This window comes from Arthrobacter sp. LT660 (assembly GCF_056172845.1).
This window is the reverse complement of sequence record NZ_CM149651.1, coordinates 796,517-854,187: the sequence shown is the minus strand read 5'-3', so window position 1 is coordinate 854,187 and position 57,671 is coordinate 796,517. Positions and strand designations below refer to the sequence as shown.

52 protein-coding genes, 1 tRNA gene and 1 other RNA gene (2 of these 54 running past the window's edge) are annotated in these 57,671 nt (G+C 67.1%); 34 read left to right on the top strand and 20 right to left on the bottom strand.

The features are described from left to right. Both AC0QSG_RS03955 and AC0QSG_RS03950 read left to right on the top strand, forming a co-directional pair. Window positions 1–506, top strand: partial view of a glycosyltransferase family protein gene (locus AC0QSG_RS03955; RefSeq protein ID WP_475376719.1) — the end only. 664 nt of this gene lie to the left of the window's left edge; only the last 506 of its 1,170 coding nucleotides appear in the window; its start codon lies off the left edge, out of view; the stop codon is at window positions 504–506. 11 nt (window positions 507–517) lie between these two features. After that, window positions 518–1,660: a polysaccharide pyruvyl transferase family protein gene (locus AC0QSG_RS03950; protein ID WP_475376718.1), complete on the top strand. Its 1,143-nt coding sequence runs from the start codon at window positions 518–520 to the stop codon at window positions 1,658–1,660. A 158-nt stretch (window positions 1,661–1,818) separates the two neighbouring features. On the opposite strand, the gene AC0QSG_RS03945 is transcribed toward AC0QSG_RS03950, so the two are convergent. The 4 genes from AC0QSG_RS03945 to wecB all read right to left on the bottom strand — a co-directional run bounded on the left by AC0QSG_RS03945 (window position 1,819) and on the right by wecB (window position 7,755). Further along, the gene (locus AC0QSG_RS03945; RefSeq protein ID WP_475376717.1) at window positions 1,819–2,571 is read right to left on the bottom strand and encodes a hypothetical protein; all 753 of its coding nucleotides are present in this window, start codon (window positions 2,569–2,571) and stop codon (window positions 1,819–1,821) included. Next, the gene (locus AC0QSG_RS03940; RefSeq protein WP_475376716.1) at window positions 2,571–3,671 is read right to left on the bottom strand and encodes a GSCFA domain-containing protein; all 1,101 of its coding nucleotides are present in this window, start codon (window positions 3,669–3,671) and stop codon (window positions 2,571–2,573) included. The genes AC0QSG_RS03945 and AC0QSG_RS03940 overlap by 1 nt, the downstream gene beginning before the upstream one ends. Continuing rightward, window positions 3,668–6,298, bottom strand: coding sequence for a glycosyltransferase (locus AC0QSG_RS03935; RefSeq protein ID WP_475376715.1), 2,631 nt, complete (start codon window positions 6,296–6,298; stop codon window positions 3,668–3,670). Before AC0QSG_RS03935 ends, AC0QSG_RS03940 begins: the two co-directional genes overlap by 4 nt. Before the next feature lie 311 nt (window positions 6,299–6,609). Then, a complete protein-coding gene (wecB, locus tag AC0QSG_RS03930) occupies window positions 6,610–7,755 on the bottom strand; it encodes a non-hydrolyzing UDP-N-acetylglucosamine 2-epimerase (RefSeq protein ID WP_475376714.1) in 1,146 nt (381 codons plus the stop codon). Between the two features lie 247 nt (window positions 7,756–8,002). Between wecB and AC0QSG_RS03925 the strand changes: the two genes are divergently transcribed. Next, window positions 8,003–8,848 (top strand): ABC transporter permease, encoded by an 846-nt coding sequence (locus AC0QSG_RS03925; RefSeq protein ID WP_475376713.1) that lies wholly within the window; start codon window positions 8,003–8,005, stop codon window positions 8,846–8,848. Between the two features lie 173 nt (window positions 8,849–9,021). Then, complete coding sequence (locus tag AC0QSG_RS03920) at window positions 9,022–10,056, top strand: ABC transporter ATP-binding protein (protein WP_475376712.1); 1,035 nt, start codon at window positions 9,022–9,024, stop codon at window positions 10,054–10,056. On the opposite strand, the gene AC0QSG_RS03915 is transcribed toward AC0QSG_RS03920, so the two are convergent. From AC0QSG_RS03915 to AC0QSG_RS03900, 4 genes are read right to left on the bottom strand one after another with little or no spacing between them, the layout of a single operon-like run. After that, window positions 10,053–10,871 carry a serine hydrolase domain-containing protein gene (locus AC0QSG_RS03915; protein ID WP_475376711.1) on the bottom strand — a complete coding sequence of 273 codons (819 nt, stop codon included), beginning with the start codon at window positions 10,869–10,871 and terminating at the stop codon, window positions 10,053–10,055. The two genes, AC0QSG_RS03920 and AC0QSG_RS03915, sit on opposite strands and share 4 nt — an antisense overlap. 2 nt (window positions 10,872–10,873) lie before the next feature. Further along, window positions 10,874–11,878 (bottom strand): NAD-dependent epimerase/dehydratase family protein, encoded by a 1,005-nt coding sequence (locus AC0QSG_RS03910; protein ID WP_475377269.1) that lies wholly within the window; start codon window positions 11,876–11,878, stop codon window positions 10,874–10,876. Between the two features lie 56 nt (window positions 11,879–11,934). Beyond that, complete coding sequence (locus AC0QSG_RS03905; RefSeq protein WP_475376710.1) at window positions 11,935–14,604, bottom strand: alpha/beta fold hydrolase; 2,670 nt, start codon at window positions 14,602–14,604, stop codon at window positions 11,935–11,937. Beyond that, window positions 14,598–15,623 (bottom strand): 3-oxoacyl-ACP synthase III, encoded by a 1,026-nt coding sequence (locus AC0QSG_RS03900; protein WP_475376709.1) that lies wholly within the window; start codon window positions 15,621–15,623, stop codon window positions 14,598–14,600. Before AC0QSG_RS03900 ends, AC0QSG_RS03905 begins: the two co-directional genes overlap by 7 nt. 242 nt (window positions 15,624–15,865) lie before the next feature. On the opposite strand from AC0QSG_RS03900, the gene smc reads away from it, so the two are divergent. Then, window positions 15,866–19,525, top strand: coding sequence for a chromosome segregation protein SMC (gene smc / locus AC0QSG_RS03895; protein WP_475376708.1), 3,660 nt, complete (start codon window positions 15,866–15,868; stop codon window positions 19,523–19,525). Here the strand turns inward: smc and AC0QSG_RS03890 are convergent. Beyond that, a complete protein-coding gene (locus tag AC0QSG_RS03890) occupies window positions 19,479–20,702 on the bottom strand; it encodes an MFS transporter (RefSeq protein WP_435726813.1) in 1,224 nt (407 codons plus the stop codon). The two genes, smc and AC0QSG_RS03890, sit on opposite strands and share 47 nt — an antisense overlap. Window positions 20,703–20,761: 59 nt before the next feature. On the opposite strand from AC0QSG_RS03890, the gene ftsY reads away from it, so the two are divergent. From ftsY to AC0QSG_RS03875, 3 genes are all read left to right on the top strand, one after another. Then, window positions 20,762–21,976 (top strand): signal recognition particle-docking protein FtsY, encoded by a 1,215-nt coding sequence (ftsY, locus tag AC0QSG_RS03885; RefSeq protein ID WP_435726815.1) that lies wholly within the window; start codon window positions 20,762–20,764, stop codon window positions 21,974–21,976. A 178-nt stretch (window positions 21,977–22,154) separates the two neighbouring features. After that, entirely contained in the window at window positions 22,155–23,465 is a 1,311-nt protein-coding gene (locus AC0QSG_RS03880; protein ID WP_435726817.1) for an ammonium transporter, read from the top strand. Continuing rightward, the gene (locus tag AC0QSG_RS03875; protein ID WP_435726818.1) at window positions 23,462–23,800 is read left to right on the top strand and encodes a P-II family nitrogen regulator; all 339 of its coding nucleotides are present in this window, start codon (window positions 23,462–23,464) and stop codon (window positions 23,798–23,800) included. Before AC0QSG_RS03880 ends, AC0QSG_RS03875 begins: the two co-directional genes overlap by 4 nt. Before the next feature lie 93 nt (window positions 23,801–23,893). On the opposite strand, the gene AC0QSG_RS03870 is transcribed toward AC0QSG_RS03875, so the two are convergent. Next, window positions 23,894–25,339, bottom strand: coding sequence for a glucose-6-phosphate dehydrogenase (locus AC0QSG_RS03870; protein ID WP_475376707.1), 1,446 nt, complete (start codon window positions 25,337–25,339; stop codon window positions 23,894–23,896). 105 nt (window positions 25,340–25,444) lie between these two features. Here AC0QSG_RS03870 and ffh point away from each other — a divergent pair, with 105 nt between their 5' ends. The 16 genes from ffh (at window position 25,445) to AC0QSG_RS03790 (ending at window position 38,095) form a co-directional block, all read left to right on the top strand. After that, window positions 25,445–27,007: a signal recognition particle protein gene (gene ffh / locus AC0QSG_RS03865; RefSeq protein WP_435726820.1), complete on the top strand. Its 1,563-nt coding sequence runs from the start codon at window positions 25,445–25,447 to the stop codon at window positions 27,005–27,007. A gap of 7 nt (window positions 27,008–27,014) precedes the next feature. Beyond that, entirely contained in the window at window positions 27,015–27,566 is a 552-nt protein-coding gene (locus tag AC0QSG_RS03860; RefSeq protein WP_435726822.1) for an NUDIX domain-containing protein, read from the top strand. Window positions 27,567–27,747: 181 nt separating this feature from the next. After that, window positions 27,748–28,158 (top strand): 30S ribosomal protein S16, encoded by a 411-nt coding sequence (gene rpsP, locus AC0QSG_RS03855; protein ID WP_475377268.1) that lies wholly within the window; start codon window positions 27,748–27,750, stop codon window positions 28,156–28,158. Window positions 28,159–28,160: 2 nt separating this feature from the next. Then, entirely contained in the window at window positions 28,161–28,406 is a 246-nt protein-coding gene (locus AC0QSG_RS03850; protein WP_435726826.1) for an RNA-binding protein, read from the top strand. A 141-nt stretch (window positions 28,407–28,547) separates the two neighbouring features. Further along, window positions 28,548–29,090, top strand: coding sequence for a ribosome maturation factor RimM (gene rimM, locus AC0QSG_RS03845; RefSeq protein WP_475376706.1), 543 nt, complete (start codon window positions 28,548–28,550; stop codon window positions 29,088–29,090). 2 nt (window positions 29,091–29,092) lie between these two features. Next, window positions 29,093–29,929 carry a tRNA (guanosine(37)-N1)-methyltransferase TrmD gene (trmD, locus tag AC0QSG_RS03840; protein ID WP_435726828.1) on the top strand — a complete coding sequence of 279 codons (837 nt, stop codon included), beginning with the start codon at window positions 29,093–29,095 and terminating at the stop codon, window positions 29,927–29,929. 217 nt (window positions 29,930–30,146) lie between these two features. Continuing rightward, on the top strand, window positions 30,147–30,506 hold the full coding sequence (gene rplS, locus AC0QSG_RS03835) for a 50S ribosomal protein L19 (RefSeq protein ID WP_435726830.1): 360 nt from the start codon (window positions 30,147–30,149) through the stop codon (window positions 30,504–30,506). 63 nt (window positions 30,507–30,569) lie between these two features. Beyond that, the gene (gene lepB, locus AC0QSG_RS03830) at window positions 30,570–31,223 is read left to right on the top strand and encodes a signal peptidase I (RefSeq protein WP_475376705.1); all 654 of its coding nucleotides are present in this window, start codon (window positions 30,570–30,572) and stop codon (window positions 31,221–31,223) included. Beyond that, window positions 31,220–31,954: a signal peptidase I gene (lepB, locus tag AC0QSG_RS03825; protein ID WP_475376704.1), complete on the top strand. Its 735-nt coding sequence runs from the start codon at window positions 31,220–31,222 to the stop codon at window positions 31,952–31,954. The genes lepB (AC0QSG_RS03830) and lepB (AC0QSG_RS03825) overlap by 4 nt, the downstream gene beginning before the upstream one ends. A gap of 5 nt (window positions 31,955–31,959) precedes the next feature. Then, window positions 31,960–32,697, top strand: a complete 738-nt coding sequence (locus tag AC0QSG_RS03820; RefSeq protein WP_475376703.1) for a ribonuclease HII — start codon at window positions 31,960–31,962, stop codon at window positions 32,695–32,697. 21 nt (window positions 32,698–32,718) lie between these two features. Beyond that, window positions 32,719–33,045, top strand: coding sequence for a DUF2469 domain-containing protein (locus AC0QSG_RS03815; RefSeq protein ID WP_435726835.1), 327 nt, complete (start codon window positions 32,719–32,721; stop codon window positions 33,043–33,045). A 141-nt stretch (window positions 33,046–33,186) separates the two neighbouring features. After that, on the top strand, window positions 33,187–33,546 hold the full coding sequence (locus AC0QSG_RS03810) for a YraN family protein (RefSeq protein ID WP_475376702.1): 360 nt from the start codon (window positions 33,187–33,189) through the stop codon (window positions 33,544–33,546). Next, complete coding sequence (locus AC0QSG_RS03805; RefSeq protein WP_475376701.1) at window positions 33,543–35,117, top strand: YifB family Mg chelatase-like AAA ATPase; 1,575 nt, start codon at window positions 33,543–33,545, stop codon at window positions 35,115–35,117. Before AC0QSG_RS03810 ends, AC0QSG_RS03805 begins: the two co-directional genes overlap by 4 nt. Next, window positions 35,114–36,352 carry a DNA-processing protein DprA gene (gene dprA, locus AC0QSG_RS03800; RefSeq protein ID WP_475376700.1) on the top strand — a complete coding sequence of 413 codons (1,239 nt, stop codon included), beginning with the start codon at window positions 35,114–35,116 and terminating at the stop codon, window positions 36,350–36,352. Before AC0QSG_RS03805 ends, dprA begins: the two co-directional genes overlap by 4 nt. A gap of 110 nt (window positions 36,353–36,462) precedes the next feature. Continuing rightward, window positions 36,463–37,407: a tyrosine recombinase XerC gene (locus AC0QSG_RS03795; protein WP_475377267.1), complete on the top strand. Its 945-nt coding sequence runs from the start codon at window positions 36,463–36,465 to the stop codon at window positions 37,405–37,407. 184 nt (window positions 37,408–37,591) lie between these two features. Beyond that, complete coding sequence (locus tag AC0QSG_RS03790; protein WP_435726841.1) at window positions 37,592–38,095, top strand: DUF3145 domain-containing protein; 504 nt, start codon at window positions 37,592–37,594, stop codon at window positions 38,093–38,095. A 218-nt stretch (window positions 38,096–38,313) separates the two neighbouring features. Here AC0QSG_RS03790 and AC0QSG_RS03785 read toward each other — a convergent pair whose 3' ends face one another. From AC0QSG_RS03785 to aceE, 6 genes are all read right to left on the bottom strand, one after another. Further along, complete coding sequence (locus AC0QSG_RS03785) at window positions 38,314–39,552, bottom strand: beta-ketoacyl-[acyl-carrier-protein] synthase family protein (protein ID WP_435726843.1); 1,239 nt, start codon at window positions 39,550–39,552, stop codon at window positions 38,314–38,316. Window positions 39,553–39,691: 139 nt separating this feature from the next. Further along, window positions 39,692–39,937: an acyl carrier protein gene (locus tag AC0QSG_RS03780; protein WP_435726845.1), complete on the bottom strand. Its 246-nt coding sequence runs from the start codon at window positions 39,935–39,937 to the stop codon at window positions 39,692–39,694. An 87-nt stretch (window positions 39,938–40,024) separates the two neighbouring features. Continuing rightward, window positions 40,025–41,080 (bottom strand): beta-ketoacyl-ACP synthase III, encoded by a 1,056-nt coding sequence (locus tag AC0QSG_RS03775; RefSeq protein WP_435726847.1) that lies wholly within the window; start codon window positions 41,078–41,080, stop codon window positions 40,025–40,027. A gap of 1 nt (window position 41,081) precedes the next feature. Further along, complete coding sequence (locus AC0QSG_RS03770) at window positions 41,082–42,029, bottom strand: ACP S-malonyltransferase (RefSeq protein WP_435726849.1); 948 nt, start codon at window positions 42,027–42,029, stop codon at window positions 41,082–41,084. Window positions 42,030–42,106: 77 nt separating this feature from the next. Then, complete coding sequence (locus tag AC0QSG_RS03765) at window positions 42,107–43,318, bottom strand: PucR family transcriptional regulator (RefSeq protein WP_475376699.1); 1,212 nt, start codon at window positions 43,316–43,318, stop codon at window positions 42,107–42,109. 133 nt (window positions 43,319–43,451) lie between these two features. Next, window positions 43,452–46,193, bottom strand: coding sequence for a pyruvate dehydrogenase (acetyl-transferring), homodimeric type (aceE, locus tag AC0QSG_RS03760; protein ID WP_435726851.1), 2,742 nt, complete (start codon window positions 46,191–46,193; stop codon window positions 43,452–43,454). A gap of 344 nt (window positions 46,194–46,537) precedes the next feature. Here aceE and AC0QSG_RS03755 point away from each other — a divergent pair, with 344 nt between their 5' ends. From AC0QSG_RS03755 to AC0QSG_RS03735, 5 genes are all read left to right on the top strand, one after another. Next, window positions 46,538–46,954, top strand: coding sequence for a DUF3052 domain-containing protein (locus AC0QSG_RS03755; RefSeq protein WP_435726853.1), 417 nt, complete (start codon window positions 46,538–46,540; stop codon window positions 46,952–46,954). A gap of 9 nt (window positions 46,955–46,963) precedes the next feature. Further along, window positions 46,964–47,467, top strand: a complete 504-nt coding sequence (locus AC0QSG_RS03750) for a redoxin domain-containing protein (RefSeq protein ID WP_475376698.1) — start codon at window positions 46,964–46,966, stop codon at window positions 47,465–47,467. A 52-nt stretch (window positions 47,468–47,519) separates the two neighbouring features. Then, window positions 47,520–47,595, top strand: a tRNA-Val gene (locus tag AC0QSG_RS03745). Window positions 47,596–47,753: 158 nt separating this feature from the next. Beyond that, a complete protein-coding gene (gene gndA, locus AC0QSG_RS03740; protein WP_435726857.1) occupies window positions 47,754–49,190 on the top strand; it encodes an NADP-dependent phosphogluconate dehydrogenase in 1,437 nt (478 codons plus the stop codon). Window positions 49,191–49,269: 79 nt separating this feature from the next. After that, window positions 49,270–50,274, top strand: a complete 1,005-nt coding sequence (locus tag AC0QSG_RS03735) for an aldo/keto reductase family protein (protein WP_475376697.1) — start codon at window positions 49,270–49,272, stop codon at window positions 50,272–50,274. Window positions 50,275–50,365: 91 nt separating this feature from the next. On the opposite strand, the gene epsC is transcribed toward AC0QSG_RS03735, so the two are convergent. The 3 genes from epsC to msrA form a co-directional block, all read right to left on the bottom strand. Next, window positions 50,366–50,950: a serine O-acetyltransferase EpsC gene (gene epsC / locus AC0QSG_RS03730; protein ID WP_435726861.1), complete on the bottom strand. Its 585-nt coding sequence runs from the start codon at window positions 50,948–50,950 to the stop codon at window positions 50,366–50,368. Between the two features lie 49 nt (window positions 50,951–50,999). Continuing rightward, complete coding sequence (gene cysK, locus AC0QSG_RS03725) at window positions 51,000–51,935, bottom strand: cysteine synthase A (RefSeq protein ID WP_435726862.1); 936 nt, start codon at window positions 51,933–51,935, stop codon at window positions 51,000–51,002. 88 nt (window positions 51,936–52,023) lie between these two features. Beyond that, entirely contained in the window at window positions 52,024–52,575 is a 552-nt protein-coding gene (gene msrA / locus AC0QSG_RS03720) for a peptide-methionine (S)-S-oxide reductase MsrA (RefSeq protein WP_475377266.1), read from the bottom strand. Between the two features lie 131 nt (window positions 52,576–52,706). Here msrA and AC0QSG_RS03715 point away from each other — a divergent pair, with 131 nt between their 5' ends. Both AC0QSG_RS03715 and AC0QSG_RS03710 read left to right on the top strand, forming a co-directional pair. Then, window positions 52,707–53,624 carry a Nif3-like dinuclear metal center hexameric protein gene (locus tag AC0QSG_RS03715; protein WP_475376696.1) on the top strand — a complete coding sequence of 306 codons (918 nt, stop codon included), beginning with the start codon at window positions 52,707–52,709 and terminating at the stop codon, window positions 53,622–53,624. 69 nt (window positions 53,625–53,693) lie between these two features. Next, window positions 53,694–54,440, top strand: coding sequence for a zinc ribbon domain-containing protein (locus tag AC0QSG_RS03710; RefSeq protein WP_475376695.1), 747 nt, complete (start codon window positions 53,694–53,696; stop codon window positions 54,438–54,440). A 40-nt stretch (window positions 54,441–54,480) separates the two neighbouring features. Here AC0QSG_RS03710 and AC0QSG_RS03705 read toward each other — a convergent pair whose 3' ends face one another. Beyond that, the gene (locus AC0QSG_RS03705) at window positions 54,481–55,254 is read right to left on the bottom strand and encodes a YaaA family protein (protein WP_475376694.1); all 774 of its coding nucleotides are present in this window, start codon (window positions 55,252–55,254) and stop codon (window positions 54,481–54,483) included. A gap of 107 nt (window positions 55,255–55,361) precedes the next feature. On the opposite strand from AC0QSG_RS03705, the gene rnpB reads away from it, so the two are divergent. From rnpB to AC0QSG_RS03690, 3 genes are all read left to right on the top strand, one after another. Beyond that, window positions 55,362–55,731, top strand: an RNA gene (gene rnpB, locus AC0QSG_RS03700) — RNase P RNA component class A. 404 nt (window positions 55,732–56,135) lie between these two features. Further along, window positions 56,136–56,480 (top strand): acyltransferase, encoded by a 345-nt coding sequence (locus AC0QSG_RS03695; protein ID WP_435726870.1) that lies wholly within the window; start codon window positions 56,136–56,138, stop codon window positions 56,478–56,480. 195 nt (window positions 56,481–56,675) lie between these two features. Then, window positions 56,676–57,671 carry the 5' portion of a glyceraldehyde-3-phosphate dehydrogenase gene (locus tag AC0QSG_RS03690; RefSeq protein ID WP_475376693.1) on the top strand. 474 nt of this gene lie beyond the right edge of the window, so only the first 996 of its 1,470 coding nucleotides appear in the window; the start codon lies at window positions 56,676–56,678; its stop codon lies beyond the right edge, outside the window.

The window sequence follows — 57,671 nt, the reverse complement described above, 5'->3', positions numbered from 1 at the left end:
CATACAAGGGTATCGAACGGTTTCTCTCCGGGTTCGAGGAACTTGGGAACGTCGGGGGGCGCGCGCGCAGGCTTATAGTGGCCGGCGCACCCGACGCCGACACCGGAACCGATGCCCTCTTGCGACGACTCCGCGAACATCCCGACGTTCTCCTCGAGGAACGCAAAGTTCCCGGAGAACGGGTACAGTACCTCATGCGCGCAGCAGACATTGCCGTGGTTCCCCACGAGCGGGCACTCAATAGTGGTGCCGCTCTTCTGGGGCCAAGTTTTGGCCTCCCGTTGCTGGCCCGTCCGGTAGGTGTTCTGCCTTCCGTCTTAGACGGTTCGTTCACGGAGTTCATGGAAGACAGCCCGTCTGCCGCGCCCGCTATCCTTCGGGCAGACCGACTGCTGGATGCCGCTGCCCGCACTGCAGCCATGGATTTCGCTGAACGCTTGCGTGCGGACGGTGTCAGCGACGGTCTGGCCGATCAACTTACACAAGCCCTGGCATACGACGCCTAGTAAGGATGACGATGAAACAAAAGAAGAAAATCGGCCTCGTCGGATTCTTTGGGTGGGGAAACTATGGCGACGAGCTTTTCCTGAAGCTCTGGAAAGAGCGTCTTGGGGGATATTTTGACTCAGACCAGATCAATACCCTTCAGAAGGTGCCGTACTTCGACCGGCCCTCCACTGAGGTTGCCAAGGACTACGACGCCTTCGTCATCGGGGGCGGAGACCTGGTTATACCTTCAAAGATTTCGACCCTTTATTGGGATCGTGCATGGCTGGCCAAGCCGGTCTATATCGCGGGCGTTGGAGTCCCGACGTGGATCACCCACGAGAATCCGAATGTCATTTCCAAGATGCGGGCCTTCTTCCAGCACCCCAATGTTCGGTACATCGGTGCCCGGGACGAAGAGAGCGCGGCCTGGATACGCGAGAAATTACAGCCTGAGATTCCTGTCAATGTCAGTCCGGATCTCGTGTTCTCGCTCGATATGCCGCGGCCGCGCGAGTACGAGAGGCCTACGTTGGGTGTCGCGGTTCGCCAACGTCGCAACAGTCGGGACGACTACACCCAGCTGACTTCCTTGGTTGAAGCGGCACGCGAGGAAGGCTACGCGGTTGCCGCACTTGTCCTAGGTTCGGAGGGAACCGGCACAGCTGATTTAGAAGTGGCACGCTCATTGCCGTTTGCCGTAGATGAAGTGGTGCACTCCGAAGACATCGACGACATTTCCAGTGCTATCGGAGGGCTCTCTATCCTGGCATCGATGAAGTTTCATGGCACCGTAGTGGCCGCGATGTACGGAGTCCCTTCGATCGTGCTTTCGCCGACTTCGAAGAGTCGGAATCTTTACCGACTCATGGGGCGTGAAGAACTCCTGTCGCATCTAAACGACGAAAAAATGGCGGAGAAGCTGCTTTATGCCCGCAACCGAGTCCCGGAGATTGTCATCGACGAACTACACCGGCGCTCGTCAAACGAACTCGATCGGTTGGTCGACCTGATCCAAAAGGAACAGGACCCGATAGCCCGTTACGCAAGGGTTGGCCGCTCGACGGCTGAACTAGGGCTCGGCACGGGCATCCGCTTGGCGTCCAAGATCCGGCGAGGCGCTACTTGGAGAACCAAAAAGCTTGCTCGGAGAGTCAAGCGTCGACTCGGTTAGTTGATGTTGCGGGGGGACGGGGCCGAAGACGCGTCTCCCCGCTGCAACATAGAGGTTCCGTTGTAATCGGTTTCTCAGAGGAGCCATGCGGTGGGACTATTGGGCCTTCTGGGCTTCATTGGTGCGGCTAAACAAAGCGAAGTCCTCGGGGCTGAGGGCTAGACAATTTGAGTTAGTAGAAGGCCTATATGCTCACGGCCATACGCTAGGTTCATGTGATAAAAATCTCCACGCGTGTATAGAGATTCGGGCCCTTGGTCGTTCGGATCCGCCAGGCCGTACCTTGTTTGTGTCAGCATCGGGGAGGCCAGTGTGTTCTGAGGCTGTTCAACGACGTTGACACCTAGATCGGTCAGCCGTTCTAGCTGGCGGGAAAAATCCAAGAGGACGCGGCCCTCCTCTCCGGCGTCTAGGATCGCTCGAATCGTGTCGAATCGCTTGCCTTCTCGCCGGGGGGCCCACTCCAGCGGCATGGCTTGGGGAAGAAACCAGATCGGCTTTCCAGTACGTCGACGCAGGGCTCTGACGGTCTGGACAGCCTTTGTCTGGTCGAAAACTGCATCCAAGTACAGGCCATAAAGCTCCTCGGACAGGATGGACACAGGCAATCGACCGGCGAACGTATCTCGCTGGTGGTGAATCGATTTTTCCACGAGGTGCAACAAGGAAAAACCCATGCCCACGACGACAAACGCATCGGAAGCATCAGTATCCAGCGGTTCATCCGTATCGAGTACGGGAACGTTGCGTAGTACGTGCTCAGGGGCTTCGCCACCAATCAACCTGAGCCGCTCCGTGCCGTAGGTGCGTTCGATGTGGAAGTCGGGCTGGATGTGTGTCCCAGCCAAGAGTTTGCGGGCGGCCTTGGCGGCATGGCCCAAATGTGAATTTCCTATAAAGGTCAGTTTCATTATCGTCCGAACGCCTCCAGCAATGCCTCCTCGCAGAAGACCTCCTCGCCGCTGAGTTCAGTGTTCTGTGCAGGTCCGATTTTCGCAGGTTGAGTCTTTCCGCCCGTCGAAGTGGTGGCCCCGTCTATGCTTTCCGCATCGTGCTCAGCAAAGAAATATCCCATGACGGTTTCGACTCCCTCAGTCGTAACGTCGCGCCTCGATTTGTCGAAGAACCGGCCGCCCGAAACCTGGGATGTGATGATCTCATAAGAGGGAAAATAGTCGATGTCCTCGAACCGGTCGCAGAGCTCGCCAGCGACGGCGCGCAGCACAGACTTGGAGTAGACACTGGCTTGCAGGACGTGGTTTCCTGTCGCCGTCGCTGCTAGGGCGACGGGTGAGACCGTGATCAGGAACTTGAGCCTCGGATTGAGACTATGGGCAAGTTGGCGAAAAGCCAGAAAGTCGTCGAGGATCTCCGTGAAGCCGAAGTTGTGGAACCGGTAGTGATGCGCGTCATATGACCCGGCAATCGTTCCTGGCGCCGTCGGATAGACCGTCCCGGAAGAAACGTGTTCCCATCCCTCGGTGAGGCCGAACGTATAGATAAGGACGTCCGCCTGCCCCAGCATGAGTTTCACTGCTGCCAAATGGCGGGATCTGTGGAGCCGCACAAGTTCGATGGACTCGTGGCCGTTGGGTTCGACGCTCGGACGGAGGGCGTCGAAATACCGTCCATTCTTTTCCCATACGGCGTTCTGGGGCTTGTACAACCCCAACGCTTCCTCAGCGAGCTGCCGCAATTGGCGCGCGTAGTAAATATTGCCGAACCGGGCGGAATATACGCCATATCCGTATTGCGCGGCGAGCAAGGAATCGAGGTGGGGTGGCGACTTTTCGAAGTCCATGACTGTGAAGCCGTGACCGCGTAGATGTCGGGCGATGTGCTGGGCGAAACAACTGCCAGCGGTTGCCACCCGAGTGGTGCGGTCTAGCGTGAATTTCTTTCGGTAGAGGGATTCGAGTTCCCCCGGACCGCGGTTGGTGACTCCGCTGTTCCAATACGTGTGCGCGGCGTTCCCGCGATATGGCGAGGCCGCCTTGGTTGTGTCGCTCACTTTTTCTCTCCCTCCGCCAGAAACTCCACGATAGCCGGATCCTGCCATTGATGCTCGTAGTAGAGACCGGCGATGGAGCGCAGGATGCGCCGTGCCCGAAGCCGATCCGCAGGCGGCACTGTTTTGAGCTTGGCCATGTACCAGTCACGGAAGTAGGGCTCCAGCCTGGTTTCGGCATACGCCTCCATGAGCCCTTCGTGGCGCAACCAGTCCGTGCGAGGCAACTCAAGCAGAAGGCACTTGTTGAAGAACCGGGCCGAGATGGAATTCACGGTGGAGGCCTCTACCGCGGCGTAGTAAGTGTGAATGACTGTATCTGTTACCGCGAGAGTGCGTGTCCTGTGCAACATTTGTTGGAAAAAGAAGCTGTCCTGTCCGACAGCACCCTCCGGTTGTATCAGACCCAAGCCCCTTAGCCATTCCGTGCGCGCAACAAGCGCCTGAATGCTCATGGGTCGAAAATTCAAACGCCGCAACGAGTCGCTGCCGGAGTACAGAACGTCGGGCCCCCCCTCGAGCGCCCGGCGTAGATAGTAGGCATTGTTTGCGATCCGGCACTCGTGGCTCCACCGAGACATGTTTCCAATGGCAAAATCGACCTCATTGCCGCGCAGAAGCCCGACTAGGCGGGCGAAGCCGTCCTCGACGGCTTCGTTATCCGGATCCAGATAAGTGGTGAATTCGCCAGTTGCCAACTCCAGGCCGCGGTTGCGTGGCCGGGAGGCGCTTCCGCTGCCTCCTGTCGGGAACCGGTGAACCGCAACTTGGGGAATTTCGCGCTCGAGCTCCTCCAGGATGTATAGCGTTTCAGCGTCGGTTGAGCCGTCGTCGACGAGCAACACCTCAATTTTTCCAAAGATGCTGCTGCGCCGCAAACTGGCCATGCACTTGTGTAGAAGGTGTCGTCCGTTGTTGAAAACCGGCACTACAACGGACAGCAGTGGCGGAGGCGCGAGGGCAGCTCCAGGGTTCGCATGGCGGCTCTCCGACTCGGGAGAGTCGTGCGTCGGCGGACGCATGCGCACTGTGGGTGCTGGGCTCGTGGGGCGAACTCCGAAGGCGTCGATGCCGTAGTACTCGTCGATGTCCCCGACGTTGACAGGCTTTTCGCCGTTCGTCCACCAAGAACCCAGCCCCGGCTCAGGGCGCCCGAGTTGGACGCGGTGGCTTGAGGGATCTGCGTCCTCGATGCCCATCGCGTACTTTGAAGCCGCAGGCACATTCGCGTACTTATAGGCGTTGATATGGTCCGCCACGTAGTTAGGGCCATAATCGAATGACGGGACTACCTCCACGACAACCTGTGCGGTGGAGCCGGACGATAGGTAGCGTTCTCGGGAAATCAGGGTCACGGCGCCGACTGTCTGCCGGCGCAACTGCTCTTCCAGGAAGGAGCTTGGCTCGTCCGCCACGGCAACCGCCGAAACCCGCCGTTGGGGCGTCGAAAGGCCGAGCGACGCCAGCATCGTGTCCAGGCCGTATAGCGTCAACTCCGTCATGAACACGGCCCGGACGCCTTCGGACTGTATCCGGCGCAGGTCCGTGAAGGACATGGAACGGAGAAACTCCGTGACGTCGGCTCGAGAGTTGGCCAAGTGGATGTGGGGAAACTTGCTGTTGAGCCCTTGATTGTAGTTGCTGAGGACCACTGTTCCCGAGGCCTGAAGCTCGACCGCGCGGTTGGCGTACATGGACTTGCTGCCAATGACGGAATTCAGGTTGATCGCGACGTCGCAAACCCGCTGGAGGCCCATGAGGAACGAATGTTCAACCGCCGGTTCCACAAGGGGGAGAAGTTCGCCGGGAAAAGCGTAGCGCGCGTTCCGAATCCCAGAATTGCGGTCTAAGATCACCAAGCGGCGGCTCCTGTCGGCGGCGGCCCCATGCAGTAGCGTCTCGCCCCATTTGGCCCGTTCGGGGTACTTGTGGCGGTGCCAACTCCCAGCGAAGAACATGAGGTCCTGTGGGGCCGACCGAGACCCGATCGGGGAGTGGTGCAACGGATTAACGCCAAATGGCACCGTGCCGACATGTGAGGCGCTGGGGCAGTCCCGAAGATAATTGGGGACCATCTCTTCGGCTGTGGTGAAAATTGCATCGCAATGGCCGGCGATTTCCACAAAATGGCCGTAATTGGGCGGATCTTCCTTGGAATAAAACAGGATGGGCACCGAGGCGCGTCTGAAGGCCGGCAGGACCTCCTCCAGCAGTAGCCGCCTCATCGGCGTGCCGGGTGTCGCCAGCCCCGTCCAGCAGACGCCATCGTGGCCCCGCCAAGTCGATGCGACCATTAAGACGTCCACCGTGGCGGCCGTCGCCTCGAAGTTATCCGGTGTCACGGGGACGAACTCGGCGAGGCCCTCAAGGCTGGAAAGCAGGAAGCCGTCCGCAATGATGCCTATACGATAACGGAGCGGCGCATGGGCGCGCCCTGAGGACGTCATGGGAAGACCGGCGACGACGGGTCCCAGATCCCGCAATGTGGTCTCCTGCGGATGCCCGCCGAGTAACATGGCCCGCACCGTCCCGCTGGCCGCACCCGGTATCCATGGTCCGTCGAGTTCGAGCCGACGTAGATGGACGAGTTCGGAACGCCGGAGCGCACCGAACTCGTCGTAGTCGCCCAATGGTGGGTCCGTGGCCGGCGAACTCACGAAGGCCAACCGTCTTTGCCGACCAAACGCCGCTTCACACGAGAAGCAATCGAACGGGGGTCGCGCAACGGACGCAGGGCATCCCGGGCAGTTAACAGCCCCGTAGCGCGCGCCAAGGACCGTGCCAGCCCCCCTACGCGGAGCTCCGTCAACTGCTCTTCCAATTCGACTATACGGCGCAACGCAGCCTCTTCAGAGGCGTAGGAACGGCGCAATTCCTCACGGAGCAACTCGATTTCGTTGTGCTGGCCATGACCGTCAGCCGGGAGAAATTCAGTCAAGGTCTACACGGTGAACTCGTCGATGCGCGAGCCTACTCCCAGTAGCTCCGCAATGGCGGCAACCGTCCGCGCCGCGGCAGCGCCGTCCCCGTAGGGGTTGACGGCGTTCGCCATGGTCTCGAAGTGCGCGGCGTCCACAAGGAGTCGTGTGACTTCGACCACGATGCGCTCCTCGTCGGTCCCGATGAGCATGACCGTCCCGGCGCTGAGTGCCTCGGGGCGTTCCGTATTGTCCCGTATCACCAGGACGGGCTTGCCCAGGCTCGGAGCCTCTTCCTGCACGCCGCCGGAGTCGGTGAGCACGATGTGCGCCAGTGACAGCATGCGGGTGAACTCGCCGTAGGCCAGCGGTTCCGTCACGATCACATTGCCGCGACCTTTCAGGGCCGGGAGCACCGCCTCGCGAACCACCGGATTGCGGTGTGCGGGCAGCACGATGGCCAGTTCTGGGTTGGCGTCCGCGATACGGGCCAGTGCGCGGCCGACGCCGCGCATCGCATCGCCTTGGTTCTCTCGGCGGTGGGTTGTGACCAGGAGCACCTTACGACCGGAGCCGGCAAGTTCCTCAAGCTGGGGATCGCTGAAGGGCACCTTCTTTTCGACGGTGCTGAGCAGGGCGTCGATGACGGTGTTTCCCGTGACGACGATGTCCTTGCTCTTGATACCCTCGGCCAGAAGGTTAGCGCGGCTCGTTGTGGTGGGTGCAAGGTGCAGCGAGGTGATCTGCGAGGTCAGCTTTCGGTTGGCCTCTTCCGGGAAGGGGGAGAAGAGGTCGAAGCTGCGGAGCCCCGCCTCCGCGTGGACCACAGGGATGCCGTGGTAAAAGGCGGCCAGCGCTCCGGCCGTGGACGTAGTTGTGTCTCCCTGGACGATGACGGCGGCTGGGCGCACTCTCTGTAGGACTTCGTCCAGGCCGTCGACGGTCCGAGTTAGCACCCCGCAGAGGCCTTGGTTCGGACGCATGATGTTCAGATCCTCGTCCGGAGCAATCCCGAACAGCTCATTGACTTGGTCAAGCATTTCCCGGTGTTGCCCCGTGACCACCACATGGCAGTCGAAGTAGGGGGAATTCTGCAGGGCTTCGACGATCGGGGCCATCTTGATGGCTTCCGGACGGGTGCCGTAGATCGGCATGATGAGCGGTTTCATGGTCTCCGTGCGATGTTGTAGTGGGAATCTTTGAATCCACTCTACCCAAACCTGCCTTACGGGACTCGCGGTTGTCCGAAGGCGAGCCCGGAAGGCATCGGCGGTAGAGTATGTTGACGCCGCCACCGGACGAGTCGGGTGCGCGCCTGTCATTTCGAGCAATTGACATGGAGGTAATTTGTCCCAGGCAACCACTGGCCCCCGGAATACGCCCCCCGGGAGGACGCCACGGGTCGCGCCGGTCGGTGTGACCGTTCCCACAGGGGGCCTGGAGCGGATAGGTAAGCGGAAGTCGCCGGCTTCGTATGTTTCCGAACTATGGGCATACCGCCACTTCATCCTCTTCGACTCGAAGGCGCGCGTCGAAACACGTAACCAAGGCGCTGCCCTGGGCAATGTTTGGCTTGTCTTAACACCCGTGCTCAATGGACTGACTTACTTCCTCGTCTTCGGTTTGCTTTTGGGCACGAGCCGAGGCATCGAGAACTTTTTGGGCTTCCTGGTCATCGGTGTCTTCATGTTTAGCTTCACAAGCCGGGCGATCACCAACGGCGCCCGATCAATACAGCAGAACCGCACCATGATGTCTGCATTCCGTTTTCCGCGTGCCACGCTCCCGATCGCAATGACCTTGCGAGAACTCTTGGCGTTCGTACCGGCTCTTGTCGCGATGCTTGTGATGATCGTCATCCTTCCCGAGGTGGAGATAATCACGTGGCGCTGGTTGCTAATCGTGCCGATCGTCGCACTACAGCTCGTTTTGAATTTGGGTCTTTCGCTCATTCTGGCCCGCTTGGTCGCGGCCATACCGGACATCGGAAACCTCATGTCGTTTATCATCCGGATCTGGCTGTATGCATCCGGAGTCTTTTACTCGTTTGAACGGTTCACCGACAATGCACAGCTGCTTGCCATCCTTGAATTCAACCCCATGCACCAGGTGCTCGACATGACGCGTGCGGCGGTCCTTTATGAGGAGCTGCCTGGAGCAAATTCTTGGTATATCCTTGCGGGTTGGGCTCTGGGTTCGCTAATCATTGGTTTCTTTGTGTTCTGGTCCGGCGAGGAAACCTACGGCAAGGAGTCGGAATGATGGCCAATTCTCACCAATCGCAACGTCGCACCTACAGGATTGCCCGTGCGCGAACGAACTCCGATGCCGGAAGGGCACCGACGGGCAGGCGGGGTGATCTTGTCTATGGGGCGAAGGGTCGGTCCGTACCGCCCAAGGTTTCAGGCTCGGAGCATGTCCGGCCTGAGGTCGGCTTGGACCAGACATCACCCGCTCAGGAACGGCGGCATGGGCCTGCGGCGGACGAAAAGAAGGACCGGCAGTCGGCCGCCGAATCCAGTATGGACGCCTCCTCGTCACCGCGTAAGAATGTTCGCCGCCGGGCGGACCCGGTGGTACCGAGCATCCGTAGCCTGTCCAAGACAACTTTTGCCAACCCGGCGGTGGTGCTGGACCGAGTGGCGATGACCTACACAGTGACGACTCGTGATTCCACGGCCGCCTCTTCTCTCCCGCTCCTTCGTCGCGTTGCAAACTCCGTGATGAGGCGACGCCCCACGGTCAAGGTACGCGCGCTGAAGTCACTCTCACTTGTCGTGGAGCATGGCGAGTCGGTTGGAATTGTCGGCAGGAACGGCTCGGGAAAGTCAACGCTCAGCAAGCTGATTGCCGGGCAACTCAGGCCAACTGAGGGCGCGGTTTACGCGACCAGCACACCCATCCTCCTCGGCGTGAACGCGGCACTTCAACCCGGTCTTTCTGGTGCCCAGAATGTCCGTTTAGGATGCTTGGCAATGGGCATGACAAAGGACCAGGTAGATTCAAAGTTCGAGTCCATCGTTGATTTGGCGAGTCTCCGCGAAGAGATTCATTTGCCCATGGGAACCTATTCCTCCGGAATGGCATCGCGCCTGCGTTTCGCGATTGCCGCCAGCGTGGAGCCGGAGATTCTTGTGATCGACGAGGCTCTCAATACCGGAGACGCCGCCGTGAAAGAGCGCACCAAGGTACGCATGGACGAACTACGTGCCCAGGCGGGCTGTGTTTTTCTAGTGAGCCACAGTGTGGGGGTCATCAAGGACATGTGCGACCGCGTGCTCTGGATTGACAAGGGCGAACTAATTATGGATGCGGACCCGGAGACGGTGCTTTCGAGCTACCGTAAATACATGAAGCTGCTGGCGCGGGACGACCAGAATGCGGCAAATGTTTTTCGGCGGAAGAATGAGCTCCTGAACCCCACGGTGAAGGTGTCTCCAGGCCCGGGCAGCGAGGGATGGCCCGATTAGTCGGAACTGACCTCACCCAGCACCAGATCGCTGAACACCGGCCACGCCTCGGCGGCCCAGGGACCGAAATCGCGGTCGGACAACGCCACACAGGCGATCCCCGCCTCCGGGTCGACCCAGAGGAAGGTACCGGACTGGCCGAAGTGCCCGAACGTCCTTGCGGAGTTCCGGGATCCGGTCCAGTGCGGCTGCTTGTTGCCCCGAACCTCGAAGCCCAGGCCCCAACCGTTGTCCGCCTGCCGTCCGAACCCCGGCAGGACGCCGGGCAGGCCCGGGAACACGGCGGCGGTCGCCCCGGCAACCGTCTCCCGCGCCAGCAACACGGGCGACTGGAGCTCGGCCGCGAAGCGGGCGAGGTCCTCCACGGTGGACACGGCCCCGGCGGCGGCGGAACCCTCCAGCCGCGTCGCGGTCATGCCCAGGGGGCTCAGGACCGCCTCGTCGAGGTAGTCGGCGAAACGGAAACCGGCCGAGGCCTCCAGCGTCTCGGCCAACACCTCGAATCCGGCGTTCGAGTAGATCCGGCGTTCACCGGGAGCGGCACGCACCTTGCGCTCCGCGAAGTCGTAGCCCGAGGTGTGGGCGAGGAGATGGCGGACCGTGGATCCGTCCGGACCGGCCGGCTGGTCGAGTTCCAGCGCGCCCTCCTCCACGGCGGCGAGCGTGGCGTACGCGCTCAACAGCTTGGTCACCGACGCGAGGCGGAAGGTCCGCGCGCCGTCGCCGTGGGATGCGATGGTCCTACCGTCGGCGTCAACCACCGCGGCCGCGGCGTGTTCGACGGGCCAGGTGTCCAGTGCCTTCAGGGCGTCCATGCTCATCCTCCGGTGTTGTGGTCGGTGTTCTCCGCGCCGTCAGTGGCCGCACCGGGGGCGGTCCCTCCGTAGTGGGCGGCCAGCAGCCGCAGACCCTCGTCAAGTCCGACCTCCGGTGTCCAATCCAGGATCCTGCGGGTCTCGCGCTGGTCGAACCAGTGGGACGTTGAGAGCTGTTCGGCGAGGAAGCGGGTCATCGGCGGTTCGTCCCGGACCCAGCCGCGGTCCCCGGCCAGCGTCCAGGCCGTCTCCACCAGGGACCCCGCCGCCCGTGCAAGTCGACCCGACACGTTCCGGCTCGGGGCCGCGACGCCGCCGGCGCGGCAAATGCCGCCCAGGAGGTCCCCGACGGGCCGGGGCTGGCCGTTGGTCACCACCAGGGCCCGTCCGTGCGCGTGATCCATGCGTGCGAGGGCGCGAACGATCGCGGCCGCGGCATTGTCGACGTACGTCGTGTCGATCAGCGCGGTTCCGCCGTCGAGGAGGGGAAGCCGCCCCGCCTGGGCGCGGTCCAGTACCCGCTCCACCAGCTGTGTGTCGCCGGGGCCCCACACAATGTGCGGCCGGACGGCCGCCACACGGAACGACGGCGTGTCCGCACCCAGCGCCAGCAGCTCCGCGGCGGCCTTGGAACGCGCGTAGTGGCCGCGGGCCCGAACCGGGTCGGCCGGTTCCGCGTCCGCGCCGGCGATCGCGGATCCGAAGTGGGCCACTGAGGGGGACGACACGAACACGAGGTCCCGGACCCCGGCATCGCGCGCGGCCGCGACCACGTTGCGGGTTCCCTCGATATTTGTCGCGGCGAACTCGTCCCAGCGTCCGGAGAAGGACACCTTGGCCGCGAGGTGGATCACCGCGTCGACGCCGGCCACGGCGCGTGCGACGGCATCCGGGTCCGTGACGGAGCCCCGGTGCGACGCCGCGGGCCCGCCCGCCGCCCGCCGTTGGAACGCTTGGACCCGGTGCCCCTGCGATGCCAGCAGCCGGACCACGGCGCCGCCGAGCATGCCGCTGGCTCCGGTGACCAGGACGTCCCGGCCGTGCCCGGGGAGGGGATCCGGCGTCACAGCCTCGGGGCCTTTCCTCCGGCCAACGCGGCGGTGGCCCACCCGGCCACCGCCGCCCGGTCGACCTTCGAGTTGTGCCGCACGTCGGTCGGCAGCCGCGGTACGGCCAGCACCGCGGCAACCTCGAGACCCGTCGCCGTGACCACGGCGGTGCGCACGGCCGCGCCGAGCGCGTCCGCGGCCCTGCCGGCGGTCTTTGCGGGCCGATCCGTCTCCAGCACGACGACGGCGGCCTGGATTCCAGCCGGTCCCACGCCCACGACGGCGGCGCGCCCGACGCCGGGCACGGCGGCCGCGGCAAGCTCCGCGGCCACGGGAGTGCGGACCCCGCCCGCGGTGGTCAGGATGTGCCCGAGCCGGCCTTCCACCCAGAGCCGTCCCGCGGCATCGAGGTGGCCCACGTCCCCGGTGCGGTGCCAGCCGGGGAGCGAGGAGCTCTCACGCTCGGTGATCCAGAGCCGGTCGTAGCGGTCCTTGACATGCGGCGCCGAGACGAGGATCTCCCCGGTGCCCCCCGCCCGGGTGGACGGAGCGCCTGACGCCGCCCCGTCGTCGTCCAGGGGGGCGATGGCGACGCTGGCTCCGGAGACGGGCAGCCCGACGCAGACCCCGTTGCCCGCCCCGGCGGCGCGGATGCCCGCGTGGTCGATGTCCGTGACCGGCAGCGCCTCGGTCATTCCGTAGGGCGTGTGCAAGGTCGCCGCGGGAATCAGCCGCTGGATGCGGTCCAGCAGGCTTTCCGGAATGGGGGCGCCGGCGGAGAGCACCAGGGAAACGCGGGCCAGGGCTTGCCGTCCGGGGTCGTCCAGCGCCCCGGCGGTCGCGTCCACGTTCGCCAGCGCGGCGGGGGAGGCGAAAACCACGGTCGCGTCGATGGCCGACGCCGCGTCCGCCAATGCTGCGGCCGTCAGCGTGCGCGGCGCCGTCACGTCCATGTCTGGCGTCACCGAGGTGGCGCCTAGGGCCGGTCCCAGCAGGGCGAACGGGGCGAAGCCGGCGACCAGGGCGGAACCCGGGGAGATGCCGTAGGTGTGTCGAATGGTGTCCCGCATGGCGGCGAGCTGGCGTTGGGTGTAGACCACGCCCTTCGCGGGGCCCGTGGATCCCGACGTGAACAGGATCGCGGCGTCGTCGTCGGCGCCCGCCGGAGCGAACGGCTCCGAACCGTTGCCGGCTGCGGCACCTCGTTCCAGCAGGCCGGGCAGGGAATGTTTGGTGCCGAGGAGCCCGCTGCGCGTTTTTCCCAGCCGCGTGGCCGAAATGCGCGTGCCTGGCCATCCGAACGCGCGCGCCGCGGCGAGGGCGCGTTCGATGCCCACCAGATACTTCGGTCCGGCACCCTTGACCGCGCGCCCGAGGCCAACCGCGCCCAGCCCGGCGTCGGCAACGACGACGACGGCGCCGAGGCGCAGGCACGCGTAGATCAGACACGTGAGATCCCTGCCGGGTGGCACCAGCAGGCTCACCCTGTCGCCGGCGGAGACGCCCACGGACGCCAGCCCGCGCGCGAGGGAGTCGACCCGCGCCGCCAGTTCCGACCAGCTCAGGCTGGCGGTACCCGGCTGCCCGGATTTCCCCGGGACCATGTCGACGACGGCCGGGCCGCCGCCGTCGCGTCGTGCGTCGAGTTCGGCGAGCATCGGCCGGAACGCGGGAACCCCTTCGGTTTCGCGCGCGGGCGCCGCCGGTGCGGCGGCGGCCTGCGGCGGTGACGCCGCGCGGTCCGTCCCGGATTCCCGTGCTGCAACGTTCAGTCCCAGCCATGCGAGAGCCGGGACGGCGATGTCCCGGTCCTCGGGCAGCAGGTGCCCGGCGCCCTCGAAGCGGTGGACATCCGCGTGGGGAAGCCGATCCATCAGGTCGCGCAGGTAGCGGTCGGAGAACACCGGATCGCGCGGACCCCAGAGCAACAGGGCGGGAACGTCGAGGCCGCGGACGCCGTCGGCAATCCGTTCGAGGGCGCTCCAACTGGGATGTGTGGGCGTCGCGGGGATGTCCGCCACGAAGTTGCCGATGCCGACGCGCAGTGCCGCTGTCGCATAGGGCGCGCGAAACGCCGCGCGCACCTCGCGGGAAAGGCGCGGCCGGGCGAGGGCGTACGTGACGTCGAGGAACGCTGTGCCGCCGGTGGTTCCCCATGGGTGGACTGCCGGGTGCAGGGCCGGGCGGAGCACGGCCGGGACGTCGGAGCTGGCGGGGTGGACGGCCGTGTTGGTCAGGACGACACCGGCCAGCTGTCCGGGATGCCGCAGGGCCCAGCCCAGCGAGACGAGGCCGCCCCAGTCGTGGCCGACGCTCACCACGGGACCTTCGAGGCCCAGTGCCGCCGTCAGGTCCGTCAGGTCCGCGACCCTGTCGTCAAGCCTGCGGAAGGCCCCGGTGCGCTCCGAGTAGCCCATGTCCAGCTGGTCCACGGCGACGACCCGCCACGGGGCGGGCGCGTCGGTGGCGGCCGCGATCAGTCCGCGCCATAGGTAGGACCAGGTGGGATTGCCATGCACGCACAACAGGGTGCCGGCAGGTTCCAGGCCGCGCCGGGCCAACTCCGCGCCGTTGTCCAGCAGGTGCCATTCGTGGACGGCGCCGACGGCGGAGGCGGCCGCGGTGGACGGCACCCAAACGCGCCGGGACCATTCCGGCCGCACGCCGGGCCAGGCTGCTACCACGCCAGTTCCAGCATGGCGGTGTTGAGCCCCGATCCGACCCCCATGCACAGCACCCTGTCTCCGGGATGGAGCGAACCCGATTCCTGGGCCAGCGTCATGGGGAGCGACGCCGGTCCCACGTTGCCCCACTTGGGGAAGGTGATGGGTACGCGGTCGCGAGCCAGGTCCACCGCCTTGATGATCGCGTTGGTGTAGGAGTTGGACACCTGGTGCGTGACGTAGCGGTCCATGGAGCGCCAGTCCCAACCGCTCGCGTGGGCCTCGTTCCAGGCGCCGACGACGAGCTCGAGCCCGTTGTCCAACAGGCCCTTGGTGTCGGTGTACATGCCGTCCGGGCCGCCCACGCAGAGTTCGTGGTGTTCCGTGCCGGCCCGCGACACCCCGCCGATGATCCGGTGAGATCCGGGGTGCCGGTCCGCGGGACCGATCACGGCCGCCGCGGCACCGGAGCCGAGCGTCAGGGTGGCGAATTCGCGCAGGTAGTCGTCCCTGGTCGAGTCCTCGCGGTTGAGTCGTTCGAAGGTCGGTTCCTGCGCGATTTGCGAGTCTTCGCCGGCCACGATGAGGGCATATTTGATTTGGCCCGAATCGATCATGTTCGCTGCCAGCGTGATGCCGTTGACGAATCCGAGGCAGGCGTTGGCCAGATCGAAGTTCATGGCCGAGGACGGCAACCCCAGACCGTGATGGACTTTCACGGCCACGGACGGCTCCAGGTTGCGGCGCGTGACGGAGGTGTTAATCAACAGCCCCACTTGGCCCGCTTCGATCCCGGCCTCCGCCAGCGCCTTGGATCCGGCTTCGATGGCGGCGTCGTCGAAGCCCGTCCCCGCGGGCCACCACCGGCGTTCACTGACTCCGGCGACGCGTTCCAACAAACGGCGCGACAGCTTCAGCCTCTTGAGGCTCGGTTCCAGCCGGCGATCGAAGTCGTCCGAGCTGACCACCACCGGCGCCTCCACGCCCGTGACAGCCAGGACCGCGGAGTTGTTGTGTCGGAACGTTGCATTGCCGTTCAATATCAAGCCTTCGTCCAGTTGGTGTGGTTCGCCCGAACGCACGGCGACCGGCGACGTATTGCCCAAGACCTTAACTATGCACGCACGGCGTGGATCCCGCACATCCAGCAGACGGCATAAACCACGCGCCGCCAAAGCCCCCCGGTGTTCCGGGAACGGGGTGCCGGGCGCGATCGGCAGTAGATTGGTGGTGTCCAAATGTCCCGCGCGCCCGCCGCGCCCCACCGCCAGGAACCACGCCAGTGCACCTGAAGTCCCTTACCGTCCGCGGGTTCAAGTCTTTTGCCTCCGCCACGACATTCGACTTCGAGCCCGGTGTCACGGCGGTGGTCGGGCCGAACGGCTCCGGCAAGTCCAACGTTGTGGACGCCTTGGCGTGGGTCATGGGGGAGCAGGGCGCGAAGACGCTCCGCGGCGGAAAGATGGATGACGTCATCTTCGCCGGGACGTCGGGACGCCCCCCGCTGGGCCGGGCGCAGGTGTCCCTGACCATCGACAATGCCGACGGCACCCTGCCGATCGAGTATGCGGAGGTCACCATCACCCGGACGCTGTTCCGGACCGGTGGCTCTGAGTACGCCATCAACGGCTCCGCCTGCCGACTGCTTGACATCCAGGAGTTGCTCTCGGATTCCGGGCTCGGCCGCGAGATGCATGTCATCGTCGGCCAAGGGCAGCTGGACCGTATCCTCCACGCCACGGCCGACGACCGCCGCGGATTCATCGAGGAGGCCGCGGGCATCCTCAAACACCGCCGACGCAAGGAAAAGACGGTCCGCAAGCTGGAGGCCATGCAGGGGAACCTCAACAGGCTCCAGGACCTGACGGCCGAGGTACGGCGGCAACTGGCACCCTTGGGGCGCCAAGCCGAGGTGGCGCGCCGCGCGCAGGCCGTCCAATTCGAGGTCCGCGACGCCAGGGCGCGTCTGCTTGCCGACGATCTCGCGTCGCTGAACGAGGCGCTGGACCGGGACCTCGCCGAAGAAGAGGCCCTCAAAACACGCCAGACGGAGGTGGCCGGGCGGCTGGACGCGGCCCGCGGCGACCTGGCCGAACTCGAGCTGGCGGCGGGCCGCGCGACACCGGCCGTGAACGCGGCCCGCGACAACTGGTATCGGATCGACGCGGCCCGCGAACGCCTGAACTCCCTGGGTGCCTTGGCGTCCGAACGCGTTCGACTCTTGGGATCCGCCGAACCGCAATCGCCCGATCCGGTCCGGGATCCGGTCCGGGATCCGGACCGGCTGCGCGACCAGGCCGGACGGCTGGAGGAGGAACTCGCCTCCTTGGACGGTGAAACGGCCGCGCGGCGGGCGGACCTCGAGTCAGCGGTGGCCGGGCGTGCGGCCGCGGAGGAGTCCGCCATGGCCGAGGAGCGGCGCCTGACGACGTTGCTGCGCGCCGCCGCCGACCGGCGCGAGGGACTGGCCAGGCTTGCGGGTCACGTGGGCGCCGTCAGATCCCGCGTCGACTCGGCGGAGGGAGAACTCGGCAGGTTGCAGGCTGCACGCGAGGCCGTGGCGGCTCGGCGCCGCGCGGCGGAAGTGGAGTTCACCGTTCTCGAGCAGCGCGCCGCCGGCGTCGAAGAGGGCGAGGAAGGCCTGGACACCGACTTCGAGGAGGCGGAGAAGGAGCTCCGGGAGTTGGAATCCCTGCTCGATGACCTGCGCGCCCGCGGGCAGGGCGCCGAGGTCGAGCGCGGAGCCCTCGCGGCGCGGTTGGAGGCCTTGCGGTCCGGGCTGAGCCGACGCGACGCCACCGAGGACGTCCTGCGGAGCGCAACGCGTGGCATCGGAGGACGGATCTCGGCCGAACTCGTGGTGGCGCCCGGATACGAGACGGCCGTTGCGGCGGCCCTGGGCCAGCACGCCGAGGCGCTCACCGCCGAACACCTGGAGGCCGCCGGGGCGGTGCTTGGGTCCCTCCGTGACGACGACGGCGGCCGCGTCCACCTTTTGTTCGCAGACGCTCCAGCGCCTGCACCGCACGGTACCCGGCCGACGGCCCCGGCGCGGCCGTTGTTGGAATTCGTGACCTGCGATTCCCGGATGGCGAATGCCGTGGCGCGCCTGCTGGGCCGCACGGCCGTGGTGGACGACGCGGCGGCTGCCCCCGGCGTCGTCATCGCCGATCCCGAGTGGACGGTCGTGACGCGGGGTGGGGACGTCTTCTCGGCCGCCGGGGCGGCCGGTGGATCCGGAAGGGGGACCTCGCTGATCGAACAGCAGGCGGCCGTGGAGGACACCGAGGCGCGGCTGGCCGAAGCCGTCGCCGAGGTCGAACGCCTGCGCTTCGAGGCCGCGGAACTGGACGGTCGCGCAACCGCCGCACGCTCGCGGCGCGACGCCGCGCTGGCACGGCTGCACGAATCGGACGCCCGGATCTCGGCCGTGGCCGAGCGGCTCGGCGAGTTGGGATCCGTGCTGCGCCAGACCGACGGCGAGCGCGCGCGCCTTGCCGACCAGGCCGACGCTGCGGCGTCCGAAATCGCCCGGGGCCAGGAGGAACTGGCCGCGGCCATCGAGCGATTCGAAGCGGCGCGGCAGTCGCCCGTGGAGGAGGAACCGGCGACTGGCGAACGCGACGCACTGGCCGCAGCGGCAACCGCGGCGCGCCAGGGCGAACTCGAGGCACGGTTGGCGCTGCGGGCCACCGAGGACCAGGCGTCGGGCCTGCGCGGACGCATCGAATCGCTCCGACGGGCCGCGGACACCGAACGGCGTGCGCGCCGGGAGGCCGAGCGGCGCGCCGAGGTCCGGCGGGTGCAGGCGGCCCGCGCGGGTGCCGTCGGCGCCGGCGTCGTGCGGGCCCTGGCACACGTCGCGGTCTCGCTGGAGGCCGCGGCGGCCGAACGCGAGGCCGCCGAGGAGATCCGATCCGGCATCGAGGTCCGTTTGGCCGCCGCGCGGTCCGAAACGGAGGCCTTGGCCGCCGAATTCGCGCGGATGAAGGACGTGGTCCACCGCGACGAACTGGCCCGGGCACAGCAACGTTCGCGGATCGAGTCGCTGGAGAACCGTTCCATCGAGGAACTCGGCCTGTCCCCGGACCATCTTCTGGCCAACTACGGGCCGCACCGCCTCGTTCCCGCCCCTGTGGGTGGGGCGGACAAGTGGGCGTCGTTGCGGCAGAGGGTCGACGACGACGGGGAGGATCTTCCGGAGGCCGAAACCGGGACGCCGTTCGTCCGCGCCGAACAGGAGAAACGGCTGAAGCGGGCCGAACGGGATCTCGCTTCGCTGGGCAAGGTCAACCCGCTGGCCCTGGAGGAGTTCGCCGCGCTCGAGGACCGGCACGGCTTCCTCGCAACCCAACTGGAGGACCTCAAATCCAGCCGGAAGGACCTGCTCGACATCATCAAGGACGTCGACGAGCGCGTACAGCAGGTCTTCGGCGAGGCCTTCGCCGACACGGCCGCCCAGTTCGAGCGTGTTTTCGGCCGGTTGTTCCCGGGCGGCGAGGGCCGTCTGGTGCTGACCGACCCCGAGGACATGCTCGGCACGGGCATCGAGGTGGAGGCCCGCCCCGCGGGCAAGAAGATCAAGCGGCTCTCGCTGCTTTCGGGCGGGGAGAGGTCGCTGACCGCCGTCGCACTGCTGGTGGCGATCTTCAAGGCGAGGCCCTCGCCGTTCTATGTGATGGACGAGGTGGAGGCCGCTCTGGACGACACAAACCTCGGCAGGCTCATCACCGTCTTCGAAGAGCTGCGCGAAACCAGCCAGCTGATCGTCATCACCCACCAGAAGCGCACCATGGAGGTCGCCGACGCGCTGTATGGGGTGACGATGCGCGGCGACGGGGTTTCCACCGTGATCAGCCAGCGGTTGGAGCGCCCCGACGTGGTTCCCCGACCCGTCAAGACGGGGGACGGACGGCGGGGGTCGCCCGCGGCGGGGTCCTGAGCCAGGCCGCGGCGCCGGCGATGCCGATGAGGCCGGTCAACCCGAATGCGACGCCGTAGCCGAACTGGTCCGCCAACAGTCCCGCCACCACCGGACCGAGGATGGCGCCGGAGTCGGAGGCCATCTGGAAGGCGGCCAGCACCTTGCCGCCGTTGGCCTCCTGCCCCACGACGTCGGCGACGGCGGCCTGCTGGGCCGGGTTCATCATGCCGATCCCGGCACCGGCGACGATGGACAATGCGATGAACAGCGCGACGTTTTCCGTGAGGCCGATTCCGGCCATCGCCACCGATCCAACGCCGAGGCCGGCCATGATCGGGATCCGCCGTCCGTAGGAATCAGTCAGCCTTCCGGCGACAGTGAGCGCAGCGCCGTTGCCGACCGCGAACAGGGCCAGCGAGACACCGGCCCAGGCGATGCCGTTGTCGAACGCCTGGGCGGCGAAGAGGGGCACCAAGGCCACCCGCACGCCGAAGGTGGACCACCCGTTGGCGAATCCGGAAGCGAGGGCCGCCCGGAATACCGGGGATGCGAGGGCCTCCTTGAGCGGCATGGTGGGCCGGGTGTCTCGCCGGGGGCCGCGCCGGCCCCGCACGCCAAGGAGGGAGAAATAGACGATCGCCGCGGCCACCACCAAGGCGCCGCCGTAGATGAAAAAGGGGAGGCGGTATCCGAGGCCCGCGAGCAGGCCGCCGATGACCGGACCGGCGATGCTTCCGCTGAGGAAGGCGCCGGCGTAGTAGCCGGAGATCCTGCCCCGGATGGCCGGCGGCGCCAGGCGCGCCATGAGCGACATGGCCGAGACGGTGAACATCGTCGAGCCGATGCCACCAAGGGCGCGGAACACCAGTAGTTGCTGGTAGTCGGCCGCGAAGCCGCACAGGATCGTCGAGACCGCCACGGTCAGCACGCCGCCGACATAGACGAACGGTTCGCCGAGCTTGTCCGTGAGGCGTCCGCTCAGGGGCGCGAACGCCAGCCGCGTCATGGCGAAGACGCTGACGATGAACCCGGCTGCGGCAATGCCGACGTCGAAGCTGAGCGCGTACTGAGGCAGGATCGGCGCGATCAGTCCGAACCCGATGGCAATGACGAAGGCCGCGCCGATGAGGACCTTGATCTCGCCCGGAACGCGCGGGATCGGCTCCTGCGACACGGTGCGTGGGGGGTTCTTCATATCCCGACGATTCTAATGGGCGCCCACGGGAGGAGCGCGTCCGTGGATAAGCTGGGTGCGTGCCTACAGATCAGCTCATACTCATCGTTGTCGCCGTCGCCGTCTTCCTGGTGATCGGCGCCGGGGCGGCCTTCTTCCTGCGCGGTCGGAAGACGCCCCCCGGAACCTACCCCACGACCCGCGACGCAAACGATCCCCCCACCGGCGGCACGCTGGTCGAGGATCGCGAGGCACCGACCCCGGAACGCCCGGCGGAGGCCGAGGAGCCTGGTGGCCGAGAGGTGCCGTTCGAAGACCCGACGCTGGTCGAGGAGCCTGCCGGCGTCGAGACCGTTCCCGTCGACGTGCCCGCCCCCGTGCTGGGCCGCCTCGCCCGCCTGCGCGCCCGGTTGGCCAAGTCAAACAACGCCTTGGGCAAGGGCCTGCTGGCGTTGCTGTCCCGCGACGACATCGACGAGGACGTCTGGGACGAGATCGAGGAAACGCTGCTCATGGCTGACCTCGGCACCGCACCCACGCTTGAGCTCATCGACGCCCTGCGCGCGAGGGTCAAGGTGGAGGGCCACCGGGATCCCGAACAGGTTCGGCTGATGCTCCGCGAGGAACTGGTCAAACTCGTGGATCCCACCATGGAACGCTCTCTGGTTTCCACCCGCCAGGGCGCCCGGCCGAGCATTATCATGGTCGTCGGCGTCAACGGCGTGGGCAAGACCACCACCATAGGCAAGATCGCCCGCGTTCTCGTCGCGGAGGACAAGGACGTGCTGCTCGGGGCCGCCGACACGTTCCGCGCGGCCGCGGCCGAGCAGCTGGCCACCTGGGGGTCTCGCGTCGGGGTCCCCACCGTCAAGTCCGACGTCGATGGAGCGGATCCGGCCTCCGTCGCCTTCGAGGCGGTGCGGGCGGGCATCGAGCAGGAGGTCGACGTCGTCATGATCGACACCGCCGGGCGCCTGCAGAACAAGGTGGGCCTCATGGACGAGCTGGGGAAGATCAAGCGGGTGGTCGAGAAACAGGCCTCCGTCGACGAGGTGCTCCTGGTACTGGACGCCACCACCGGGCAAAACGGCCTGAACCAGGCACGCGTGTTCTCCGAGGTCGTCAACGTCACGGGGATCGTGCTGACCAAGCTGGACGGCACGGCCAAGGGCGGGATCGTTGTTGCGATCCAGCGCCAGCTGGGCGTCCCGGTCAAGCTGATCGGCCTGGGCGAGGGGCCGGACGACCTCGCGCCGTTCGACGCCGAGGACTTCGTCGACGCCTTGCTGGACTGAGGATCCGCGCCGGGGCAACCGGCGAAACCTGCGCGAAACACGGCGGCCACGTTCTTTTTACGTGGCCGCCGTCACCGTAACGCGGCCGAAACGGCGGCACGCGCCGGGCGAAACATGCCGACGACAACCTTGTGTAAAGGCGGGATACGACCCGCGTCGAATACACAGGAGGACGGACATGGATCTGACCGCAGGTCACGTCTGGATGATGGTATGCGCGGCCCTGGTGCTGCTCATGACCCCGGGACTGGCATTCTTCTACGGCGGCATGACCCGCGCCAAGGGTGTGCTGAACATGATGATGATGAGCTTCGCGGCGATCGGCATCGCCGGCGTCGTGTGGGTTCTTTGGGGCAACTCGATGGCCGGCGGCGGGGACAGCGTCGGCGGGCTCTTCGGAAACCCGTTCACTCAATTCGGCATGGAATCGCTGATCGGCACGGAGGACCTGATCGGTGCCGGCTACGGAGCCACGTTCGCCATCATCACCGTCGCACTCATCTCCGGTTCGATCGCGGACCGCGCGAAGTTCGGCGCCTGGACCGTGTTCGTTCCGATCTGGGTGACGCTCGTCTACGCGCCACTGGCCTTCTGGGTCTGGGGCGGCGGCCTGCTGAGCGCCGAGGGCGCCATCGGCGGCTGGGCCGGAGAGGCCATCGACTTCGCGGGCGGCACCGTGGTGCACATCAACGCCGGCGTTGCCGGCCTGGTCTTGGCCCTGATCCTCGGCCAGCGCAAGGGCTTTGGCCGCGACCCCGGCCAGCGCCCGCACAACATCCCGTTCGTGATGCTCGGTGCCGCGCTGCTGTGGTTCGGCTGGTTCGGCTTCAACGGCGGCGCCGCCGGCACCGCCGAGGAAGCCGGCCTGATCTGGATCAACACCCTGGTGGCACCCGCCGCCGCGATGCTCGCCTGGATCGCGACCGAACGCATCCGCGACGGGCGCCCCACATCGCTGGGCGCCGCCTCCGGCGTCGTGGCCGGTCTCGTGGCCATCACCCCGGCCTGCGCCAACGTCTCGCCGTCCGGCGCGATCGGGCTGGGGATCCTGGCTGGCGTCCTGTCGGCCCTCGCGGTCGGGTTGAAATACAAGTGGGGATATGACGATTCGCTCGACGTCGTCGGCGTCCACCTCGTCTCCGGCCTGGTGGGGACCCTGGCCCTCGGCTTCATCGCGCTTCCGGCCGAGGGCGCCGGCGGAGGCCTCTTCTACGGCGGCGGCCCCGCGCAGCTGGGGGCGCAGACCGTCGCTGCCGTCGTGTCGATCGCCTTCACCGCGGTCATGACCCTGATCATCGGATTGGCCATCCACAAGACCATGGGTTTCCGCATCGACGCGGAGGACGAGTCCACGGGCGTCGACCTCACCCAACATGCCGAGACCGGATACGAGTTCGGTGGGCTGGGGACCTCCTCCGGCACCTTTGTTCCGCATCCGGCGACCTCCGGCCACCTGAAGTCGCACCAGAAGGAAGTGACCAACGCATGAAACTCGTAACGGCAATCGTTCGTCCGGACAAGCTGGACGCCATCCGCGGCGCGCTCGAAAGCTACGGCGTCCAGGGACTCACCATCAGCCAGGCCAGTGGCTACGGACGGCAGCGTGGACACACCGAGGTCTACCGCGGAGCCGAGTACACCGTGGACCTGCTTCCCAAGGTGCGGGTGGAGGTTTTGGTCAGCGACGAGTGGGCGGGTGACATCGTCGATGTCCTGGTCGCGACCGCCAACACCGGCCGGGCCGGGGACGGCAAGGTCTGGGTCGTCGGCGTCGAGGACACGGTCCGTGTCCGGACGGGTGAGCGCGGGGACGCGGCCCTTTAGCCGCCCGCACCGACGGCGGGCAAGCAGGTGGGGAACGACGGCGGGTCCGTCACCGGTGGAACGGTGGCGGACCCGCCGTCGTCGTGTGCCGACTCAACCTGCGGTGGGCTTGCCTCCCTGAGCCGGCGGCGGCGCACTGGTGGCCCAGGAATCGGGCCCGTCGGAGCCGGCCGGGTACGTCTCCAGCGGCACCTCGTCGGCGGCCCAGGCGGCGAGGACCGGCTCGACGATGCGCCAGCACTCCTCGGCGGTGTCCCCGCGCACCGAGAGCGTCGCATCGCCGGACAGGACCCCGAGCAGGACCTCGCCGTAGGGCAACAGGTCCGGACTGTTGAGCTCGGCGGTGAGATCGATCCGGTCCAACGTGAACAGGTCGCCGGGGCCGTTGACGTCCAGTTCCAGGTCCAGGGTGTCTGGTCCGAAACCGATCCGCAGGCGCGTCGGGAAGTCGCAGCCCTTGAAGCCACCCGGAAGGTGGGCGACGGGTTTGAAGGTGATGACGGCCTCCTTGCGCTTGCGGCCCAGTGCCTTGCCCGAACGGAGGATGAACGGAACCCCGGCCCAGCGCGCGTTGTTGATCCGGACCTCGATCTCGGCGAGGGTCTCCGTGCCGCGGGCGGGATCCACCCCGTCTTCGGCGACGTAGTCGGGGATGGAGCGGTCGCCGCTGGTTCCGGCCGTGTAGACGGCGCGGCGGGTGCTGTTGGCGAAGTCCTCCGGCACGGCGGCTGCGCGCAGCACGGAACCTATGTGGTCCCGCAGGTCGCGCTCACCCAGGGTGGCCGGCGCGTTGAGCGTCAGCAGCGCGAGGATCTGCAGCAGGTGGGACTGGATCATGTCCCGCAGCGCGCCCGCCTTGTCGTAGTAGCCCGCGCGGCCCTCCAAGGCGAGTTCCTCGTCGTAGAAAATCTCCATTTTCGCCACGTGCTCGTTGCTGAACAGCGGCTCCAGGAAGCGGTTCGCGAAGCGCAGGCCGAGGATGTTGAAGACCGTTGCCTTGCCGCGGAAGTGGTCGACTCGGTGGATGTTTCCCTCGGGCACCAGTCGGGTCAGCGTGGCTGTCAGTTCCCTGGCCGATGCCGCGCTGGAGCCGAAGGGCTTCTCCATCACGAACGACGTCCCCGCCGGGACCTCCTCCGGCCGGAGCACCTCGCAGGCCCGCTGGCTCACCGCCGGGGGCAGCGCGAAGTAGACCGCGACGGGCCCCTCCAACTCGGCGAGCAGACCCGCGAGTTCCCCGGGCGCCGTCACGTCCAGCGCCCGGTAGCTGCTACCGGCCGCCATCCGGTCGAGGTCCCGGGCGCCGTCGTCGTGCGCCTTGGCCTTGGCCTCGCCGAAGGTTTCAGCGACGCGGTCGGCCCAGTCCTCCGCCGTGAAGTCAGGCGAGCCCGCTGCGGCCAGCGCCGTATCGGGAACGCGGCCGGTCGCGACGAGGCGCGCCAGGCCGGGCAGCAACAGCCGACCGGTCAGGTCGCCCGAGGCGCCGAGGATGAGAAGTGTTTGGACCTTGGGGTTCTGTTCCTCGCTCACAATCTCCACCTTGCCACTCTTTGGGATCGAATGCCTGCCGAACTTGGTAGCCTTGCATGTTGAGTCCGGCGGGTGTTTCCCGCAGTACCGCCAACCGAAAGAAGTGCACGGCACGTGTTCAATTCACTCTCCGACCGCCTCACAGCGACGTTCAAGAACCTGCGCGGCAAGGGCCGGCTGTCCGAGGCCGACGTCGACGGCACCGTCCGCGAGATCCGCCGTGCCCTGCTCGACGCCGACGTGGCCGTCCCCGTGGTCCGGGAGTTCGCCGCCCACGTCAAGGAACGTGCGCTGGGCCTGGAGGTCAGCCAGTCGCTGAACCCCGGGCAGCAGGTCGTGAAGATCGTCAACGACGAGCTCGTGCGCATCCTCGGTGGGGAGACCCGGCGCCTGAACCTGGCGAAGAACCCGCCGACCGTCATCATGCTGGCCGGCCTCCAGGGCGCCGGCAAGACCACGCTGGCCGGCAAGCTGGCCAAGCACCTCAAGTCCCAGGGGCACGCGCCCCTGCTGGTGGCCTGCGACCTGCAGCGACCCAACGCCGTCAAGCAGCTGCAGGTCAACGGCCAGCGCGCGGGCGTGCCTGTGTACGCGCCGCACCCGGGTGTGAGTTCCGAATTCGAGTCCGCCACGGGCGACCCGGTTTCGGTGGCCCGCGACGGCGTCGCCGAGGCGCGCGCGAAACTGCACGACGTCGTCATTGTCGACACCGCCGGACGCCTCGGCATCGACGAGGAACTGATGCGCCAGGCCGCCGACATCCGTGCGGCGGTCAACCCGGACGAGGTCCTGTTCGTCATCGACGCGATGATCGGCCAAGACGCGGTCAACACGGCCCAGGCGTTCAACGAGGGCGTCAACTTCACCGGCGTCGTGCTCTCGAAGCTCGACGGCGACGCGCGCGGCGGCGCGGCGCTGTCCGTCGCGTCCATCACCGGCAAGCCCGTCATGTTCGCCTCCACGGGCGAATCCCTGGACGACTTCGAGGTCTTCCACCCGGACCGCATGGCCAGCAGGATCCTGGACATGGGTGACGTCCTCACGCTCATCGAGCAGGCGGAGAAGTCCTGGGACAAGGACGAGGCAGAGCGGATGGCGAAGAAGTTCGCCGACCGGGAGGACTTCACGCTCGAGGACTTCCTCGCGCAGATGCAGCAGATCAAGAAGATGGGCTCGCTCAAGAAGATGCTCACCATGATGCCCGGCGCCCAGGTGTCGCGGCAGCAGTTGGAGCAGTTCGACGAGCGCCAGATCGACCGCATCGAGGCGATCGTGAGGTCGATGACCATGCACGAGCGCATGGCGCCGAAGATCATCAACGGTTCGCGCCGCGCCCGCATCGCCAAGGGCTCCGGCGTCCAGGTCTCGGAGGTCAACCAGATGCTGGAGCGCTTCGCCGAGGCGCAGAAGATGATGAAGCGGATGGCCGCCGGCGGCGGAATGCCCGGCATGCCCGGCGCCCCGGGGCGCGGCCGCAAGTCGTCGGCCAAGGGCGGGAACAAGAAGAAGCAGCAGAAGTTCGGCAATCCGGCCAAGGCCGCGCAGGCGGAACTCGAGTCCAAGAACCGCAAGCCCGCGCCGACGGGGGCGGCTTTCGGCGGACAGGCGACCGACCAGGACTTCGATCCGGCCAGCCTGAACCTGCCCAAGGGCTTCGACAAGTTCCTCGGGAAGTAGCCCCCACGTGGCGGGGCTGCAGGCACTCGACGGCTTCCTGAGCGCGCGCTGGCGCCACCGGGTAGCGGCGCACGTGCTCCTGCGGCGGCGCGACGGCGCGGTTCTGCTGATCCGGACACCCGACGGCTGGTCCCTTCCCGGGGGAGCGGTTCGCGCCGACGAGTCCCCGCGGGAGACCGTCGGGGCGGGCCTGCGGCGGCTCGCCTTGGAGGCGACTGTCGGCCGGCTCCTCGCGCAGGACTTCCGCCGGGCGGACGGCGGCGGTTCGGAGAACCTGCTGTACGACGGCGGATCGTGGGCCACGGACGCCGACGGCTTCACGGCCGACGGCGGAACGCTCACCGCCCGCTTCATGGGTCCGGACGGCCTGGGGGAGTGGCTGGGTTCGGACCAGGCCGCGTTGGCCGCTGCCGGCCTGAGCGCGCTCGAACTGGGCTCCGTGGCCGAATTGGAGGACGGAAGGGAGGCCACGCCCGCTTCCGCTCCCGGCAACATCGTTCCTCCGCGGGCACTAATGCCCTCCCTGCCGGAGACGTCCCCCGTCCTGTCCGCCCGCTGACCGCCACCGGAGCGGCGGTTCGCGGCCGGCGGGAACCTCTGGCATAATGGCAGGGTACTTGATCGGCGCGGCCCCTCTCTCCGCGTGCGCATCTCGTCCCCTGAACCCACGAGTACGGCCCGCCCCACGGGTGCAGAAACACGGGTTCGCCCTTTGTTGAGAAACAGGAGTGACCACTACAGTGGCCGTTAAGATTCGACTCAAGCGCTTCGGCAAGATGCGCGCCCCGTTCTACCGCATCGTCATCATGGACTCCCGCGCCAAGCGCGACGGCCGTGCCATCGAGGAGATCGGCAAGTACCACCCCACCGAGGAGCCCTCGTTCATCGAGGTCAACTCCGAGCGGGCCCAGTACTGGCTGTCCGTCGGCGCCCAGCCGACCGAGCAGGTTGCCGCGATCCTGAAGATCACGGGCGACTGGCAGAAGTACAAGGGCATCGAGGGCCAGGAGGGCACCTTGCGCACCAAGGCGCCCAAGGAAGCCTTCGTGGTCCCGGAGAAGGGTTCCGTCATCCTGCCGGAGGCCATCACCAAGAAGGCCGAGAAGACCGAGGCCCCGGCCGCGGAAGCCGAAACCACCGAGGCCGAGTAGCAATGCTCGCCGAGGCTCTCGATCACCTGGTGCGCGGCATCGTCGACTCCCCGGAGGACGTCGCCGTCGCATTGAAGGGGAACCGCCGCGGTGACATCCTCGAAGTCCGGGTCCACCCGGACGACCTCGGTCGCGTGATCGGCAGGCAGGGGCGCACGGCAAAATCGTTGCGCACCGTCGTGGCCGCACTGGCCGACGGCGAGCCGGTGCGGGTCGATGTCGTCGACACCGACCGCCGGCGCCCCTAGGTAGCAGAGCCGCGGCGCCACCGCGCCGCATGCTGGCCCCGTACCGTTCGCGGTGCGGGGCCAGCGCGTTTAAGCCGTGTCGCCCAGCGGGCCGGCGCCCCCATTAGGATCAATTGCGGAACCGTCCACGAAGGAGACACCATGCGCCTGCAGGTCGCACGTATTGGCAAGCCCCACGGCATCAAGGGCGAGGTCACCGCCCAGGTAATGACAGATTCGCCCGATGAGCGCTTCGCGCCCGGCACGGTGTTCGAGGTGGAGCCCGACAGCGTGGGGCCGCTGACCGTCGAGGGCGCCCGGTGGAACAAGGACATCCTCCTGCTGGCCTTCGAGGAAGCCTTGGACCGGAACGCGGCCGAGACGCTCCGCGGGGCCAAGCTGTTCGTCGAAACCGACGACGCCGAAGCGGACGAGGACGACTCCGACGCGTGGTACGAGCACGAGCTGGAAGGCCTGGAGGTCCGCGTCGGGGACGACGTGGTCGGCAAGGTCACCGGGTTGCGTACCCAGACGGTACAGGACCTGCTGATCGTGGTGCTCGAGGACGGTAGCGAGGTCCTGGTGCCGTTTGTCGAAGCCATCGTCCCCGAGGTCGATGTCGCCGGGGGCTTCATCGTGGTCACCCCGCCCCCGGGACTGCTCGGATTGAACTCGGACGACGACGGCGCGGGCGGCGGCCGCTAACAGTGCGCATCGACGTCGTCAGCATCTTTCCCGAATACCTCGCAGCACTGGACCTGTCGCTGATAGGAAAGGCGCGGCGGGAATCCCTCCTGGACCTGCGGGTCCACGACCTGCGGGACCACACGTCCGACCGCCACCGCACAGTGGACGACACTCCGTACGGCGGCGGGGCCGGCATGGTGATGAAACCGGAACCGTGGGGGTCCGCCCTGTCCGGCATCGCCGCGTCCTCCGGCTCGTCCGGGGAAAGGCCGATGCTCATTGTCCCTTCTCCGGCCGGCGCCGTCTTCGACCAGGCGATGGCCCACGAACTGGCCGAGAGGCGGCATCTGGTGTTCGCGTGCGGCCGCTACGAGGGCATCGACGAACGCGTGCTCGAGTGGGCCGTGGAGGCTTTCGAGGTCCGTCCGGTGAGCTTGGGCGACTACGTGCTCAACGGCGGCGAGGTGGCCGTGCTGGCCATGGTGGAGGCCGTGGGGCGGCTGATCCCCGGCGTCGTCGGCAACCCCGAGTCGCTCGTGGAGGAGTCCCATTCGGATGGCCTGCTCGAATACCCGGTCTACACCAAGCCCGCCCAGTGGCAGGGACGCTCCGTCCCGGAGGTCCTGCTGGGTGGGAACCACGGGAAGATCGCGCGATTCCGCCGTAACGAGCAGCTCGAACGCACCGCGCGCCGGCGGCCGGACCTCATCCTCGGGCTGGACCCGGCGACACTGAACCGGCACGACCGGGACACCCTGTGGCATGCGGGGTTCGCCGTCGACGGCGGGCGGATCGTCGCCAAGGTCCCGTCCACGGCGAACCCGGTCGGCGACGGATCGGAACAGCCAGCCAATTAGCGGCCCCGCACGGCATGTGGCAGAATTATGTCCTGTGCCTACTGGGCCCTCTCCTGCCGCAGGGGGAGAGCGCCAACAGTCAGGCCAATCGGCGTCCGATTCCGGAAGCGCCGGTACATCATCTTCGGTCGCAGGTCATCGGCACCCCCGTGGTGCCGGCCCCGCGACCGTGTCGACGGTGGGTGACCTGCGGCGTCCACCCAAGGAGTAGCATCCAATGCAGATCCTAGATTCAGTCAACGCGGCCTCGCTGCGCACAGACGTCCCCGCGTTCCGCGCGGGCGACACGCTCAAGGTCCACGTCAACATCGTCGAGGGCAAGAACTCCCGTATCCAGGTGTTCCAGGGCTTCGTGCTCGGCCGCCAGGGCGCGGGCGTCGGCGAGACCTTCACGGTCCGCAAGGTCTCCTTCGGCGTCGGCGTGGAGCGCACGTTCCCCGTGCACTCCCCGATCATCGAGAAGATCGAGGTCCTGGCCAAGGGCGACGTCCGCCGCGCCAAGCTGTACTACATGCGCGATCGCCACGGCAAGGCCGCGAAGATCAAGGAAAAGCGCGACTTCGGCACCTCCAAGTAGCCGTAGCCCTGTTCGCGGCGTTCCTGACGGACGCGGCGCATGATCTTGCCCGAAGGATCCACCTTGAGTGATTCGCCGCAAGAGCGCACGAAGCGCCAGTCCCGTTCGCGGGGCTGGCGCTTCGTCGTGTGGGTGCTCGCGGCCGCGGCACTCCTGGCGATAGTGGTCCGCGCGGCTTTTGTGGACTTCTACTACATCGGCAGCGGTTCCATGCGCCCGTCATTGGAGGAGGGGGACGGCCTCCTGGTCAGTCGCACGGCGTATCTCTCCAATCCGCCGGCCCGGGGCGACGTCGTCGTCTTCGACGGACGCGGATCGCTGTTGCCCTACGACCGCGACAACGCGGCGGGGTCGCTCCTCCGCGCCCTTCGGCTGGCGGGGGACGACGCCGTGTTCGTCAAGCGTGTCATGGCCGTTGGCGGGGACACCATAAGCTGTTGTGACGACGACGGGGCCCTGGTCCTCAATGGCGCCGCCCTGGATGAGCCGTATCTGTCCGCCGGGGAACCCCCGAGCGAACAGCGTTACAGTGTGGCGGTCCCCGAGGGACGGATCTGGGTCATGGGGGACAACCGCTCGGACTCGACCGACTCGCGGGCCCTGCTCGGCGCTCCCGGCGGTGGGATGATTCCGGAGGACCGCGTTATCGGACGCGTGGACCGTATCGTGTGGCCGCCGGAACGCTCCGGACCACTTCAGAGGGAAGGCACCCAGTGAACGAGCAGGAATCCGATAGCCGGGAGGACGGGCCCTCCGGGCCGACCGCCGGCGAGCGGGCGTGGGGTTGGCTCAAGGAGGTCCTGATCGTCATCGGCATCGCGCTGGTGTTGTCCTTCGTGATCAAGACGTTTTTCTTCCGCGCGTTCTACATTCCCTCCGGCTCCATGGAACCGACCCTCGAGATCGACGACCGCATCTTCGTCAACCTCATGGTTCCGGGACCCTTCGACCTGACCCGCGGCGACGTCGTCGTGTTTCGCGACGACCAGGACTGGCTCGGCGAGACGCTCCCGATGCCCACCGACCCCGTCACGAACTTTCTGGCGTTCGTGGGACTGGTGCCCGATTCCACCGACCAGCATCTGGTCAAGCGCGTGATCGGTCTACCCGGCGACACGGTCCAGTGCTGCGGGTCCGATGGCCGGCTCAGCGTGAACGGCGAGCCGGTGACGGAGCCCTACATTTGGCCCGGCGCGGCTCCATCGGACGAGGAATTCAAGGTGAACGTACCCGAGGGAAAGCTGTGGGTCATGGGCGACCACCGCGACGCTTCCGCGGATTCGCGTTTCCACCGCGATGCGCAGGGCGGTTTCGTCGATGTGGAGACGGTCGAGGGCAAGGCTTCGGTCATCGCGTGGCCGCTGAATCGGGCGGGTGTCGTTGACGGGGAGCACGAGGTGTTCAACACCGTGCCCGACGACGCCGGTGCGTCCGGGGCGGGCAAGTAGCCTCCATGCCACGTGCCAGCACCAAGGCGAAGGTCGGGCAACGCCCCGCCGCGCCGGATCTGGGAACCGAACTCGGCCTCGCGGTCGGGGGAGCCCGCCTCGTGGGTGGCTGCGACGAGGTCGGCCGGGGTTCCCTGGCCGGACCTGTCACCGTCGGCATGGTGGTCGTGGATCCCCTCCTGTCCGGCACGATTCCGGGGGTGCGCGACAGTAAGCTGCTGACCGCCGCCGCGCGGGAGGAACTCGTCCCCCACATCCGCTCGTGGGCTGCCGGTTGGGGCGTCGGCCACGCGTCCGCCGGTGAGATCGATGAGTTTGGGCTCGTGGCCGCGCTGCGCTTGGCCGGCACCAGGGCCTGGCAGGCCGCTTCCCTGGTGGCGCGCCCCGACGTCGTGCTCCTCGACGGCAACCAGGACTGGTTGGGGAACCGGCCGCAGGAGGCACTCTTCGCCGGGGCCGGCATCGCGCCACAAACCCGCGTAGCCCCGGGCGGCGTCGACGTCCCGGTGACGCTTCGCGTCAAGGCCGACCTCGCCTGCCTGTCCGTCGCGGCCGCCAGCGTTCTGGCCAAGGTGGAGCGGGACGCGCTGATGTCCGCGTACGACGCCGAATGCCCCGGGTTCGGGTGGTCGCGGAACAAGGGCTACGGGACGCTCGCGCACCGGGCGGCGATCCGTGCGCGGGGCCCCAGCCACCACCACCGGCGAAGTTGGCGGCTCACGGACACCGGTCAGGGACAATAGACTTCGATAGTAGGAGGAACGATGAGCGCCGAAGACCTAGAGAACTACGAAACAGACATGGAGCTGCAGCTCTACCGCGAATACCGCGACGTCGTGAACCTCTTCAGCTACGTCGTGGAGACGGAGCGCCGGTTCTACCTGGCCAACCACGTCGATCTGCAGGCGCGATCAGCCGACGGTGAGATTTATTTCGATGTCACTCTGCAGGACGCGTGGGTGTGGGACGTGTACCGGACGGCGAGGTTCGTGAAAAACGTCCGGATCATCACCTTCAAGGACGTCAACGTCGAGGAACTCGCAAAGTCGGAGGACCTCACCATCCCCAAGGACGCGGGCCTTGGCACCTAGCCATGGCCGGCCGAGCGGCTGACGTCTAGGCCCCCCACAGGTCCAGGCCGGGCCCGGGCCGAGTCCCGATATCCACAAACGCCCCGGGCGCCCGCCCGGGGCGTTTCTTTGCCCCGAGACTGGGGGCGGAGGTGGACGCAGATGACACGGAACCAAACACTCGGGCGCCAGGGCGAGGGACTCGCGGTCGAATTCCTGATGGCCTTGGGAATGACGGTGCTGGAGCGCAACTGGAGATGCGCGGCAGGCGAATTGGACATCGTTGCCGAGGACCGGGGAACGGTGGTGGGCGTTGAGGTCAAGACGCGCAGCGGACTCGGCTACGGCCACCCTGCGGAGGCGGTCGGCCACGCGAAACTGCGCCGGCTGTTCGTTCTCACCAGCGCGTGGTGCCGAACCCACGGACGTCCGGTCCGGAATTCGCGGGTCGACGTCGTCGCGGTGCTGTTGGCACCGGGAGCCGCCGCCGAAATCCAGCACTACGTCGAGGTCGGGCCATGAGTCTCGGGCGGGCCTGCGGCATCGCGCTGGTGGGACTCAACGGTTACATCGTGGACGTCGAGGCCGATATCGGAGGCGGTCTGCCCGGTTTCGTTCTCCTCGGACTGCCCGATGCCTCGCTGGCCGAGGCACGCGACAGGATTCGCGCGGCGGCACGGAACTCCGGCCTACCGCTCAGTACGCGACGGATCACGGTCAACCTGCTGCCAGCCTCGGTTCCGAAGCGCGGATCATCCCTCGATTTGTCGATCGTCGTGGCCGCGCTGGCGGCTGCCGGGGACATCCGGAACCCTGCGGACGCCGTGCACATCGCGGAGTTGGGCCTTGACGGCTGCCTGCGTCCGGTCGCCGGTGTCCTGCCCTCCGTCATGGCCGCGGTCGCCGCCGGGCGTGGGCGGATCGTGGTGGCCAAGGAGAACGAGGCCGAAGCCTCCCTGGTGCCCGGCGCCGACGTGCGCGGCTACAGGCATCTGGCGGAGGTGCTGGCCGCCTACGGCGGCGATCCGCAGTCCTTGACCAGCCGTTGGGGACGCGCTTCCGTGGCAGTATCGGCGCCGCGGTCCGGTGCCCCGGGCTCGGCCGAATGGGGCGGCCTGCCCGCAACTGCTCCGGACATGGCGGACATCGTCGGTCAGCAGGAGGCGCGGTACGCCCTTGAAGTCGCCGCGGCCGGTGGGCACCACCTCTTGATGAAGGGACCGCCGGGTGCGGGAAAGACGATGCTCGCGGAACGGCTCCCGGGCATCTTGCCTGACCTCACCGACACGGAGGCCATGGAAACCACCGCTATCCATTCCCTGCTCAGGAACGACCGCAGCCTCGAGTCGCTCGTGCGCCGGCCGCCGTTCGAGAGCCCGCACCACAGTGCCAGCATGGTGGCACTCATCGGGGGAGGCTCGGGGATGCCGCGGCCGGGAGCCGCCTCCCGTGCCCACCGCGGTGTACTGTTCCTCGACGAGGCACCCGAATTCGCCGTGAAGGCGCTGGACAGCCTCCGCCAGCCCTTGGAATCGGGCAGGCTGACGTTACACCGCGCGGCCGGTTCGGCCACCTATCCGGCGCGGTTCCAGCTGGTGCTCGCCGCCAACCCCTGCCCCTGCGGTCTGTCAACGGGCAAGGGCATCGACTGCACCTGCACGCCGATGCAGCGGCGCCGCTACTTCGAACGGCTCTCGGGCCCTTTGCTGGACCGGATCGATCTCCAAATCTCGGTGCCCCGTGTGGCCGCGGCACAGTTGCGGGCGGATCAGACAACGGAATCATCGACGTCTGTGGCCCTGAGGGTGGCTGCCGCCCGCGCGCGGCAGCAGGACCGCCTGGCCGTCTTGGGTTTTGCGCGAAACGCCGACCTGCCGGGCAGCGTGCTGCGTGGGGCATTGTCGTTGCCGCCGGGCGTGACTGCGGGCGCGGACGCCGACGTCGACCGGGGTCGGTTGACTGCCCGCGGCTACGACCGGGTGCTGCGTATCGCGTGGACGGTCGCCGACCTGGCTTCGCACGACAGCCCGGACGCGCAGGACGTGGACGTCGCGCTTCAACTGAGACAGCAAACCAAGGGGGAAGCGGCATGACCGCCAGCGAACGAATCCGAATGTCCCGCGCGGGACTCTCCCGGTTGATGGAGCCGAACGACCAGACCGGTCTGGCGCTGGTCGCCGTGGCGGGCGCCGAGGAAGCATACAACCTCATCACGAGACACCGTGGGCCCGCTCCCACTCGGGAGCAGCAGGCGGTGGCCGAACTCCTCGGTGGAGGGGCGTCCCCGCGGGCGGAACTCCGTCTCGGTGCCGGACTCGACCGGTGGAGACCGCGCGCCGCAGATTGTTCCCCGGCGCGCGACCTGGAGGTCATGCGGCGCCTGGGCGGAGGGCTTCTGGTTCCGGAGGACCCGGGATGGCCCGTGCAGTTCGATGCTTTGGGCATGGGCACCCCGCTGTGCTTGTGGTGGCGCGGCCATGTAGAACCAACCCAGCTCCCCTCGGCGCGAAGCCTGATGGCCGTTGTGGGAAGCCGCGACGCTACGGAGTACGGCAGGCAGGTGACGTCCGAGCTCTCCGGGACGGTGGTCCGGGCGGGCGTGACGGTTGTCTCGGGGGGCGCCTACGGCATCGACGCGAGGGCGCACGAGGCCGCGCTGTCGGTGGAATCACAGGAAACCGTTCCTACGGTGTCTCACGCGGCGGGACACCCTCGCACCGTTGCCGTCATGGCGGGCGGATTGGACCGCTTCTATCCGGCCGGCAACGAGGATCTCCTGCGGCGAATCGCCACCGAAGCGGTCCTGCTGGCAGAAGTGGCGCCGGGTACCGCACCGACGCGCTGGAGGTTTTTGCAGCGCAACAGACTGATAGCCGCCCTGTGTGGCGCGACGGTCGTCGTGGAGGCGCGCTGGCGCTCGGGCGCGCTGACGACCGCGCGCCGCGCCAGCGAGATGGGCCGCGACGTGGGGGCGGTACCGGGCTCGGTGTTCTCGCCCAATTCGGCCGGTTGCCATCGGCTGCTGCGGGAGGGGGCCGCCGCCGTCGTCACCGATGCGGCCGAGGCGCTCGAATTGCTGGGACAACAGGCGGGTCCGGCGCCCGACGATCCGGCGCGCGAGGCGGCCGTGCTGCGGCCCCACGACGGGCTGGATATCCAAGACCTGCTCCTCCTTGACGCGCTTCCAGTCAGGTCCGCCAGCACGCCGGACAAGCTGGCCACCGTTGCGGGCCTGGGGATTGGTGCGGTGCTGGGAGGCCTGTCGCGACTGAGCGGACGAGGCCTTGCCCGCAAGGTGGGGCAGGGTTGGCAACGCGCGGGGCAGTAGGCCCGGCGGCGTGGGATGCATGGACCGGTCGGCGGGTGCGGGAGAATCGGATGATGGGCAGGGAAGAATCGACGAAGGCGACCAACGGGGAGGGCCGTGCGGTGGAAGGCATGCCGTTCGACTTCGGGGCCGTCGTCGCCGAGTTCGAGCGCCACCTGTCCCTCGAACTCGGCCGCAGCCCCCACACGGTTCGCGCCTACATCGGGGATATCGGCTCGCTCCTCGCCGAATGTGCGCGGCGGGGCGCACGGTCCCTCCACGACATCGACTTGCCGTTGTTGCGGCTGTGGCTGGGAGACCAGCGCTCCGCGGGCAAGTCGCGTGCCACGCTGGCCCGGCGTTCCGCCGCGGCCCGAACCTTCATGGCGTGGGCGCGGCGCGAAGGGCTCGTGGAACTCGATCCTGCCTCGCGGCTCCAGTCCCCCCGTACGGGCCACGGACTCCCTCACGTTCTCCAGGAGGGGCAAATGCACCGCCTCCTGGACGGCAGGACGCCTGCCACCACATCCTCCGGGGGACAGACCGACGACCCGTCCCCGCGGGACCACGCCGTCCGCGACCGGAACACGGCGGTCCTGGAACTCCTTTACGCCACTGGGCTGAGGGTTGGGGAGTTGGCGGCCCTCGACATCGACGACATCGACCATGACCGCCGCACGCTGCGTGTGATCGGCAAGGGCAACAAGGAACGCACCGTCCCCTTCGGGCTTCCGGCACTCAACGCCGTGGCCGACTGGCTCCGGCGCGGCCGGCCGTCGCTCGCCGTGGACGGCAGTGGGCCGGCGTTGTTCCTTGGTATCCGAGGCTCCCGCATGGGACAACGCCAAATCCGGGACATGGTGTCCCGGGCGTTCGCTTCGCTCGGCGACACCTCCGCCACGGGACCGCACGCGTTGCGGCACACGGCGGCAACGCACATGTTGGACGGGGGAGCGGACCTCCGCACTGTCCAAGAGATGCTCGGCCACAGTTCGCTGGCCACGACCCAGCTGTACACCCACGTTTCCGTCGAGCGGTTGCGGTCCAGCTACCAGCAGGCGCACCCGCGCGCCTGACGCGCGTCCCCACCCGTCGCCTTCAGTGCAAATGGCGTCATCCCACGTCGCGACGCGATTGCGCAATGGCACCTCCAGTGGCGCTGGGGGCGTCCATCGTGCACAATGAGAAGCGGAACACGCCATCCAAGGGTTCCTGCCGCGGTCGTAGGGGAAGACGTACCAACGGCAACTGGAGGATGGCATGTCTGTACCCATGACGAGGGGCGTACTTTTCGTACACTCGGCCCCAACTGCGCTGTGCCCCCACATCGAGTGGGCCATCGGCTCGGTCGTCGACCAACGGACCGATTTGAAGTGGTCCCCGCAGTCCGCCGCGCCCGGAATGTACCGTGCGGAGATCGGCTGGTGTGGACCTCAGGGGATCGGCGCGCAGCTCGCTTCCGCACTGCGCGGCTGGGCACACCTGAGGTACGAGGTCACCGAGGAACCCAGCCCCGGGGTCGACGGCAGCCGCTGGTCGCACACCCCCGAACTCGGCATCTTCCATTCGACGACCGACACCGCCGGCAACATCGTCGTCGGCGAAGACCGGATCCGTTATGCCTACGAACAGGGCGCCGGCGACCCTGCGGCCGTCTACCACGAGCTCTCGCTGGCACTGGGGGAGGCGTGGGACGAGGAACTCGAACCGTTCCGCCACGCGGCCGAGGGCGCGCCGGTCCGCTGGCTACACCAGGTAGGGTGACCGTGCAACAGGCCCGAAGGGTCCGGGGCGCGGCGGCACATGGCGACACCAGCGGCCTCTGCCACTAGGAGCTAAGTCCTCCAGTAGTGGGTACGGCCAGCCCGGGTGACGGATGAGGAGACGAGACAAGTGAGAGGTCCGAACCAGATTGGTTCGGACCTCTCACTTTGCCTCGCTTATGACCCGCGTCTATGCCTGACGCTGTTCCGGCGCGCCGGCTAGATGGTGCGCAGGGCGACCACCGCGTTGTGTCCGCCGAAGCCGAAGGAGTTGTTCAGGGCGACGATCTGACCGTCCGGCAGGATCCGCGGGGATCCGGTGACCACGTCAAGGGGAATCTCCGGATCCTGGTTCTCGAGGTTGATGGTGACGGGGGCCCGGCGCTCATAGAGTGCCAGGACCGTCAAGACCGACTCAACGGCCCCGGACGCGCCGAGCAGGTGACCCATCTGCGACTTCGTGGCCGAGACGGCGACGTTGTCCACCTGCTTGCCCAAGGCGGCCTTGAGCGCCGTGTATTCGGGCTTGTCCCCGACGGGCGTGGACGTCGCATGCGCGTTGACGTGCACCACGTCCTCCGGCTGGATGCGACCGTCGAACATTGCGGCCTTGAGGGCCCGCGTGGCGCCGAGTCCCTCCGGGTCCGGGGCTGTGATGTGGTACGAATCCGAGGTCACGGACGTGCCGGCCAACTCGACGTAGATGCGCGCACCGCGGGCCAACGCGTGTTCTTCCGCCTCGAGGACCATGGCGCCGGCCCCCTCGCCCATGACGAATCCGTCGCGGTCGACGTCGTAGGGCCGGGAGGCGTGCTCCGGGTCGTCGTTCCGCTTTGACAGCGCCTGCATGGCCGCGAACGAGGCCAGCGGCATCGGGTGAATGGCAGCCTCTGCGCCGCCGACCATCACGACGTCGGCCTTGCCACTGCGGATCAGCTCCAGGCCGAGGTGGACGGCTTCGGTGCCGGAAGCGCACGCGGAAACCGGAGTATGCGCCCCCGCCCGGGCACCGATGTCCAGGCTCACAGCGGCCGCGGGACCGTTGGGCATCAGCATCGGGACGGTCATGGGCAGCACGCGTCGCGGGCCCTTTTCCTTCAGTGTGTCCCACGCGTCCAACAGCGTCCATACCCCGCCGATACCGGTGGCGAACGCGACGCCGAGACGGTCCGGGTCCACCTCTTCGATGCCGGAGTCGCGCCAGGCCTCGCGCGACGCCACGACCGCGAACTGGGTCGAGGGGTCCATGCGCTTCATCTCCACCCTGGACAGCACGTCGGACGCGGGGGAGGAGGCTCGCGCGGCGAAGGTCACCGGCAGCTGGAAGCGCTCCACCCACTCGTCGGTCAACGTGCGGGCGCCTGAAACGCCTTTGAGCGCGTTGGCCCACAGGGTGGGCACGTCGCCACCGATCGGCGTCGTCGCGCCGAGGCCGGTGATCACTACTTTGCGGGCCATCAGATTGCTCCCTGTGCTGGGTTGGGTGGTGGAGTCCGCCGCGGGCGGAAAGTTTGGTGGGGCGGTCCGCACTGTGCGGACCGCCCCCGGGGCCAGAGGCCCGGTTCGCCCAAATGGACGAAGGCGGTTCGGGAGGCTGTTAGGCCTGGGCGCCGGCGATGAAGTTCACGGCGTCGCCGACGGTCTTGAGGTTCTTGACCTCTTCATCCGGGATGCGAACCCCGAACTTCTCTTCGGCGTTGACCACGATGGTCATCATCGAGATGGAGTCGATGTCGAGGTCGTCGGTGAAGGACTTGTCCAGCTCGACGGCTTCCGTCGCCAGTCCGGTCTCTTCGTTGACGATCTCGGCCAGGCCGGCCAGGATTTCTTCGTTGCTAGCCACAGTGGCTCCCTTTCTCTTGTGCCGGGACGTTCCCGACGCGATTTTTCTGCGCCTTTCGGCGTGGATCTTTGGATCTACCTGCCAAGCCTAGGGCAGGGTGACGACCTGCGCGCCGAAGACGAGCCCGGCGCCGAATCCGATCTGCAGGGCAAGGCCTCCGGACAGCTCCGGCTGCTCCTTGAGGATTCGGTGCATGGCCAAGGGGATCGAGGCGGCGGAGGTGTTGCCGGCGTCGACGATGTCCCGTCCAACGACCACGGACTCCGGCAGTTTCAACTGCTTCGCCATCTCGTCGATGATGCGAATGTTCGCCTGGTGGGGAATGAATGCGGACAGGTCCTCGACCTTGATGCCGGCCTCGTCGAGGGCGCGTTGCGCCACCTTGGCCATCTCCCAAACGGCCCAGCGGAAGACCGTCTGGCCATCCTGCCGGAGGGTGGGCCACAGCTTCGCCTCGGATCCTCCGACGAAGACGGTTCCCCCCTCCTGCTCCTCGGCCTCAAGGGCCATGTCCCGCAAATCGATCATGGAGTGCGTCATGCCGATGGCATCCAATTTGCTGCCGTCGGAGCCCCATACGGACGGGCCGATTCCGGCAAAGTCGGAGGGGCCGATCACCACGGCTCCCGCACCGTCGCCGAGCAGGAACGAAATGGTGCGTTCGTGGCGGTCGATGATGTCGGAGAGCTTCTCCGCGCCCACCACCAAGACGTAGTCGGCAGCGCCGGACCGCACCAGAGCGTCGGCTTGTGCGACGCCGTAGCAGTAGCCGGCGCACGCTGCGGAAATATCGAACGCCGGGGCCGGGGTGGCACCGATGCGGTCCGCGACGGCGGCGGCGGCAGACGGCGTGGCGTACGGAGACGTCACGGTGCTGACGATGACGGCGCCTAGGGCCGAAGCGTCGATGCCCGCGGCGGCTAGGGCCTCCCGGGCGGCGGTCTCCGCCATGTCGACGACGGAGGTTTCCTTGTCCGCGCGGTGGCGTGTGACGATCCCCGTGCGCTGGCGGATCCATTCGTCGGAGGAGTCGATCCACTGACAGACGTCTTCGTTGGTCACGATGACGTCGGGGCGGGCGACGCCGACTCCGAGGATGCGGGTGTGTTCGCGAAGGGGCTTCTGGGACAGTACGGCAGTCACGTTAGTTGGTTTCCTCTCCGGTGGTGGAACCGGTGTGTTCGGCAACGAACGCGCGTGCGGCGTCCAGGTCTTCGGGGGATCTCACGGCCATCGTAGCGGTGCCCTTGAGACCGCGCTTGGCCAGACCCACAAGGGTTCCGGCCGGCGGCAGCTCGAGGATTCCGGTGACGCCCAGGGCCGACATGGTCTCCATGCAGAGGTCCCACCGCACGGGACGGGACACCTGCGCGACCAGGCTGGATAGGTTCCGGGCGCCGGACGTGACGGGTGCTCCGTCGTGGTTGCTGAGCAGGGAGGTCCCGGGATCGGCCGGGGAGAGTGACGGAACGAGGTTCTCGAGCACGCCGACCGCCGGCTGCATGTGCGCGGTGTGGAAGGCACCGGCCACTTTAAGTGGAATCACGCGGGTCTTCGGCGGCGGCGCCGCCGCGAAGGCGGCGATGTCCTCGTGCGTCCCGGCGGCGACAACCTGTCCGCCTCCGTTGGAATTGGCCGCGGTCAGCCCGGCGGCTTTGAGCGCCGCGAGTACCTCGGTGTGGTCCCCGCCCAAGACGGCGGCCATGCCCGTCGGGGTGGCCGCCGCGGCGTCGGCCATGGCGTTGGCGCGTTCGCGGACGAAGACCATCGCATCCGCCTCGGTCAGGGCGCCCGCCAGCGCGGACGCGGTGATCTCACCCACGGAGTGCCCGGCAAGCACCGCCCCCTGCGGCACGCCGGCGCCGTCGAAAAGCACGCGTCCAGCCAACAGGCCGGAGGCGACGATCAGCGGCTGGGCCACCGCGGTGTCCTTGATGGTGTCCTCGTCGGAGACCGTGCCGTGTTCGAGCAGGTCTCTCCCGGCGAGTCGGCACAATTCCTTGAGATGTTCGGCGACGCCCGGGAGCTCAAGCCATGGTGACAGGAGGCCGGGGGTCTGGGAGCCCTGTCCGGGGCACACGATTGCTAGCACTGTTCCAGCTTTCCAAAGATGGGCGGCGCACCGCGTGTTTCGCGGCACCAAGGTCCTCGGGGTGGTTTGTAGGTATCCTACAACGGTTCGGAGCGGTCCAGTCTGCCGACGACGAGTGCGGTCTGCAGCACGAAGGCCTCCCGTGGGATCAGCGGATCCCATCCGGTGACGTCGCAAACGCGCTTGAGGCGATAGCGCACGGTGTTCGCATGGACGAAGAGTTCGCGGGCCGTTCCCTCCAGCGAATGCCCCAACGCGAGGTAGCTGGACAGCGTCTCGATCAACCCGTTGCCGGCGCCGAGTAGCGGGTCGTAGATGTTCCTTGAGAGGGAGGAGCGTGCCGCGGCGTCGCCGTTCATGATGCGTTCCGGCCAGAGGTCCTCTGAGGAAACGGGCCGGGGGACCAGGGGCCAGGCGCACGCCGCTGCGATGCCGGCGAAGGCGGCATGCGCGGAATCGGCGGCCTCGCGCAGGCTCGCGGCCTCGGGTCCGTACACGACGGGCCCGGCTCCGAAGAACTCGCTGAGTTTCGAAAATCCCGTGTCGCGTTCGCCGACGCCACCGAGCATCAGGATCAACCGGTCGCCCTGGATCCCCACGAGGCAGTCCTTGGCGTGGCGGAGGCCGGCGCGACGCAGGTCGCCCACGAATCCGGCATTGGCCACCTCCGGCGCTGTTCCCACCATGATGAGTATGCCGCTGTGCGACTCCCACCCGACGGCGGCGACGCGGGACCGGAGTGCGTCCGGGCTTTCGCCGCGCAGCACCGCGTCGACCACCAGGGCCTCGAGCCGGCTGTCCCACGCGCCGCGGGACTCGGCCGCGCGGGCGTAGACGTCTGCGGCGGCGAACGCCACTTCGCGGGAGTAGCGCAGTACCGCCTCACGGAGTTGCACCTGTTCGGCCTCGGGCGCGAGGTCTGGGACCTGGCTCTCGACGACCTCGACGATGGTGCGGATGAGTTGGAGGGCCTTTTGCAGGCTGATCGAGCGTGTCAGCTCGCTCGGAGCCGCCCCGAAAACATCCGTGAGGACCCACTGCGGCGATGAGGGGCGCTCGTACCAGGTGACGAAAGAGGCGATGCCCTTCTGTGCCACGAGACCCAGTGCCGCCCTCTCCTCCGGACGCAGGCCCCGGTACCAGGGCAGCGACTGGTCGAGGTGCTTGAGGGCGACGGTGGACAGGACGCCGAGGTGGGACTTGAGCCTCTGCAGCGTCTCCGGGCTGGCCTTCGGCTGCCGCACGGGCCGGATGCGGGGGACTGCGGTGCCCGGGCGCTCTTCACTCATCCATCGAGGATACGCACCTTGCCCCACGAGCGCATTTTGTGCGAACACTACAAAACGACGGCGGCCCCTCGACTCCATGCCGGTGCATGGGGTCGAGGGGCCGCCGTCGTCTGCCGTCGCCGTCGCCCGGGATCTAGGAGTCCCCTCCGGCGTTGCCGGACGTGCCCGCGTTGACGTCGTTCAGGCTGTACTTCTCGAAGGCCTTCGCCCCGGCATCGGCGTCGACCTCGCCGCGCCGTGCCAACAGCTCGAGAGCCCGCACCACGACGCTGTGCGCGTCGATCTTGAAGAACCGCCGGGCCGCCGCACGGGTGTCGGAGAAGCCGAAGCCGTCCGCACCCAGGGTGGCGAACTCGTTGGGCAGGAACTGGCGGATCTGGTCCGGGACGGCCTTCATGTAGTCCGTCACGGCCACGATCGGGCCCGTGGCACCCGCGAGCTGTTGGGTGACGAATGGGACGCGTGCCTCGGAGCCGGGGTTGAGAAAGGCCTCTTCCTCGGCGGCCAAGCCATCGCGGCGCAACTCCGTCCAGCTGGTGACGGACCAGACGTCCGCGGACACGCCCCAGTCCTCGGCGAGGATCCGCTGGGCCTCGATGGCCCACGGCACCGCGACGCCGGACGCGAGCAGCTGGGTTCGGGGTCCGTCGACCTTTGCCGGCGCGGCAAGGTAGATGCCCTTGACGAGGCCCTCGACGTCGACGTCCTCCGGTTCGGCCGGCTGGCTGATTGGTTCGTTGTACACCGTGAGGTAGTACATGACGTTCGGATCCTCGTGCTCGCCGCCGTACATGCGCTCCAGGCCGGCCTTCATGATGTGGCCGATCTCGTACCCATAGGCGGGGTCGTACGTGATGACGGCCGGGTTCGTGCTGGCCAGGATGGGCGAGTGCCCGTCCGCGTGCTGCAGTCCCTCGCCGGTGAGCGTGGTTCGTCCGGCGGTCGCGCCGATGATGAAGCCGCGGGTCATCTGGTCCGCGGCCGCCCAGAAGGCGTCGCCCGTACGCTGGAAACCGAACATCGAATAGAAGACGTAGATCGGAACCAGCGGTTCGCCGTGCGTGGCGTAGGACGTTCCGGCCGCGGTGAAGGCCGCCACCGCCCCGGCCTCGTTGATGCCGGGGTGCACGATTTGGCCGCTGATGGACTCCTTGTAGGCCAGGACGAGGTCCCGGTCCACGGACAGGTAGTTCTGGCCCTTGGGGTTGTAGATCTTCGCCGTCGGGAAGAACGAATCCATGCCGAAGGTGCGCGCCTCGTCGGGAATGATCGGAACCACGCGGGTGCCGAACTCCTTGTCGCGCATCAGGTCCTTGAGCAGGCGGACGAACGCCATCGTGGTGGCGGCCTGTTGCTTGCCGGATCCGCGCTTGGCGACCTCGTAGGCCTTGTCGTCCGGAAGGTGGACGCTGGCTCGCTTGCCGCGCCGTTCGGGAACAGATCCGCCCAGGTCCGCGCGGCGGTCCATCATGTACTGGATCTCGGGCGAATCAGCACCAGGGTGGTAGTACGGCGGAAGGTACGGATCGGCCTCGAGTTGCTCGTCCGTGATGGGGATGCGCAGGTGGTCGCGGAAGGCCTTGAGGTCATCCAGCGTCAGCTTCTTCATCTGGTGGGTCGCGTTGCGTCCCTCGAAGTGCGGACCCAGTCCGTAGCCCTTGACCGTCTTGGCCAGGATGACGGTCGGCTTGCCCTTGAACTCGGTGGCTGCCTTGTAGGCGGCGTAGACCTTGTTGTAGTCGTGCCCGCCGCGCTTGAGGTTCCAGATCTGCTCGTCGGTGAGGTCCGCGACCATTTCCTTCGTCTCGGGGGACTTCCCGAAGAAGTGCTCGCGCACGAATCCGCCGGACTCCGCCTTGTACGTCTGGTAGTCGCCGTCCGGGGTCTGGTTCATGATGTCGACCAGGGCGCCCTGTTTGTCGTTGTCCAGGAGCGAGTCCCACTCGCGGCCCCACACGACCTTGATGACGTTCCAGCCGGCTCCGCGGAAGAACGCCTCCAGCTCCTGCATGATCTTGCCGTTGCCGCGCACCGGTCCGTCAAGGCGCTGCAGGTTGCAGTTGATGACGAAGTTGAGGTTGTCGAGCTTCTCGTTGGCCGCCAGCTGGAGTAGGCCGCGCGATTCGGGCTCGTCCATTTCGCCGTCGCCTAGGAACGCCCAGACCTGCTGGTCCGAGGTGTCCTTGATGCCGCGGTTCTGCAGGTAGCGGTTGGACTGCGCCTGATAGATCGCGTTCATCGGACCGATGCCCATGGACACGGTCGGGAACTCCCAGAACTCCGGCATGTTGCGCGGGTGCGGGTAGGACGGTAGGGCGTTGCCCTCCTTGGACTTCTCCTGGCGGAACCCGTCCAGGTCCGCCTCCGAGAGCCGTCCCTCCATGAACGCGCGGGCGTACATGCCAGGCGAGGCGTGGCCCTGGAAGAAGATCTGGTCGCCACCGCCCGCGTGGTCCTTGCCGCGGAAGAAGTGGTTGAAGCCCACCTCATACAGCGTGGCGGCGCCCGCGTAGGTGGAGATGTGCCCGCCGACCCCGATGCTGGGGTGCTGCCCACGGTGCACCATGACCGCCGCATTCCAGCGCATCCAGGCGCGATACCGCCGCTCGATCTCCTCCTTCCCGGGGAAGGCCGGTTCCTGGTCCACCGGAATCGTGTTCACGTAGTCCGTGGTCGTGACCATCGGCACGCCGACGCTCTTCGCTCCCGCGCGCTGCAGGATGGAGCGGACAATGAATTGGGCACGCTCGGTGCCCTGGGTCTCCACAAGGGCGTCGAATGACTCGAGCCATTCGGCGGTCTCATCCGGGTCGCGGTCCGGCAGCTGGCTGGTCAAGCCGCTACGGATGTGGGAAATGTGATCGTCTTCAGCCACGTCCAACTTCTCCTCGTTACGGGTACAGCGTGGGGCGAGCGGCGGGTTCCTCCCGGGAGTGGAAACTCGTCGCGGCGGCTCGGCCGCCTGGTGGTACGCCGCCGACTCGTGGTCGCGCGTGCCTCCACGACACTCTAATGGGCTGGCGGGCGTCATGCGTAGCCGGACGCCCGCGGGGTGGGCGAATGAGTCGCGCACCGGTTACGCGTAGCATTACGCGTGGTTGAATGCATCATCGTCGGCCAATCGACACTATTGACGGCGTGTCAAGGGGGTCCCGCTTGATGGCGGGGAACAAAAGGTGTTGGCTGGTGGTGACGCCAACCACTAGTAGGAGGAGAAACGTGAGCGACGCCGGAGCGGCTAACACCGCGGCTGTGGGCAAGATGGGCTTCAAGGACGGAGACCTGATCCAGGAGCTGGGGTATGACGACGACGTCGATTACGATCTGCGCGACGCCCTCGAGGAACTGACGGGCAGCGAACTGCTGACCGAGGAAGACCACGACGTGGTGGATTCGGTCCTGCTGTGGTGGCGGGACGACGAAGGGGATCTGGTGGATGCCCTGATGGATTCACTCACGACCCTCGGCGAGGACGGCGTCGTGTGGTTGATGACGCCCAAGTCCGGCAGGCAAGGATATGTGCGCCCGGCCGAGATTCTCGAGGCCGCGCCAACGGCCGGCCTCCATGTGACCACCAGCGAGGGTGTTTCCGCCGACTGGGCCGCGTCCCGTCTGGTGGCCCGGCGAAAGAACTAGGTGTTTCCTGTGCCCGGTCCGGAGGAGCTTGACCGCGCCGGGGTTTGGCGGCCCGGCGTCGGGGACCATGTCCCGGCGTTTTCGCTGGAGAATCAGTTCGGCGAATGGGTCACGGGCTCCAGGCTAGGCGCCGACGCCTTCTTCCTCGTGTTCTACCCGTTTGCCTTCAGCCGGGTTTGCACGGCGGAACTCGCCGAGCTGGAGACGGTCCGCAAGGATCTATCGGCACGCGGTATTCGGCTTTTCGGTGTTTCGGTCGACCACAAGCACGCGCTCCGCGCGTATGCGGAGGACCTCGGCATCGGGTTCGATTTGCTGTCCGACTTCTGGCCACACGGTGCCGCCGCCCGCGCATTTGGATGTTTCGACGAGGAGCACGGGCGCGCCACGCGTGCCACTTTCCTGGTCGCTGGGGGCCGGGTCGCCGCGCGCTTCGACAGCCCTGTCGGGCGTTCCCGGAACCTGTCCGACTACCGCGCCGCGGCGGACGCGCTCGGCACGTCGCTCCCGTGACCCGCGACGATTGGCGCCCCGCGGGACGGCCCGGTAGGGTAGGGCGTCGCAAGGGTCTTTAGCTCAGCTGGTAGAGCGCCACGTTTACACCGTGGATGTCATCGGTTCGATCCCGGTAGGACCCACCAACGGGAAGTCCCCGCATCAATGCCACGGCAATGATGCGGGGACTTTTTTCCTTATGTGTCGGGCGTCTTTCTGCGCCCGAGGCGGACGCGGTACTAGGCTGGATGCCGAACCCCGCCCGCTTCGGGCCCACACCCCGCTACTTGGAGGAACTCCCAGCATGCCTGCACAGATTGGCGTCACCGGCCTGGCCGTTATGGGCGCGAACCTCGCCCGGAACTTCGCCCGAAACGGCTACACGGTCGCCCTGCACAACCGCTCCGTCGAGAAGACCGACGCCCTCCTGGAGGCCCACGGCGGCGATGGTGAATTCATCCGCACGGAGACGCTCCAGGAACTCGTGGACTCCCTGGAGACCCCGCGCCGAGTCCTGATCATGGTGAAGGCCGGCAAGCCCGTCGATTCCGTGATCGACCAGCTGGTGCCGCTCCTCGAGGAGGGCGACATCGTCATCGACGCCGGCAACTCGCACTACGAGGACACCCGCCGCCGCGAGGCCGCCTTGGCCGAAAAGGGCCTCGACTTCGTCGGCGTCGGCGTCTCCGGCGGCGAGGAGGGTGCCCTGCTGGGCCCCTCGATCATGCCCGGCGGCTCCAAGCGCTCGTACGACGCCCTCGGACCGATGCTCGAGAAGATCTCGGCGAAGTACGACGGCGAGCCCTGCTGCCGCTGGGTGGGCACTGACGGTGCCGGCCACTTCGTGAAGATGGTGCACAACGGCATCGAGTACGCCGACATGCAGGTCATCGGCGAGGCCTACGACCTGCTGCGCTCCGCCGCCGGGATCGAGCCCGCCGAGCAGGCCGGCATATTCCGCGAATGGAACAAGGGCACCCTGTCGTCCTTCCTGATCGAGATCACGGCCGAGGTGCTGGGGCACGTGGACGCCAAGACCGGCCGTCCGTTGGTCGACGTGGTGGTGGATTCCGCAGGCCAGAAGGGCACCGGCCGCTGGACTGTGGTCTCCGCCCTGGAGCTTGGTTCGCCCGTGTCCGGTATCGCCGAGTCGGTCTTCGCCCGCGGCCTCTCGTCGCAGCGCGAGCAGCGCGCCATTGCCCAGGACGTCCTGTCCGGGCACGAGGCGCAGGTCGATGTGCCGGAGAACTTCGTCGAGGACGTGCGCCTGGCGCTGTTCGCCTCCAAGCTGGTCAGCTACGCGCAGGGCATCGACATGCTCGGCTCCGCCGCCGCCGAATATGGATGGGAGTTGAACCTGAAGGAGATCGCCTCGCTGTGGCGCGCCGGGTGCATCATCCGCGCCGAGGTCCTGGACGACATCATGAAGGCGTACGCGGGGGAGTCCGCGCCGAAGAACCTGCTGTTCGCCCCGGCCTTCGCCGGGGCCATCGCCGAGGCGTTGCCGGCTTGGCGGCGCGTGGTCGCCACGGCCGTGCAGATCGGCATTCCGGTGCCGGTGTTCTCTGCGTCGCTGGCCTACTACGACGGACTGCGCCGCGATCGCCTCCCGGCCGCGCTGACCCAGGGCCTGCGCGACCTGTTCGGCGCGCACACGTACCAGCGCATCGACGCCGAGGGCACGTTCCACACGCAGTGGAGCGGCGACAGGTCCGAGGTTTCGGCCGTCGATACCCACTAGGCGCACGCGTAGCAACAGGACGACGCCGGAACCCGCGTTCCGGCGTCGTTTGTCGTTGGGTGCCCCTTAGGCTGGAGGCATGGACTATCGATACCTCGGGAACTCTGGCCTCAAGATCACCGAAATCACCTACGGCAACTGGCTGACACACGGTTCGCAGGTGGAGAACGACGTCGCCGCGGAATGCGTCGCGGCGGCGCTGGACGCCGGCATCACCACATTCGACACTGCCGACGCCTACGCAAACGGCGCGGCCGAAGAGGTGCTGGGGAAGTCGTTGGCCTCCGAGCGGCGCGAGTCACTCGAGATCTTCACCAAGGTCTACTGGCCGGTCGGGCCCAAGGGCCCCAACGACACCGGGCTGTCCCGCAAGCACATCATGGAGGGCATCAACGGGTCGCTCCGGCGCCTGGGGATGGACTACGTGGATCTCTACCAGGCCCACCGCTATGACCACGAGACGCCCCTTGAGGAAACCATCCAGGCGTTCGCCGACGTCGTGCGGTCCGGGAAGGCCCTCTACATCGGTGTCTCCGAATGGACCGCCGACCAGTTGCGCGCCGGGCAGGAGCTTGCCAGGGAGGCGGGTTTCTCGCTGGTGTCGAATCAGCCGCAGTATTCGGCCCTGTGGCGGGTCATCGAGGCGGAGGTTGTCCCCGCTTCGGAGGAACTCGGCATGTCGCAGGTCGTCTGGTCGCCGATGGCTCAGGGAGTGCTGTCCGGCAAGTACCTTCCGGGGCAGCCCGCGCCCGCCGGGAGCCGCGCGATGGACGAGAAGGGCGGGAAGAACACGATCTCGCGCTTCATGGAGGAAGATGTGCTAACGCGAGTGCAGAAGCTCCGGCCCATCGCGGCGGAGTTGGGTCTGGAGATGTCGCAGCTGGCGATCGCATGGGTGCTGCAGAACCCGAACGTGGCCACCGCGCTCGTGGGCGCCTCGCGGCCGGAACAGGTCGCCGAGAACGTGAAGGCCGCCGGGGTGCGCATACCGCGGCCCGCGATGGAAGCCATCGATGCGGCCCTCGACGGTGCCGTGGAGCGGGATCCGGCCAAGACCGTCAGCCCGGAGACCCGTCCGGTCTGACCGGCGGACGGGTACCTTGCCGGCCACACGGTAAAAACGGGTCCGGATGGCGCATGGCGCGCCTTCCGGACCCGTTTCCGAGCTGGTGTTCCTATATCCACATGGCGGGATCGATGTACTCGGCCGGATCGACGGCCGGCTTGTGCTCCTCCGGCCTGCGCGGGCGGTTCGTCGCCGGGATCCCGGTGATGCTGGAGTCCGGAGGCGCGTCCTTCACGACCACGGCGTTGGCTCCGATGGCCGAGTCGGCTCCGATGACGATGGGTCCGAGTACCTTGGCGCCGGCACCGATCACCACACGATCCCCGATGGTCGGATGGCGCTTGACCTTGGCCAGGGAGCGGCCACCGAGGGTCACGCCGTGGTAGATCATGACGTCGTCCCCGATTTCGGCGGTCTCGCCGATGACGACGCCCATGCCGTGGTCGATGAAGAACCGGCGCCCGATCGTGGCTCCCGGGTGGATCTCGATGCCCGTGGTGAAGCGCGCTGCCTGCGCCAGCAACCGCGCAGGCAACCGCAGGGACGGGTTCTGCCAGAGCCGATGCGTCAGGCGGTGGACCCAGATCGCGTGCAGTCCCGAGTAGGCGAGCGCGTTCTCGGCATTGCCCCGGGCGGCCGGATCGTGGGCTCGCGCACCTTCGAGGTCTTCCTTCAATCGGGAAAAGAAACTCACACCGTGCCTTCGCTGGTTCGGGGCCCCGTGGGACTGGTCGCCGGGCTGTCTAGCCGCGGATGTCGTCGTAGAGGAGTGTCGAGATGTAGCGCTCGCCAAAGTCGCAGACGATTGCGACGATCAGCTTACCTTCGTTCTCCGGGCGCTTGGCCAATTCAAGGGCGGCCCAGACGATGGCCCCGGAGCTGATGCCGCCCAGGATGCCCTCCTCGGTGCCGAGCGCGCGCGCCGTGGTGATCGAGTCCTCGATGCTGGCGTCGAACACCTCGTCGTACACCTTGGTGTCCAGGATTTCGGGCACGAAGTTGGCGCCAAGGCCCTGGATCTTGTGGGGGCCCGGGTTGCCGCCGTTGAGGATGGGGGAGTCCTTGGGCTCGACGGCCACGATCTGCACGGAGGGTTTGAGCTCCTTGAGCAGGTTGCCCGCGCCGGTGATGGTTCCGCCGGTGCCCACGCCGGACACGAAGATGTCCACTTGTCCGTCCGTATCGTCCCAGATCTCCTGGCCGGTCGTGGCCCGGTGGACTTGCGGGTTGGCCTCGTTGGCGAACTGCTGCGCCCAGATGGAGTTTTCGGTCTCGGCGACGATTTCCTTCGCTTTCTCGACGGCTCCACGCATGCCCTCCGAGCCGGGTGTCAACACGATTTCGGCGCCGTAGGCGCGCAGCATGACGCGGCGTTCGGTGGACATGGTTTCCGGCATGGTCAGAATGACCTTGTATCCGCGTGCCGCGCCAACCATCGCCAGTGCGATGCCGGTATTCCCCGACGTGCCTTCGACGATGGTTCCGCCGGGCTTCAGGGCCCCCGCGCGCTCTGCCGCGTCGACGATCGCGACGCCGATACGGTCCTTGACGCTATTCGCAGGGTTGTAGAACTCCAGCTTGGCTACGACCGTGCCCGGCAGCCCCTCCGAAAGTCGGTTCAGACGAACCAGCGGGGTCCGCCCCACCAGTTCCGTGACGTCGTTGTGGATCTTGCCCATGAGTGTCTCCCTGATCTAATCAATGTCGTGGGGCCTACCGCACGACAGCCTAATCAATCCCGCGGTTTCGCCCGGGTTCACGGCGGCCCTAGAGGTCGGCGGGCGTCATGTCCAGCCATTGGGAGTAATCTTTACGGGCCTTCGCCAGTTTTGGATTGATTATTACGCGGCAGTACCCCTCCCAAGGGTTTTTGGCGTAGAAGTCCTGATGCACGTCCTCGGCCGTGTGGAAGCGCGGTGCGCGCGTCACCTCCGTGACGATCGGATCGGACCAGTTGGCTTGGTTCCGCTCCACGGCCCTGCGGAACAGATCGCGTTGTTCGCCGTCCACGTAGAACATGGCGGAACGGTACTGTGTTCCGACGTCGTGGCCCTGGCGGTTGAGCGTGGTCGGATCGTGCGTGGCGAAGAAAATGTCCAGCACGACGTCGGCAGGCACGGTTTCCGGATCGAACGTCACGGCTACCGCCTCGGCATGGCCGCTGGTGCCGCTGCATACCTCGCGGTAGTGGGGAGTTGGGGTGTGGCCGCCTAGGTAGCCGGACACCACGTCGGCGACCCCGCGGACCTTGCGGTAGACGGCGTCGAGGCACCAGAAACATCCACCCGCAAGAATGAACGTCTGCGGCCGGCTGGGCATGGTCGGTTGCGTGTCAGTGGAAGTGGTCACGATGTGTTCAATGCGTTCGGGAGCGCAAAGATTCCCGGTGCGCCCCAAAACACTCCGGGGCGGTGGGGTGGCGCGGGCGCTGGCCGGTCTACGGTAGAGGCATGCAGAACGATGATTCAGCGGTTCCGGAGGGCGACGCAGACGTTGCGAACGCAGGGTCGCGCGAGGCTTCCGAAGAGGGCCGTCCCACTCTTGGCGATGTCATGCTCGCCATTGAGGAGCTATGGCCGGAGTCGTTGGCCGAGGGATGGGACGCCGTGGGGCTGGTGGCCGGACGGCCCGAAAAAACCGTGAAACGGATAGTCTTCGCCGTCGATCCCACGCTCGAGGTGGTCAGCGACGCCGTTTCCCGCGGGACGGACCTGCTCATCACGCACCACCCGTTGCTGCTCAAGCCCGTCAACGGAATCGGGGCGACATCCGCCAAGGGCGAGGCCGTGCACCAGCTGATCGAGGCCGGTTGCGCCCTGGTCACAGTCCACACCAACGGCGATGCTGCCGTGGGCGGGGTTTCCGACGTACTGGCCGACATCGTGGGTCTGACGAATGTCGAGCCGCTCTCGCCGTCGTCGACCGGCCTCCCGGAAGAGGGAATCGGGCGGGTGGGCTACCTGGCCAAGCCGTTGACGCTGGGCGACTTTGCTGCGCGCGTGTTCGGTGCGCTGCCCGCGGTTGCGGGCGGCGTGCGGGTGGCGGGGGACCGCCTGGGGCTGGTGCGGAAGGTCGCGGTATGTGGTGGCGCGGGCGACAGTTTGTTCGACAGCGTTCGCGAGTCCGGTGCGGACGTCTACGTGACGGCGGACCTGCGCCACCATCCGGCATCCGAGGCGCGCGAGTCGGCGGTGGAGGGCCGGCCGTACCTCATCGACGTCTCGCATTTCGCCAGCGAATGGTTGTGGCTGCCGGCGGCGGCGGAGGCACTGGGCAACGTGCTGGGGGACCAGGACTACGCCGTCGACATAGCTGTCAGCGGGATCAACACCGACCCTTGGGATTTCATCCTGACGCCGGGTGGCTGACTGCCACACTAGGCTGGGGTATCAGCGCATCGTCGGGCGGTTGTCCGACGCCAAACTTCGGAGGCATCCATGGCCAAGGCCCCGCAAAGCCAACAGCACAAGCTGTTGGAACTCCAGTCCCATGATTCGAAGCTCACCAAGATCCACCGGCGCGCGGCCGAGTTGAAGACCGATCCTGCCGTGGCGGCGGCACTCGCCGACCGGCGCGATGCTGACGCTGCGCGGGAGGCCGTGGCCGCCGAACTCGAGGACGCCAAGCGCGCGCTGGCGGCGTCCGAACACGAGGTCGAACGCGTCCAGTCGAAGATCGAGAAGGACCGACAGCGCATCGAAAGCGGCAAGGGAACCGCCCGGGACATGATGGCCCTGCAGCACGAGATCGAAACCCTCCTGCCGCGCAAGGCCCACCTCGAGGACATCGAACTGGAATTGATGGAGGCCCTAGAAGCGGTTGCCGACCGTCACTCGGAAGCGTCCGCCGCGGCAGTCCGGGCGGCGGACGTCCTCGCCGGGGCCGAGGGCGTCCGCGACGCCGAACTGGCTTCGCTTGCGAGCGAGCGCGAGGACATCGCGTCTCGGCGCTCAGAGCTGGCCGCATCGATCGACCCCGGTCTCCTGGCCGTTTACGAAAAACGGTTGGCACAGCACGGGGTGGGGGCGGCGCGTCTCTACCACGGCACATCGGAGGGATCGGGCATGCGATTGGCCGCGGGGGACCTCGCCGAGATCAAGGCCGCGGCCGAGGACGACGTCGTCTTCTGCCCAGACTCCGGATGCATACTGGTGCGCTCCGACGAGTGGAACTCGGCGGCCTAAGCGGGCGCCGCCGTCGCGGTGTAGTGCGGGCGACCTTCGGCTACGCGTGGTCCTCCGGCAAAACGATGTTGAGCTGGTGCGGCTTTCGGTCGGTTCCGGGCACCAGATCGGCCTCCCACTTTTCGCGCGTCGCGTCCAGAAGCGCGGAGGGCGTCGCCGGGGTCCTCCCGGGTCGTGTCAGCAGGTGGCCCGCCAGTGCGCCGCGGGTGTGCTTGGCGAAGTGTGAAACGACCTTGAGCTGACCCTTCCGGCGCTGGTACACGTTGACCGCGACGGCATGGATGGGATCCGGGCGCCACGCTGCTGCGTAGGTGCTGGAACGGCAGTCGACCACGAGCCGGCCCGCTGCCCGGGGTGCAAGGTGCGCGTCCAGACGTGGCCGCCACCAGGCGGCGAGACGTCCGGTCTCCGGCAGCGATACGGACATCGAGAGCCGGTACGCCGGGATCCGGTCCGCGAATCCCACGGCTCCCCACAATGCGGAGACCACGACGACGGATTCGTCCGCCCTGCGTCGCTGCGCTGGCTTCATGCTCGCGTAGCCAAGCGCCTCGTACAGCACGCCTGTGTAGACGGTGTGCGCGGGAACTGCCGGTTGCGTCCTCAGCTGGCGGTTGCGGGCAACGTCGGCCGCCAGGGATGTCCCCACGCCGAGAAGCTCATGCGCGTCCGCCCGGGCCGACGCCGAGGCCAAGGCATCCAGTACGTGTTCGCGGTCCGCGGCGAGACCGGGAAAGCTCAGATCCTCCAACTCGAACGGTTCGCCGGAGTCGGCGGCGTGTTTGCCTTCGGACGGGGGGAGGAGGATCAGCACGCCCCGTAGCCTATCCGGCACATGTCTCCTCCGGCGAAAGTGCCGGCGCGGGCGCGGGCGCGTGCGTGGCGTGGCCGTCCCGGGTGGCCGGTAGAGTGTCATGCGGATGGGTCGGCTGGACGGTCGCGTGTCGCTTCGGCGGCCCGAGGAACGTCCGGGCTCCACGGAACAGGGTGGTGGGTAACGCCCACTCGGGGTAACCCGCAGGCCAGTGCCACAGAAAAGAAACCGCCCGCTTCGGCGGGTAAGGGTGAAACGGCGGTGTAAGAGACCACCAGCGGTCCGGGTGACCGGGCCGGCTAGGTAAACCCCACCCGGAGCAAGGTCAGACAGGTTGCGCCACGAGGGCTGTTCGCCCCAGTAACCGGGTAGACCGCTCGAGGCCAACGGCAACGTTGGCCCTAGATGGATGACCGTCACCGGTTCCCGGGTAACCGGCTACCGGAACAAAACCCGGCGTACAGGCCGGCCCATCCACACATCGCCTGCGTCGTCGAGTCGCCCCGGGCGCATTTGCCGCCGCCGGGGGCGCTCGTCCGCGGCGATGTTCCCCGCCGAACACCCTCGTTGGAGGCGTTCCTGCCCGGCACATACGCGCATTGCAGTAGGGCGGCGTAACGGCATGGCCGCATCGCGCATCGACTGACGCGTGCCATGATTATTCGATGTTTCGTTTAAAAAGACGTGTCGCAGAACTCGAGTCGACTGTTGAGGAGCTCCGTCGTGAACTGGCCGCAGTCCGGAAGCCGCGTTCATACCGCCCGACTCCCGGCGTCAAAACCGGCCGGGGGGCGCGCATACACCCCACTTGCGAGCTCGTTGCCAGCGGCGGTCGCGACATCGTCGTTGGCGAGCGCACGCTGATACGCAGGAACGCTGAGATGGTGGGTCCGATCACGATCGGCGCGGGATGCTCCTTCAACCGCGATGCCTATGTGCGTGCGAACGTGACAATAGGCAACAACGTCAACATCGGTGCCTTCGCGCGGATCATCTCGGATAGCCACCAGCTCAGCACTGCGGAACGTCGCGCGGGCGTCGTGACTTTCCCCGGTATTGTCATCGGAAACGGCGTCTTCATCGGAGCGAGTGTGACGATTCTGGGCGGAGTCACCATAGGCGACGGTGCCGTGGTCGCGGCCGGCTCCCTCGTTAACAAGGACGTACCCGCCAACACCGTGGTCGGCGGGGTGCCGGCCCGGCCTCTACGCACGCTGGTGGATTAGACGAGGTCCCCGCGCCTCCTGTGAGTGAGGTCACCCGCGGCCACGCGGAGGGGAGCCTTGGAGCGCCTAGAATGGGAGGCGGGGTCCTGCCCCAGGGGAAAGATCCTGATACCCCGACCAACCGTATCTGCAATGGTGCTTTCACGGTGCCAACCGGCCAGTGGATCCAGGCCGGCTGAATTGGAAGGACAACAAGTGACCCAGCAGTCTGTCGCCGCCCTGAATGAATGGAGCGGACGCGAAGAACTCGCCGAGGCCATGATTCCGCTCATCGGGCGTCTGTACCGCAAGAACAACGTGGTGACGTCGATCTACGGACGAAAGCTCATCAACAAGTCGGCCATCGACATCCTCAAGGCCCACCGCGTGGCCCGCCACATCGACGGTGCCGAACTGCCCCTGGAGGACACGTTTCCCCTGCTCGCCGCCTTGGACAGCCTCGACCTCGGTGCCGTGTCCGTTGACGTCGCACGGCTGGCCCGCAAGTTCAAGAACGAAACGGACGGCGCGACGCTCAAGGACTTCCTGCTCGCCGAATTTGGCGCAAAGGTCGGCGCCGCCGGCGCGACCGACGCGGAGCCGGTCGACGTCGTTCTCTACGGATTCGGCCGCATCGGCCGTCTGCTTGCCCGCATCCTGATCGAACGCGGCGGCTACGGATTGCGCCTGCGCGCCGTCGTGGTCCGCAGCGGTGGGGAGAACGACCTCGTCAAGCGAGCGTCGCTGTTGCGCCGCGACTCGGTGCACGGCCCGTTCGAGGGATCCATCACGGTGGACCACGAGAACAACACCATCCTCGCCAACGGGACGCTCATCCAGGTCATCTACTCGAACGACCCGTCGACGATCGACTACACGGAACACGGCATCAACAACGCGATCGTCGTGGACAACACCGGCCGCTGGCGGGACCGCGAGGGGCTGTCCCAGCACCTCAAGTCCAAGGGTGTCTCCCGGGTGCTCCTGACGGCCCCCGGCAAGGGCGACCTGAAGAACATCGTGCACGGCATCAACCACAAGGACATCACCGCGGACGACGCCATCGTCTCGGCCGCGTCCTGCACCACCAACGCGATCACTCCGGTCCTCAAGGCCCTGAACGACGAGTACGGCGTCGCCCACGGCCACGTCGAGACGGTCCACTCGTTCACCAACGACCAGAACCTGATCGACAACTTCCACAAGGGCGAC

Coding starts and splice junctions, on each gene's coding strand:
- AC0QSG_RS03950 (WP_475376718.1), top strand. CDS start 518: ATGAAACAAAAGAAGAAAATCGGCCTCGTCGGATTCTTTGGGTGGGGA.
- AC0QSG_RS03945 (WP_475376717.1), bottom strand. CDS start 2,571: ATGAAACTGACCTTTATAGGAAATTCACATTTGGGCCATGCCGCCAAG.
- wecB (WP_475376714.1), bottom strand. CDS start 7,755: ATGAAACCGCTCATCATGCCGATCTACGGCACCCGTCCGGAAGCCATC.
- AC0QSG_RS03915 (WP_475376711.1), bottom strand. CDS start 10,871: ATGGACGCCCTGAAGGCACTGGACACCTGGCCCGTCGAACACGCCGCG.
- AC0QSG_RS03910 (WP_475377269.1), bottom strand. CDS start 11,878: ATGCTCGGCGGCGCCGTGGTCCGGCTGCTGGCATCGCAGGGGCACCGG.
- AC0QSG_RS03890 (WP_435726813.1), bottom strand. CDS start 20,702: ATGAAGAACCCCCCACGCACCGTGTCGCAGGAGCCGATCCCGCGCGTT.
- AC0QSG_RS03880 (WP_435726817.1), top strand. CDS start 22,155: ATGGATCTGACCGCAGGTCACGTCTGGATGATGGTATGCGCGGCCCTG.
- AC0QSG_RS03875 (WP_435726818.1), top strand. CDS start 23,462: ATGAAACTCGTAACGGCAATCGTTCGTCCGGACAAGCTGGACGCCATC.
- AC0QSG_RS03850 (WP_435726826.1), top strand. CDS start 28,161: ATGCTCGCCGAGGCTCTCGATCACCTGGTGCGCGGCATCGTCGACTCC.
- rimM (WP_475376706.1), top strand. CDS start 28,548: ATGCGCCTGCAGGTCGCACGTATTGGCAAGCCCCACGGCATCAAGGGC.
- rplS (WP_435726830.1), top strand. CDS start 30,147: ATGCAGATCCTAGATTCAGTCAACGCGGCCTCGCTGCGCACAGACGTC.
- AC0QSG_RS03820 (WP_475376703.1), top strand. CDS start 31,960: ATGCCACGTGCCAGCACCAAGGCGAAGGTCGGGCAACGCCCCGCCGCG.
- AC0QSG_RS03815 (WP_435726835.1), top strand. CDS start 32,719: ATGAGCGCCGAAGACCTAGAGAACTACGAAACAGACATGGAGCTGCAG.
- AC0QSG_RS03810 (WP_475376702.1), top strand. CDS start 33,187: ATGACACGGAACCAAACACTCGGGCGCCAGGGCGAGGGACTCGCGGTC.
- AC0QSG_RS03805 (WP_475376701.1), top strand. CDS start 33,543: ATGAGTCTCGGGCGGGCCTGCGGCATCGCGCTGGTGGGACTCAACGGT.
- dprA (WP_475376700.1), top strand. CDS start 35,114: ATGACCGCCAGCGAACGAATCCGAATGTCCCGCGCGGGACTCTCCCGG.
- AC0QSG_RS03795 (WP_475377267.1), top strand. CDS start 36,463: ATGCCGTTCGACTTCGGGGCCGTCGTCGCCGAGTTCGAGCGCCACCTG.
- AC0QSG_RS03790 (WP_435726841.1), top strand. CDS start 37,592: ATGTCTGTACCCATGACGAGGGGCGTACTTTTCGTACACTCGGCCCCA.
- AC0QSG_RS03785 (WP_435726843.1), bottom strand. CDS start 39,552: ATGGCCCGCAAAGTAGTGATCACCGGCCTCGGCGCGACGACGCCGATC.
- AC0QSG_RS03765 (WP_475376699.1), bottom strand. CDS start 43,318: ATGAGTGAAGAGCGCCCGGGCACCGCAGTCCCCCGCATCCGGCCCGTG.
- gndA (WP_435726857.1), top strand. CDS start 47,754: ATGCCTGCACAGATTGGCGTCACCGGCCTGGCCGTTATGGGCGCGAAC.
- AC0QSG_RS03735 (WP_475376697.1), top strand. CDS start 49,270: ATGGACTATCGATACCTCGGGAACTCTGGCCTCAAGATCACCGAAATC.
- cysK (WP_435726862.1), bottom strand. CDS start 51,935: ATGGGCAAGATCCACAACGACGTCACGGAACTGGTGGGGCGGACCCCG.
- msrA (WP_475377266.1), bottom strand. CDS start 52,575: ATGCCCAGCCGGCCGCAGACGTTCATTCTTGCGGGTGGATGTTTCTGG.
- AC0QSG_RS03715 (WP_475376696.1), top strand. CDS start 52,707: ATGCAGAACGATGATTCAGCGGTTCCGGAGGGCGACGCAGACGTTGCG.
- AC0QSG_RS03710 (WP_475376695.1), top strand. CDS start 53,694: ATGGCCAAGGCCCCGCAAAGCCAACAGCACAAGCTGTTGGAACTCCAG.
- AC0QSG_RS03695 (WP_435726870.1), top strand. CDS start 56,136: ATGGTGGGTCCGATCACGATCGGCGCGGGATGCTCCTTCAACCGCGAT.